The sequence below is a fragment of the Mesorhizobium sp. WSM4806 genome (genome assembly GCF_055811635.1).
In genome coordinates, this window is sequence record NZ_JBVVQZ010000012.1 from 173015 (window position 1) to 226194 (window position 53180).

The 53180-nt window shown below is 60.4% G+C and carries 40 protein-coding genes and 10 pseudogenes; 21 read left to right on the forward strand and 29 right to left on the reverse strand.

Annotation, left to right across the window (positions count from 1 at the left end; all coding sequences use genetic code 11):
• Positions 1–69: 69 nt before the first annotated feature.
• Positions 70–311, reverse strand: a pseudogene (locus AC0L2M_RS19540) (Tn3 family transposase); the annotation flags it as partial.
• A 549-nt stretch (positions 312–860) separates the two neighbouring features.
• Between AC0L2M_RS19540 and AC0L2M_RS19545 the strand changes: the two are divergent.
• Positions 861–1103 carry a hypothetical protein gene (locus AC0L2M_RS19545; RefSeq protein ID WP_473535637.1) on the forward strand — a complete coding sequence of 81 codons (243 nt, stop codon included), beginning with the start codon at positions 861–863 and terminating at the stop codon, positions 1101–1103.
• On the opposite strand, the gene AC0L2M_RS19550 is transcribed toward AC0L2M_RS19545, so the two are convergent.
• Positions 1100–2188 (reverse strand): LysR family transcriptional regulator, encoded by a 1089-nt coding sequence (locus AC0L2M_RS19550; protein ID WP_473535638.1) that lies wholly within the window; start codon positions 2186–2188, stop codon positions 1100–1102. The two genes, AC0L2M_RS19545 and AC0L2M_RS19550, sit on opposite strands and share 4 nt — an antisense overlap.
• Between AC0L2M_RS19550 and AC0L2M_RS19555 the strand changes: the two genes are divergently transcribed.
• The 9 genes and pseudogenes from AC0L2M_RS19555 (at position 2144) to AC0L2M_RS19595 (ending at position 9365) form a co-directional block, all read left to right on the forward strand.
• Positions 2144–3130, forward strand: coding sequence for an NAD(P)H-dependent flavin oxidoreductase (locus AC0L2M_RS19555; RefSeq protein WP_473535639.1), 987 nt, complete (start codon positions 2144–2146; stop codon positions 3128–3130). The genes AC0L2M_RS19550 and AC0L2M_RS19555 overlap by 45 nt on opposite strands.
• Positions 3131–3190: 60 nt before the next feature.
• Complete coding sequence (locus AC0L2M_RS19560; RefSeq protein ID WP_473535640.1) at positions 3191–4546, forward strand: MFS transporter; 1356 nt, start codon at positions 3191–3193, stop codon at positions 4544–4546.
• A 60-nt stretch (positions 4547–4606) separates the two neighbouring features.
• Positions 4607–4789: a tautomerase family protein gene (locus AC0L2M_RS19565; protein WP_473535641.1), complete on the forward strand. Its 183-nt coding sequence runs from the start codon at positions 4607–4609 to the stop codon at positions 4787–4789.
• Entirely contained in the window at positions 4779–5015 is a 237-nt protein-coding gene (locus tag AC0L2M_RS19570) for a tautomerase family protein (protein ID WP_348626643.1), read from the forward strand. The genes AC0L2M_RS19565 and AC0L2M_RS19570 overlap by 11 nt, the downstream gene beginning before the upstream one ends.
• Positions 5016–5104: 89 nt before the next feature.
• Entirely contained in the window at positions 5105–5962 is an 858-nt protein-coding gene (locus AC0L2M_RS19575) for an alpha/beta hydrolase family protein (protein ID WP_473535642.1), read from the forward strand.
• Between the two features lie 155 nt (positions 5963–6117).
• Positions 6118–6384 (forward strand): annotated as a pseudogene (locus AC0L2M_RS19580) (ISKra4 family transposase); the annotation flags it as partial.
• 354 nt (positions 6385–6738) lie between these two features.
• A pseudogene (locus AC0L2M_RS19585) lies at positions 6739–7427 on the forward strand (IS6 family transposase).
• Positions 7428–7445: 18 nt separating this feature from the next.
• A complete protein-coding gene (locus tag AC0L2M_RS19590) occupies positions 7446–8114 on the forward strand; it encodes an IS1595 family transposase (protein ID WP_473535678.1) in 669 nt (222 codons plus the stop codon).
• Between the two features lie 453 nt (positions 8115–8567).
• On the forward strand, positions 8568–9365 hold the full coding sequence (locus AC0L2M_RS19595) for a TIM barrel protein (RefSeq protein ID WP_473535643.1): 798 nt from the start codon (positions 8568–8570) through the stop codon (positions 9363–9365).
• Between the two features lie 14 nt (positions 9366–9379).
• On the opposite strand, the pseudogene AC0L2M_RS19600 reads toward AC0L2M_RS19595, so the two are convergent.
• The 4 genes and pseudogenes from AC0L2M_RS19600 to AC0L2M_RS19615 form a co-directional block, all read right to left on the reverse strand.
• A pseudogene (locus tag AC0L2M_RS19600) lies at positions 9380–9700 on the reverse strand (type 2 periplasmic-binding domain-containing protein); the annotation flags it as partial.
• A gap of 506 nt (positions 9701–10206) precedes the next feature.
• Positions 10207–12348 (reverse strand): S46 family peptidase, encoded by a 2142-nt coding sequence (locus tag AC0L2M_RS19605; RefSeq protein ID WP_473535644.1) that lies wholly within the window; start codon positions 12346–12348, stop codon positions 10207–10209.
• A gap of 813 nt (positions 12349–13161) precedes the next feature.
• A pseudogene (locus AC0L2M_RS19610) lies at positions 13162–13302 on the reverse strand (dihydrodipicolinate synthase family protein); the annotation flags it as partial.
• 15 nt (positions 13303–13317) lie between these two features.
• On the reverse strand, positions 13318–14118 hold the full coding sequence (locus AC0L2M_RS19615; RefSeq protein ID WP_473535645.1) for a YggS family pyridoxal phosphate-dependent enzyme: 801 nt from the start codon (positions 14116–14118) through the stop codon (positions 13318–13320).
• 1228 nt (positions 14119–15346) lie between these two features.
• On the opposite strand from AC0L2M_RS19615, the gene AC0L2M_RS19620 reads away from it, so the two are divergent.
• A complete protein-coding gene (locus AC0L2M_RS19620; protein ID WP_473535646.1) occupies positions 15347–17365 on the forward strand; it encodes an LTA synthase family protein in 2019 nt (672 codons plus the stop codon).
• A gap of 272 nt (positions 17366–17637) precedes the next feature.
• Positions 17638–17838: pseudogene (locus AC0L2M_RS19625) on the forward strand (EamA family transporter); the annotation flags it as partial.
• A gap of 22 nt (positions 17839–17860) precedes the next feature.
• Here the strand turns inward: AC0L2M_RS19625 and AC0L2M_RS19630 are convergent.
• Entirely contained in the window at positions 17861–18526 is a 666-nt protein-coding gene (locus AC0L2M_RS19630; protein ID WP_473513593.1) for a methyltransferase family protein, read from the reverse strand.
• 655 nt (positions 18527–19181) lie between these two features.
• On the opposite strand from AC0L2M_RS19630, the gene AC0L2M_RS19635 reads away from it, so the two are divergent.
• Positions 19182–19334, forward strand: coding sequence for a hypothetical protein (locus AC0L2M_RS19635; RefSeq protein WP_473535647.1), 153 nt, complete (start codon positions 19182–19184; stop codon positions 19332–19334).
• Positions 19335–20133: 799 nt separating this feature from the next.
• On the opposite strand, the gene AC0L2M_RS19640 is transcribed toward AC0L2M_RS19635, so the two are convergent.
• Both AC0L2M_RS19640 and AC0L2M_RS19645 read right to left on the reverse strand, forming a co-directional pair.
• Entirely contained in the window at positions 20134–20325 is a 192-nt protein-coding gene (locus tag AC0L2M_RS19640; RefSeq protein ID WP_473513595.1) for a hypothetical protein, read from the reverse strand.
• Positions 20326–20740: 415 nt separating this feature from the next.
• Entirely contained in the window at positions 20741–20965 is a 225-nt protein-coding gene (locus AC0L2M_RS19645) for a hypothetical protein (protein ID WP_141246629.1), read from the reverse strand.
• Positions 20966–21000: 35 nt separating this feature from the next.
• Here AC0L2M_RS19645 and AC0L2M_RS19650 point away from each other — a divergent pair, with 35 nt between their 5' ends.
• Together AC0L2M_RS19650 and AC0L2M_RS19655 are read left to right on the forward strand one after the other, a co-directional pair.
• Positions 21001–21312 (forward strand): hypothetical protein, encoded by a 312-nt coding sequence (locus tag AC0L2M_RS19650; protein ID WP_473535648.1) that lies wholly within the window; start codon positions 21001–21003, stop codon positions 21310–21312.
• A 751-nt stretch (positions 21313–22063) separates the two neighbouring features.
• Entirely contained in the window at positions 22064–23122 is a 1059-nt protein-coding gene (locus tag AC0L2M_RS19655) for a class I SAM-dependent methyltransferase (RefSeq protein WP_473535649.1), read from the forward strand.
• 483 nt (positions 23123–23605) lie between these two features.
• Here AC0L2M_RS19655 and AC0L2M_RS19660 read toward each other — a convergent pair whose 3' ends face one another.
• The 14 genes and pseudogenes from AC0L2M_RS19660 to AC0L2M_RS19725 form a co-directional block, all read right to left on the reverse strand.
• A complete protein-coding gene (locus tag AC0L2M_RS19660; protein WP_473535650.1) occupies positions 23606–25072 on the reverse strand; it encodes an FAD/NAD(P)-binding protein in 1467 nt (488 codons plus the stop codon).
• Positions 25069–26244, reverse strand: a complete 1176-nt coding sequence (gene ssuD / locus AC0L2M_RS19665) for an FMNH2-dependent alkanesulfonate monooxygenase (protein WP_473535651.1) — start codon at positions 26242–26244, stop codon at positions 25069–25071. The genes AC0L2M_RS19660 and ssuD overlap by 4 nt, the downstream gene beginning before the upstream one ends.
• 31 nt (positions 26245–26275) lie before the next feature.
• Positions 26276–27523: an SfnB family sulfur acquisition oxidoreductase gene (locus AC0L2M_RS19670; RefSeq protein WP_473535652.1), complete on the reverse strand. Its 1248-nt coding sequence runs from the start codon at positions 27521–27523 to the stop codon at positions 26276–26278.
• Complete coding sequence (locus AC0L2M_RS19675) at positions 27520–28311, reverse strand: ABC transporter ATP-binding protein (RefSeq protein ID WP_473535653.1); 792 nt, start codon at positions 28309–28311, stop codon at positions 27520–27522. Before AC0L2M_RS19675 ends, AC0L2M_RS19670 begins: the two co-directional genes overlap by 4 nt.
• A gap of 64 nt (positions 28312–28375) precedes the next feature.
• Complete coding sequence (locus AC0L2M_RS19680) at positions 28376–29707, reverse strand: ABC transporter substrate-binding protein (protein ID WP_473535654.1); 1332 nt, start codon at positions 29705–29707, stop codon at positions 28376–28378.
• Between the two features lie 73 nt (positions 29708–29780).
• Positions 29781–30797, reverse strand: a pseudogene (locus AC0L2M_RS19685) (branched-chain amino acid ABC transporter permease); the annotation flags it as partial.
• Between the two features lie 3 nt (positions 30798–30800).
• Entirely contained in the window at positions 30801–31697 is an 897-nt protein-coding gene (locus tag AC0L2M_RS19690; protein WP_473535655.1) for a branched-chain amino acid ABC transporter permease, read from the reverse strand.
• A complete protein-coding gene (locus AC0L2M_RS19695) occupies positions 31697–32599 on the reverse strand; it encodes an ABC transporter ATP-binding protein (RefSeq protein ID WP_473535656.1) in 903 nt (300 codons plus the stop codon). The genes AC0L2M_RS19690 and AC0L2M_RS19695 overlap by 1 nt, the downstream gene beginning before the upstream one ends.
• A 54-nt stretch (positions 32600–32653) precedes the next feature.
• Positions 32654–33754 carry a dimethylsulfone monooxygenase SfnG gene (gene sfnG / locus AC0L2M_RS19700; RefSeq protein WP_473535657.1) on the reverse strand — a complete coding sequence of 367 codons (1101 nt, stop codon included), beginning with the start codon at positions 33752–33754 and terminating at the stop codon, positions 32654–32656.
• Between the two features lie 24 nt (positions 33755–33778).
• Positions 33779–34348 carry an NAD(P)H-dependent oxidoreductase gene (locus AC0L2M_RS19705; protein WP_473535658.1) on the reverse strand — a complete coding sequence of 190 codons (570 nt, stop codon included), beginning with the start codon at positions 34346–34348 and terminating at the stop codon, positions 33779–33781.
• Positions 34349–34921: 573 nt separating this feature from the next.
• Positions 34922–35521: pseudogene (locus AC0L2M_RS19710) on the reverse strand (recombinase family protein); the annotation flags it as partial.
• A gap of 100 nt (positions 35522–35621) precedes the next feature.
• Positions 35622–37270 (reverse strand): annotated as a pseudogene (locus AC0L2M_RS19715) (acetoacetate--CoA ligase); the annotation flags it as partial.
• Between the two features lie 381 nt (positions 37271–37651).
• On the reverse strand, positions 37652–40048 hold the full coding sequence (locus tag AC0L2M_RS19720; protein ID WP_473535659.1) for a transketolase: 2397 nt from the start codon (positions 40046–40048) through the stop codon (positions 37652–37654).
• 54 nt (positions 40049–40102) lie between these two features.
• Positions 40103–41122 (reverse strand): 1-aminocyclopropane-1-carboxylate deaminase, encoded by a 1020-nt coding sequence (locus tag AC0L2M_RS19725; RefSeq protein ID WP_473535660.1) that lies wholly within the window; start codon positions 41120–41122, stop codon positions 40103–40105.
• A 127-nt stretch (positions 41123–41249) separates the two neighbouring features.
• Between AC0L2M_RS19725 and AC0L2M_RS19730 the strand changes: the two genes are divergently transcribed.
• On the forward strand, positions 41250–41738 hold the full coding sequence (locus tag AC0L2M_RS19730; RefSeq protein ID WP_473535661.1) for an Lrp/AsnC family transcriptional regulator: 489 nt from the start codon (positions 41250–41252) through the stop codon (positions 41736–41738).
• 27 nt (positions 41739–41765) lie between these two features.
• Here the strand turns inward: AC0L2M_RS19730 and AC0L2M_RS19735 are convergent, their stop codons facing one another.
• Positions 41766–42710: an alpha/beta fold hydrolase gene (locus tag AC0L2M_RS19735; protein WP_473535662.1), complete on the reverse strand. Its 945-nt coding sequence runs from the start codon at positions 42708–42710 to the stop codon at positions 41766–41768.
• A gap of 604 nt (positions 42711–43314) precedes the next feature.
• On the opposite strand from AC0L2M_RS19735, the gene AC0L2M_RS19740 reads away from it, so the two are divergent.
• Positions 43315–43656 carry an acetyl-coenzyme A synthetase N-terminal domain-containing protein gene (locus AC0L2M_RS19740; protein WP_065008838.1) on the forward strand — a complete coding sequence of 114 codons (342 nt, stop codon included), beginning with the start codon at positions 43315–43317 and terminating at the stop codon, positions 43654–43656.
• Between the two features lies 1 nt (position 43657).
• Here the strand turns inward: AC0L2M_RS19740 and AC0L2M_RS19745 are convergent, their stop codons facing one another.
• Positions 43658–44590 carry an alpha/beta fold hydrolase gene (locus tag AC0L2M_RS19745; protein ID WP_473513620.1) on the reverse strand — a complete coding sequence of 311 codons (933 nt, stop codon included), beginning with the start codon at positions 44588–44590 and terminating at the stop codon, positions 43658–43660.
• A 1895-nt stretch (positions 44591–46485) separates the two neighbouring features.
• On the opposite strand from AC0L2M_RS19745, the gene AC0L2M_RS19750 reads away from it, so the two are divergent.
• The 3 genes from AC0L2M_RS19750 (at position 46486) to AC0L2M_RS19760 (ending at position 47806) form a co-directional block, all read left to right on the forward strand.
• On the forward strand, positions 46486–47160 hold the full coding sequence (locus tag AC0L2M_RS19750) for a Crp/Fnr family transcriptional regulator (protein ID WP_473513645.1): 675 nt from the start codon (positions 46486–46488) through the stop codon (positions 47158–47160).
• Positions 47161–47379: 219 nt separating this feature from the next.
• On the forward strand, positions 47380–47598 hold the full coding sequence (locus AC0L2M_RS19755) for a hypothetical protein (protein WP_065008840.1): 219 nt from the start codon (positions 47380–47382) through the stop codon (positions 47596–47598).
• The gene (locus tag AC0L2M_RS19760; protein ID WP_141246631.1) at positions 47567–47806 is read left to right on the forward strand and encodes a hypothetical protein; all 240 of its coding nucleotides are present in this window, start codon (positions 47567–47569) and stop codon (positions 47804–47806) included. Before AC0L2M_RS19755 ends, AC0L2M_RS19760 begins: the two co-directional genes overlap by 32 nt.
• A gap of 77 nt (positions 47807–47883) precedes the next feature.
• On the opposite strand, the gene AC0L2M_RS19765 is transcribed toward AC0L2M_RS19760, so the two are convergent.
• From AC0L2M_RS19765 to AC0L2M_RS19775, 3 genes and pseudogenes are all read right to left on the reverse strand, one after another.
• A complete protein-coding gene (locus AC0L2M_RS19765; protein WP_245430160.1) occupies positions 47884–48168 on the reverse strand; it encodes a DUF6894 family protein in 285 nt (94 codons plus the stop codon).
• Positions 48168–48950 carry a Crp/Fnr family transcriptional regulator gene (locus AC0L2M_RS19770; protein ID WP_473535663.1) on the reverse strand — a complete coding sequence of 261 codons (783 nt, stop codon included), beginning with the start codon at positions 48948–48950 and terminating at the stop codon, positions 48168–48170. The genes AC0L2M_RS19765 and AC0L2M_RS19770 overlap by 1 nt, the downstream gene beginning before the upstream one ends.
• 117 nt (positions 48951–49067) lie before the next feature.
• A pseudogene (locus AC0L2M_RS19775) lies at positions 49068–49515 on the reverse strand (DUF2243 domain-containing protein).
• 2807 nt (positions 49516–52322) lie between these two features.
• On the opposite strand from AC0L2M_RS19775, the gene AC0L2M_RS19780 reads away from it, so the two are divergent.
• The gene (locus AC0L2M_RS19780) at positions 52323–52748 is read left to right on the forward strand and encodes a DUF983 domain-containing protein (protein ID WP_473535664.1); all 426 of its coding nucleotides are present in this window, start codon (positions 52323–52325) and stop codon (positions 52746–52748) included.
• A gap of 150 nt (positions 52749–52898) precedes the next feature.
• Here AC0L2M_RS19780 and AC0L2M_RS19785 read toward each other — a convergent pair whose 3' ends face one another.
• Positions 52899–53162, reverse strand: coding sequence for a hypothetical protein (locus AC0L2M_RS19785; RefSeq protein ID WP_473535665.1), 264 nt, complete (start codon positions 53160–53162; stop codon positions 52899–52901).
• Positions 53163–53180 lie beyond the last annotated feature (18 nt).

Here is a 53180-nt window from a genome sequence, read left to right on the forward strand (position 1 = left end):
TTCTCGCAATAAACTGCCAAACCTGACTGAACGACTGCGTTCTCACTATTAACTGCCAAGCGACACTTCGTGGATTTCGCGCCGGAAGGCTTCCGAGCCGAGATAGCGGTGAGAAAAATGGTCTTGATTGCCTTGCCGAGTTGGGCCAGCGCCCTGTAGCTTGGGCGCTGCACGCTCGCCCGCGCAAAGCGGCGCAGGATCGATTCCGCATCGGCCGTGCGGTGCTGCAGGGCCGCCGCATATTTGATCAACTCGTCATACTGCTGCTCGATGAGGTTCCAGTCGATCGCCCGTGTCAAGATCGGCAGAAGGCTCGCGCGCCATTTCGGTGTCGGGCACCCCGCACTTCATCGGCAAGAGAACGGGCGACGGTTCCGGCCACGGTCGCCAACCATCTGGTGGCGCACCGCGACGGTCCGGCTCTTATGCAAGGGCGAACTGGGGAGCACATGCGCCCCCTGCCATGACGCACGCATCCAGAAGGAAGAGGTGAGAGGTTACGCGAAAGGGTGTGATGGAGTGGGAGGCGCATCGCGTTCGACCATCCGTGGATTCGGCAGCCTTGATTAAGGTCTGCGACGTCTGACCAAGGCCATCCATGGCGGAGTGCTCTCGCTGAGGTTAAAGGCAGCCTCTTCGGCTTCGTACCGGGTCAGCCCGGTGAGCGGCCGACCGTATCTCTCGGCGGGAAGCCCTGTCAGGCTATCGATCACAGACCACAGCCCTGGTTCCGACGGCAGAATCTTGTAGCGCCTCATCGAGCCCTCGCTTGCTAGAAGCACAGAGAACTCCCGCTTTACCGCAAAGTTCCGCAGTGCAGCATCAAAATGTTGCGACGCACTATGAGGGATGCAGTTCATATGACGGGCGGGGTCCTTTTGGCGCGCTGCCCGGCTGCCGGGTGCTGGTCGCCGGCCCGGCCGGCCTTGATAGGGCAGCTCTGGGGCTTCGACGTGTCACGCAGCTCGGCGTTCCGGCTCGAGCGGCACGGCCAGCTCGTGTATGCGCGCATTGGGGCAAACCCGCCGGGCGATATCGCAAAGATGCTGGTGATGCATCAGATAGATCTGACTGACCCCTTGTTTTTGCTCCACCTTTCTTAAGCCCGCTGCAGTTGTCGGGCCGGCTCTGGTCCTGCCGGCTGAGGCCGTGAATGCGCCTCAGACGCCACCGCCATGAAAGCCTGAAGTGCCGCGGAGAGATACTCGTCGCTCCGCGTCACAAAAACAGTCGGCGCCGACCGCAGATTGTCAGGTAGCTGGTGTATGATGACCTGTCCGTCGGCTGCCGCATCCTGAACGACCCCCCGAGGTAGCATGGCCATCCCTACCCCGGCGGCGACGCAGCCGATGATCCCGTCCATTGTTCCGAGTTCCATCCAGCGGACATGCGTTACCCCACACGCCGCCAGGAACATGTCCATGCGCCGGCGATAGGAACAGCCCGATCGAAAAGCGAGGACCTTCAGAGCCGGCGATGCGGCCAAGGCCTTCAGATCCGAAAGCTCGCGAAACCGCGGCGAGGAGATCACAACGAGCTCCTCTTCGACGATCGATAGGCTCTTCAGTTCGGGATGAGCGATGGGGCCGGAGACGAACGCGCCATCCAGTTTGCGTCCGACGACCTCGCTGACGAGCTGTTCCGTCGGGGCAGCCTCCACCAGTACGTCGACCTCTGGATATTCTGCAGCATAGCGGATCAGGATCGGTGGAAGGCGAAGCGCTGCAGTGGTCTCCATGGAGCCGATCCTGAGTAAACCGCACGGCGTACCGCGGTCTGTGACGACGCGCTTGGCTTCGTCCAGAAGCTCTCCCACGCGCTCGGCATAGGGAACGAGCTGAATGCCGGTGGCTGTCAGTGTAACCCCTCGCCTGGAGCGATGAAAAAGCGGAGCACCGATTTCCTCCTCAAGCGATTTTATTCTCGCGGTGACGTTGGATTGCACCGTGTTGAGTACACCGGCAGCCGCTCCGATACTGTTTGCTCTCACCACCGCCTGGAAAAACCTGAGGTCGGCGCTGTTCATCGGCCATCTCCTTTTCAGATGAAAAACATCTGATCTAATCGTTTGTCTTAAGTCAAGTGTCGCAATACCGTCGAAGAAAAATTTCCGGGAACATTCCTCAAACTGGGAGAAGTATTGATGACGATACGAACGCGTCTGACAGAATTTTTCGAAATCGAGCATCCCATCATCCTTGCCCCGATGACACCGGTCGCGGGTGGCGCGCTTGCGTCCGCCGTCGCCGACGCCGGCGGTCTGGGCCTGTTGGGTGGGGGATATGCTGATCGTCAATGGTACGAAACAGAGTCGTCGCTGATCACCAATGAACGCGTTGGCTGCGGGTTCATCGCCTGGGCAGTCGAAGCCGACCTTGATCTGTTTGACCGCGCACTTGCGGAGCGTCCGTCCGCGATGATGCTTTCGTTTTCGGATCCGGCGAAGCTCGCGGCACGGGTCAAGCAGGCGGGTGTTCCGCTGATTTGCATGATCCACACACTCGAACATGCCCGGCGCGCAATCGACGTTGGCGCCGACGTTCTTATTGTTCAGGGGACCGAGGCCGGCGGCCATGGCCTGGTCGCGCGGTCAACGATGCCCTTCGTTCCCGCAGTCGTGGATCTGGTGGCAAAGATTTCGCCTTCTGTCATTGTCGTGGCGGCAGGCGGCATTGCCGACGGTAGGGGCCTGGCCGCTTCGCTGATGCTCGGAGCAGACGGGGTCCTGATGGGAACCAGGTTCTGGGCTACGCGCGAGTCGCTCATCCATCCGGCAGCCAAGGACAAGGTAGTCGCTGCCTCTGGCGACGAGACAATCCGGACTTCCGTCTACGATATCGTCCGTCAGAAGGCCTGGCCCGCTGGCTATACCGGCCGACTGCTCAAAAACGGCTTCATCGACAAGTGGCACGGGCGGGAAGAAGAGCTGCGCACGCTGCATTCCGAAGAATTGTCGAAGGTCGAGGCGGCATGGGCTTCTGGCGACTATGACACGGCCAACGTGACTGTGGGTGAGGCGGTGGGCCTCATCAACGATCTGCCGTCGGCGAAGGACATCGTCCGCCGAACGGTGCGCGAGGCAAGCGAAAGACTTGGCGTCTACGCATTCGATCAGTGCATCGCGAGCTGACTTACCACGGCCCTGAAGAGAGGGCCGACTACTTTCAAAAACATAAAGGGGAACTGCAGCATGCAACAGCTAAAGGAAAGGGGCGACTCGGTCCGCAAACCAGGTATCTGGACCGTCGTCCTTGCATCAAGCGCCGGCACGGTCATCGAATGGTACGACTTCTATCTTTACGGAAGTCTGGCGATTTTCTTCTCAACGCTCTTCTACCCTGCCAATGAACCGACGGCAGCTGTTCTGATCAGCGTCGCAACCTTTGCCACAGGCTTCCTCGTGCGCCCATTGGGAGCCCTGCTGTTCGGCAGCATCGGCGACCGCGTCGGACGCAAGAGCACGTTCTTGATGACGCTCATTCTGATGGGCATTGCGACCGCGCTCGTCGGCGTCTTGCCAACCTTTGAGACCGCGGGATATTTCGCGCCGATCGCTCTTGTGGTCCTTCGGCTCATCCAGGGATTGGCGATCGGCGGCGAATACGGCGGCGCCGCCGTTTACGTTGCAGAACACGCACCGGCGAACCGGCGCGGGTTCTTCACGAGCTTTATCCAGACAACGGCAACCGTCGGCTTTTTTCTGGCGATTGTCGTCGTGCTTACGTGCCGGCTGTCGCTCGGCGAAGAACTCTTCAAGCAATGGGGTTGGAGAATTCCGTTCCTGCTATCATCGGTTTTGATCGTGCTGTCCCTTTATCTGCGCCTCAAGCTGAGCGAATCCCCGGTATTCGAGGAGCTTCGCAAAGGCGGGAAGACCGCAAAGAGCCCAATCCGTGAGAGTTTCGCCACCGGTCATGGCGTGCGTTATGCAGCCTTTGCACTGTTCGGGGCGACCGCCGGCCTGGGGTGCGTTTGGTATACAGGCCAGTTCTACGCACTGTATTTCTTGCAAAGCGTGCTGAAGCTTGACTTCCTAACAGCGAACATTTGCCTTGCTGCTGCTTTGGTGATCGGAACGCCCCTCATAGTTTTCTTCGGCGCCTTGTCCGACCGGATCGGCCGCCGCAAGTTGATTGTCACCGGTTTCATTCTGGCAGCCGCGTTCTATGTTCCAATCTATCAGGGCATCGCCGCCGCCGTCGCTGCCCAGAACTTCGTTTTGGTAACAGCGCTGATCGTCGCCCAACTCGTTTTCGTAGGATTGGTCTATGGCCCTATGGCAGCTTTCCTCGTCGAGCTCTTCCCGGCGAAATTGCGCTACACCTCGCTCTCGCTGCCCTATCACATCGGCACAGGCGTGTTTGGCGGCTTTGTTCCCCTCATTAACCTGTCGCTGGTTGCCTACACGGGCAACATCTATGCGGGCCTGGCCTATCCCATTGCGATCGCGATCATGAGCGCAGTCGTAAATGTTCTCTGGTTCCCCTGCGCGCTGGCTGGGGAACCCGAGGCTGCCCCAACCGGCCTACCGGCGAGGGCAATCTGAATATTCACCGGGACGCCGAGTGCGCGTCCCCGCCCTCTTTCCTATTTCCTAGCACGACCCATGCCGCTGATAAAAATTAACCTTCTGAAGGGCCGATCGCCTGGGGAGCAGGACAAGATCCTCGACTGCATCCATGAGGCGGTGGTCAGGGCTTTTCATGTACCGCCAGCCGATCGCTATCAGATCCTGATCGAATACGAGAGATCGCATGTGCGCGCGGAGGATACCGGTCTTGGTCTTTAGTGACAGGCTGATCATTATCGAGGTGATCTCGCGAGCGCGGTCAACTGACGACAAACAGGCCTTCTATCGTTTCGTTGCGGCAGGGCTTTTGGATGTGTGTGCGATCGACCCTGCAGATGTTGTGGTGAGTATCGTAGAAAATGGTGACGCGAATTGGTCCTTCGGCCTTGGTCGAGCTCAATTCATAACCGGCGAGCTTCGCGGAAATCAGGCATCGCGGCGGTGAAAGACGTCAATGTCTAATGCCAGTCCGATACGGCCGCGCCAACAGCTTTGACCGGCCGCGCAAATTCAAACAACAAGCAGAGAGCAGCTATGAAACAGCTACACCGAACCGTTGCAGCGTCACTGGGAATGCTGATGACAACTTTTTTAGTTTCGGCGCAAGCCAAGGAGGCCATCATCAAGTTCCAAGTCGAAGGCCAGACAATCGTAGGCACGATGGTCAGGCCGGATGATGTCGCGAATCCTCCCGTCATCCTGATGCTTCACGGTTTCACCGGCAGCCGCAACGAATGGAGTTCGGAGGCGGTGAAGGAAGGCCTGTTCGGGCGTGCCGCGCCGGTGCTCGCAAAGAATGGCATCGCTTCGCTTCGGATCGATTTTCGCGGCAGCGGCGCGAGTGACGGCAAGTTCGAAGACATGACCGTCGAAACCGAGATAACGGACACACAAGCAGCGCTCGACTTCCTATCGGCGCATGACAGCATCGACGGCAAACGTATTTCGTTGATGGGAATGAGCCTGGGCGGTGCGGTCACGACAGCAGTTGCCGGCCGGACGAAAACGCCTTTAAAGTCTGTCGTGCTCTGGAACCCCGGCATCAATCTTCCGGCAGCGTTCATCTCCATATTTGGCGAAAAGCAGATGGCGGAAGCTGTGACAGCGGGCGATAAAGTCTATCCGGCCAAGCGCGTCGGAGATGGGAAGGAAATTCCCTTGAAAAGGCCGCTTTCTTCGAGAGCCTCTACGCGGTGCAGCCTGCCGGCGAAATCTCGCGCTACAAGGGGCCGCTGTTCCTCGCGGTCGGCACGCGCGATAGCATCGTCTTTCCCCAACCCGTTCTCGCCAAGTCGTTGCTGGCTTATCACGACGGTCCGGAAGAACTGTGGGCTGAACCCATTGATCATGGTTTCGGCGTTGAACAGAGTGCCAAGACCGTGGACAAGCTGATCTTAGCGACGGTCGCCTTCCTAAAGTCCAACGGCGAATAGCCTGCGCGTCGAACGGCGCTCGCTTGGCCGCCAATGCCGCCGGAATTGGCGGCGTCTTAGCGAAAGCGGTAACGCTCGCCTGTCGGTTATCCTTCATGCAGGATGCTTGCCCGCGTGAACCTGCCCGGTTCCCGAGTACATCCGCCCCGTGACGACCGAAAGAAAAATTCGAGCTGATCGTAGGCCGCTCGCTGGCTGAAGACGGCGCGGCTATGATCGCGAGCTGCAACGGCGTACTCTCGACCCTCTCAAGAAGCAGGCGTCCAGACCCAATCAGGATATTACCTTTCGTACCGGCCAGTTGGGAAGAAGTCCGGTCGCACGCGGAAATGATCGCAGGCGAGCGAGCATGTCCTCGACTGGTTCCATATCCCCATGCGCAATGGAAGCCGCTTCCTTCCGCGGCTAACCCGATCCTGCCCCGCAACTGCGCGCAGGATTGCTGGCCGGCGTCGCCATCGTCGAGCGCGCCGGGCCTGCGATGCTCGAGATGCTTCACGCCCGTACGAGGGGAGCATGAGGATTTGTGGGGCGGTCAAGCCGCGCGGACCATTTCGCCGTTCTCGTGATTGTCGTTCGCCATGCCGGGATACCATTGCCGGAAGGTCGACCGCAGGGAGCCATCGAGGGTCTGCGTGCGGGTTTTCAGCAGAAGATGTGCACCGAGGCTGTGTTGCAAAGTCTTCGGTAACCAGGCGCATGGCACGGCCTCTGGTGTTTCGCCGGAGAGTTCAGATGTTCAAGGGCCGCCATTTCGACTAGTCCGTCATTCTGTTTGCGTTCGCTGGTATCTGGCCTACGGCTTGAGCCTTCGCGAATTGAAGGAAATGATGGCCGAGCGCGGCATCAGTATCGATCATTCGACGATCCACCGCTGGGTCGTTCACTTCTCGCCCTTGCTGCTGAAAGGCTTCAATCGGCGCAAGTGTGCCGTCGGCGGAAGGTGGCATATCGACGAAACCTATATCAAGGTTCGCGGCCGCTGGATGTATCTCTATCGCGCCATCGACAGCGTCGGCGACACCGTCGAGTTCTGGTTCAGCGAGCATCGTGATCTGCCGGCGGCCAAACGCTTCCTGCGCAAGGCGTTGCAGCGTCATGGCCGCCCCGAGCGCATCGTCATCGACGGCAGCCAGACGAATCGCGAGGCGATCCTTTCCTGTGACGCGGAAAGCCGGCTGCGGGATCGGTCGCGGCGGCAGCTCAAGCCGATCCGCATCCGAAAGAGCCAGTACCTCGACAACCGCATCGAGCAGGACCACCGGCGCATCAACTGTCGTGTGCGGCCTATCTCGGTTTCGAATCATTCGCAAGCGCTATCGCCACGCTGGGCGGGATCCACATGATGGAAAACGACAGGCGAGGTACGCCTTCAATCCAAATCCGCCATCGCCGAGCAATTCGAAATCATCGCCGCCGCGTGAGGCTGGGGTTTGGCTGGCGTGCTGGCCGATGCGACCAACCTCGGTCCGAAGCGAATGGCGAGCGCGTCCAAGGGCATCAGCGCGCACCAGATCGGCTGGATGCGCACCTTCCACGCGCGGTCCGAGACCTATCGCGCGGCGCAAGCATGTATCACCGATGCACACACCCGACATCCGCATTCTCGACTGTGGGGCAACGGAGCCGCGGTCGTGACCGGTCTCTCAGCGCTAGCAAGCGAACGCGTCATTGAAGCGCAGATCGAGTCGAGAGCTCATTTGATGAGCGACGAGTGGAAAGCATTCATGGCCATTGGTGAGAGCTTTGCCAAGCACGAGACCGTGAAGCGTTCCAGTGATGAGTATGTTCGCGATGCCGTCCACGTCAATTCGGTAGAGGGCTTCAACTCCTGCGTCCGCCGTACCATCGCCGGCGTCTTTCATCATATTAGCCCGCAGCATGCCGACCTGTATTTCCACGAGGTTGGCTTCCGATGGTCACAGCGCGTGGTATCCGGGAGCGCCGTTCGGAAAACCCGGTATGGTCTAGAAGTCTTGAGGACCATCTGGTCGCGCGTGCCGCCGGCGCTGCAGCTACTGAGAGTTTTTCGCGTCGCCACGGGGCGTCAGATGCGCCGTAGCCTGGGTGGAGGAATCATCATCAAATCATCCGTAGCTGCCTTTGGTTGATAAATGCCTCGTACGATTTTGAGCAGTTCTTGTTCCGACCCCATCATGCGAAGATCGTGTGATCTGTCCAAGTTTTAGCAAAACGAGAGGCATCTCACAGATGGGGCACTCGGCTGCTGCGGGTCACCTTCGACGACAGTCACACTTACTGATCTCGATTTGATTGTTGAACCTCGGTCTTAAGAGCAGCAGCGCTGACCTCAAGCTCCTTAACCGATGTCGAAATGAGTTTGGCCGCATGGCACGCGCAAGCGGAGCGCCCTGGCCAGCCATTGTGCTCCAATCCGTGCTGTTTGCTCCCACAACCCGCCTGGAAAAACCTGAGGTCGGCGCTGTTCCTCAGCCATCTCCTTTTCAGATGAAAAACATCTGATCTAATCGTTTGTCTTAAGTGTCAAGTGTCGCCATAGCGTCAAAGAGAAATTTCCGGGAACATAGAAGGAAAGCCAAGCCATGCGCTTTGCACTCGACCACATGGCGACGCCCGGACTCGACGTCAGGGCACTTTTCGCTTTTGCCCGTGACCAGGGCCTGACCGATGTCCAGATCCGCAGCCAACAGCACAGCTATGCTGTTGCACGCGGCATGCCGGCGGCGGACGTCCGGTCTGCCGCCGCCGAAGCAGGCGTTGGGATTATTTCCATCAATGCCTTGCAGCGCTTCAACGAGTGGACTCCCGCCCGCAAAGCCGAAGCGAGCAAGCTCGCCGATTATGCGGCGGCCTGCGGAGCCAAGACACTCATGCTGGTGCCGGTCAACGATGGCTCCTGGCCCGCCAATGGCGAGCGCCGGGGCGATCTCCGCTTTGCCTTGAAGGCGCTCAAGCCGATCCTCCAGTCGCGCGGCCTGATCGGTCTCATCGAGCCGCTGGGCTTCCAGACCTGCTCGCTTCGATCGAAGAACGAAGCGGCTAAGGCCATTGCCGCCATTGATGGCCAGTCCGTCTTCCGCCTCGTGCACGACACATTTCATCACACGCTCGCCGGGGAGCCATTCTTCTCCTGCGAACTGACTGGTCTCGTGCACATTTCAAGCGTGAACGATCCGATCCACTGGATTTACCCGGATCGCGTCCTATTCGGTTCCGACAATGGCAGCCAGATCCGGGCGCTGCTTGATGGCGGTTATGCGGGCCCCTTCTCATTCGCACCGTTTGTCGACGCAGCCCACCCGCTGGACGACCTCGCAGGCGCACTTGCCGCGAGTATCGATCTCGTCCGACACGGACTATTGACGCGAGTGGCGGCGTGAGGCGCGGGAGTCAATTAGGGGTGCACGCGACCCTTTTTGGCGTCCCGCGGAGAAGTCATTCGAGACGCCTCCTGTAACAATATCTCTCGCATCCAGATACTTGCCGGATCGCCGTTGTGAAGGGCGGGCCATTGGACGGCCTCGGTAAATGCGGGAAGCGGCAGCGGAAGTTCGATGATCCGCAGGGGGAAGGTTTTCTTGAAATGCTCAACCAGCCGGAAGGGCATGGTCGCTATACGAGCTGTGCCTGAGACCATCGGCGGGATCATGCTAAACGCCTGCACGATAACCTCGACACGTCTCTTGAGGCCATGCTCAAGAAAAAACCGCTCCTTGTGGAGGGCTTCAGCTCGGACCCTGAGTAGTGCGATTAACGAACGTCACTTCGCTGGTCGAACGGGTGAACCGCTTCTATCGAGTCGTCGCCCGTTGCGCTTCCATTCCCTATGCTGCCTTCATTTCGCGGTCCTCGCCAAACTGTTCAGACAAATCAAGCCAGCTCTCCCGAGGACAGACGCCGGCAAAGCTGTGCGTGGACTTAGCGAAACAGCCGTCCGCAATTTAGCCCTGTCCAGAGTTTGCGAAACACGCAAAAAAGATGAAAGTGCGATGTTCAGGCGCATCGGTGCGACTGCACAGAGTTACGTCATTTGAAGTTATGCCAAGGGGTATTCGGCAACGGCTCAGGCGCTGGCGAACCTTTGAATGTTGCGCATGCATTGGAGCGCCGGCCGATTCGGGCACGATCAACGATCGCTGCGCTAAGCTCACGTCAATGTCCCCGAAGTGCCGTTCTGGCTGGCTGAGGCCGACGCGTGCGCCTACCGCCAGACTACCCCGCTCAGGAGCGCGACGCCGGCAGCACTCCCATCTCCTTGAGCAACCGGCTAGCGCCGTCGATCTTGTCCATGGTCCAGAGCATGAAGCGACTGTCGACATGGATGCTGCGATTGCGGTCTGCGGCATATGCCCAATCGGAGATCACTCCATCAAGCGTGCCATCGAAGGCGAGCCCCACGAACTCGCCGCGTCCGTTCAGCGTTGCCGAGCCGCTATTGCCGTTGGTGATGTCGGCGGTGGACAGAAAGTTGACCGGCAGCGTGCCCAGCGCCGGCGCGACATAGGGGCCATAATCCTTGGCTCGGATCGCTGCGATAGCCGCATCTGGAGCGTCGAACTCACCCTTGCCCGTTTCTTTGGCCAGAAGTCCCTCGGCCGTGGTGAAGGGCGTCCAGATCTGCCCGTCGCGTGTTCGCCCCGCCACCTTGCCCCAGGTGATGCGCAGCGAGCCATTCGCGTCGGGATTCATCGGCCGGCCGATTGCCTGCCGGTAGGCACGCTGACCGTGCATATAGATGGCACGAGCAGCCTGGCTGCGTCCAGCGCGGTCCTTCGCAGCCTGCTCCGCAGCGATGTCGCCGGGATAGAGAGCGACCGCCAGCTTGATGAAAGGGTCCTCGGACGCCTCGAAGGCAGCAGCGGGCTTGTCAAGCCAGCCGAGCCGCGTTGCCGTGTCTGCGAGTTTGGTGCCTGCATAAAGTCGGTCAAGGCCAATTTGGCCCAAAGCGCTTTCGAAAGCAGTATCGCGGTCCTTTGCATCCAGCCGGCGATATTCGTCGAGTGCGGCCTCGAAAAGCTTTCGATCGATGTCTGGCAAATAGCGGCGTTCGATCTGCGTCAGCTGATCCGAGATTTCTTTACGGTCACGATCCTGAAAGCCGCTTTCACGGTCTTCATCGGGCTTCTCGTGCTCCTTTGTCCAGCGATAGAGAGTGCGTGCCGATGACAGTAGTTGCGCGCGATTGAGCAACGCCTGGCGCAGCCTCGCCAGCGAAGCCCGGCTATTCTCGCCCACCATCGCGTCCAGTTCGCAGATTGCTGCGTCAAAGCGCGCCTGCCGCACGGGATACTCAGCGACCCAGGCGCGAAAAGCTTCCTCCTCGGTAGCCTTCCGCGCGTCGAGGCCGATCGCGTCGGCGCCGGCTAGATCGCCCGCCAGCTTCTTCTTGTAGTTTTCCACGCCCCGCAGGATGGAGGCGTAGCGGATCTGCGCTTCGCGATTGCCTTCCGTGGCTTGCTTGATCTGGGCCGCATAATCCGAGAGCAAACGCTGGGACAGTGGTTCGTAGTGCGCGAAGTTGAACCGGACTTCATCGGCGGTGAGGAACCGATTGGTTGCTCCGGGAAAGCCGGCGACCATCACGAAATCGCCTTCTTGCACGCCTTTAGAGGCGATGCGCAGCCAGTTCTTCGGCCGGTAGGGCACGTTGTCGCGCGCATAAGGCCGGGATGAACCATCAGGGGCGACATAGGCGCGATAAAAGCCAAAGTCGCCTGTGTGGCGCGGCCACATCCAATTGTCCGTTTCGCCGCCGAAGTTACCTATGCCGAGCCCGGGCGCATAGACGAGGCGCACGTCCTGAATTTCGAGCTTCTGCTGGAGATGGTAGGAGGCGCCGCCATAATAGCACCCTACGTCGCAGCGGCGATTGGGCTGTTCTTCACACGCGGCGATCAGCGCCTTGCGGTTCGCTTCGAGCCGCTCATAGCGGGCAAAGCCGTTCAGCTTGTCTGAGACGCCCATGAGCATGTCAGCGGTCACATCCCGCATATCCTCGATCACATAGATGCGGCTGCCGGGCGCCGCAGGCAATTCTTCACCCAGGCTCTTCGCCAGAAACCCGTTGGTGAGATAGTTTTGGCTCTCCTTGCTGTTGTACTGGATGGATTCCAGCACGCAGTGATGGTTGGTGGCGACCAGCCCTTGCGGACTGACGAATGAGGCGGAGCATCCGCCCAGTGAAACGATCGCGTTAAGCGGGGCAGCGCCCAGACGGCTCAGCTGCGCGGGATCGATCTGGAGCCCATCCGCGCGCATGGCCGCGCCGACTTCCGCAATCTGGGCCGGCATCCAGATGCCTTCGTTCGCCGATGCAGCGGTGGCCGTCCAGAGCAAGGCGATGGCACTTACCCAAGCAACCATATCACATTCGCAGTTCATACTGGTGTCTCTCCCATTCTATCTACTGTCTCCGCCGACTGGATCCATGAGCTATCAGACTGGCCGGCGACCCCAGCGCCTGCGCGGCTGCCACTGGGACTGAGGGGACGGTCAACGCAAACATCTGGATGACGCTCCCCTCACATCGTGTCGGGTGTGCAACGTTGCGGATCATCCGTTGCACTAATCGTGCCAAAGGAAGAAAGCTTTCAACGACCTAAATGGTAAGCTGCCTTCCATGTCCGACCTCCGACATTTCGTCGTAGACCCGACACCCTCGTCCTCGCCAGCGACGAAGCCCGCTGCCGAACGGCCGTAGCCTGTCCATAATTGTGAGAGTGCGTTTCTTCACCTAGCCGTATACGCCGAAGACCATGCGGTATCCTGGGCATATCCTTGCTGGTGTTCGCCGATCGGGAAGTGGAGCGACCCATCTGCGAATATCTGAATTATTATCGCCGCTGGAGGCGCCGGGCGGTTCAGGAACTGCTCAGCTCCCGTTCCGCTGTGCCTCTTATGCGACTTTGTGCGAACAAACATCGAACAACGTCAGAACGACTTCGCTCACATGCTGGGATCCGCTATTCGTCATGGGCTCAGTTGTGCCAAGACCCTTCCGAGCCGAGAACCAAATGTGTCGCATTAGGGCCCGAAAGCTGCCTGTCGGCTCACGGGAACGAAGTAGTTTCTAGAAGCGCTTTCAAATTAGATCTAGGGAGCACCGATGCGAGCGCTAGCGCACGCCTTCACACCCTAGCTATATGTAGAGCTGTGCGCAGCGTCGTTCGTCGCGATCAGATACATATAAATGCCGGTGCCGCCGAGCCGGCCGACGGAATCGACCTCAGCCGCGATCAGCCGGCAGACCAGTTTCCGTAGCGCGTCAACGTCGACCCGGCCGGAACGATCGGCGGGGGTGATCGGAAAAGCAGACAGGCCGTTTGCGAAAAATCATGGTTCAATTCCTCGGTCGGTGGGGGCGAAACCCGGCCAGTAGTGGCCGTCAGGCGTCGGCCGCTTGCCAAAGATGGCCTGACCGACGCGCACGACAGTGGCGCCTTCCTCGATGGCTTCCTCGAAGTCTCCGGTCATACCCATGGAGAGCCCGGTGAGCGCGGCGTTGTGCTTCACGGCTTTGTCCCGCAGCCGGCGCAGCAGAATGAAGCAAGGCCGCACCTTGGCCATGTCGGAGGAAAACAGCGCAAGTGTCATCAACCCGCATGGCCGGAGACGGGGAAGCTGATCGAGGGTCTCCACGAAGGGCAGCAGTGCGTTCGGATGGAGGCCGAACTTGCTGTCCTCGCCAGACGTGTTGACCTGCACATAGACGTCGAGGAAGCGATCTTCGCGCTCCAGCCTCGTGTTCAGAAGGTCGGCGAGCCGCAGGCTGTCGAGCGCATGAAACTCACGCGCGAAGCGGGTCAGATATTTGGCCTTGTTGGTCTGCAGATGTCCGACGATGCTCCAGTCGATGGCGAGATCGTGAAGCGCCTCGCGCTTTGTCATTGCCTCCTGGATCTTGTTCTCGCCGAAGGTGCTGATGCCGACGTCGAAGGCATATCGCAGGATATGGGCCGGTACCGTCTTGGTGATCGGCAGCAACCGCACGGAGGCACGGTCGCGCCCGGCCCGTGCGCAAGCAAGCGTGATGCGCTCTTCAACCGACGCCAGATTGGTGCGGAAGCTGGTAAGGGGATCAGCCCCGAAGCGTTCGACGTCCTCGGGCGAAAGCGGCGGATTGTTCGTGCCCATTGTGATCCTTCGCAGCGGTTTTCGTTACCATGGGAGACTTTTCCTTCGTCCGCACTCGTTTTGCGGGTAGCCTCGCATGTACCGTGCCAAAGCAGAAAGCATTTAGAAACGTGATTGGTCAGATTCTATTACGTTACCCGACATTGTCGGCTATCGGACAAAGCCGAACGTGCCTAAATGGACCATGATGCAGCTTTCCGCGGGGGGGGTACTTCTTGGTACAGCGGTAAACCGGCACAGTAATAATCGTTATGGAGAAGAACGGAGAACTTGGATGCGTATCGGTAAACAGAAAGACCGCCATTTTGATGGCAGAATTGGCAGTCTCGGATGCGTCTCCGCTGAGTGTTTGGCCGTCTTTGTGTATCTGTTCGGTTCCGTGCGGTTTCCCCCCGGCCACGCTCGCTGTAACCAACGTCCGAGCCTTCCGGGCAGGTCGGCGTACTCTTGGCGGCCCGGCTCTGCGGCGTTCGCTTCGTGGCATACCGGGCCAAGAGAAACCGGGCTTCGCCATGGCAGAGATCAGCTTCTTCATGGGCGGAACGCGGTACGGACCGCCGTGCCAGGATGGATTGGACGAAGCCGCGCACAACAGAACTTGGCACCCCCAAGAGGCATCCTGAGCCATTGCGGTGCTCGGCAGAAGGTGACAGCGGCAAGCCCGCTTGCGGCGTAAAGCAGTTGTTTCATGTCAGATGATCCTCTCGATTGTTGCTGCTGGTCGCTCCCGACCGACAAATAGCTGGTCGATGAGTGAGGCGTTCGACACTCGAGCGCGTAGGTGACGGCGGCAACGAGCGTGAAGGCAGAGAACCAGAAGATCCCCAGGCGATAGAGCAGCGGTTGTTGGGGATATTTCGGCAAAGAGGGGAAAGGCGAAGAGGCGACAAGAAAGCTGTCGAACGCCAGGTGACGTTGATCGTGATGCTGCTCGGGTGATGCTCGAGTGAGGCCCGGCAACATCAGGACGGTGCTCGGCGTTTCGTGCCCATCCACCTTCTCAGACAGGGGAGATTTGGATGCAGCGCCTTCAAAGTGGAGAACAAATCACCTTCGCCGCGAACCTTTCACATCGTTCCGCTACCACCACCGTCGATGAAGTTTGGGACTCGCGCGGGCCAAATCGGGGATCGGCATCGCAGCCATGCGATCGATCTCGTCCCGACGGTTGCCAAGGTTGAAAACAAGGCATAATTGCCCAGACATCCAGCTGCTTCGGAGGCTTGCTATGACTTTTGCTCAATCGGTCGGTGCGTTCTTTCGTCGGCTGAAGCCGTTCATCCTGCTTTTCCTGTTGACTCAGTTCCTCGTCAGGCTGGCGCTGTCGCTGGTTTCGGCCAAAGACCTGTCTTTCCATCCGGCCGACTGGCTGGTTCCTTTCTTCACTGGCTTCTGGTTCGATATCGTCACGCTGCTTCCAATCCTCGTGGTCTTTCTCCTCTTCCCGCTGCTCCTGCCAGTTTCGTGGGCCGGAAAGCGGTTTGACCGCGCAGTTGGGCTCTCGGGCTTCGCAATCTTCCTGTTTATGATGGTCGTGCAGGGGGTCAGCGAGTATTTCTTCTGGGACGAATTCACGACGCGCTTCAATTTCATCGCGGTCGACTACCTCGTGTACACGCAGGAAGTGATCCAGAACATCATGGAGAGCTATCCGGTGGTGCCGCTGCTTGCCGGCATCGGCCTTTTGGCGGTCGGCGGGGCCTATCTGCTCCGCCGCCAGGTGAAGGCAGGCTTCGCGCCGCATCCGCCGTTCATGAAGCGGCTGGCGGTCTTTGCGACGATAACGGGAATGGCCGCCGCCGGCGTGTTGGTGACGCCCGATTCGATCACACGGCCGATGCCGAGCGCGATCGCCCGCGAACTCGGGGGCAACGGACTCTACGGTTTGGTTAGCGCCTTCTTCTCGAATGAGATCGATTTCGCGAATTTCTATCGGACCATGCCCGAGAAACAGGCGGCCGAACGGACACGCGACCTTTTAGCGGAAGATCACGAGCCGTTCGAAAGCACCGATTTAAACGACATCACGCGTGACATTCGAGCCGAGGGGCCGATGCTGCGCAAGAACGTCATCTTGGTCGGCATGGAAAGCATGAGTGCGGAGTTCATGGGCACATTCGGTAATCCGAAAAGACTGACACCGAACCTTGACCGGCTGGCGTCTGAAGGCCTGCTTTTCACGGAAATGCGGGCGACCGGCACGCGCACCGTGCGCGGGCTTGAAGCGATCGCGCTCTCAGTCCCGCCGACCCCGGGGCAATCGATCCTGCGTCGCCCCGGCAACGACAATCTCTTCACCATTGGCTCGGTGTTCCAGGATTCGGGCTACGATACGCGCTTCCTCTATGGCGGCTACGGCTATTTCGACAACATGAACGCGTTCTTTTCCACTAACGGCTTCGGTATCGTCGACCGCGCTACGATGGCGGCAGGCGATGTGCATTTCGCCAATGCGTGGGGCGTTAGCGATGAGGATCTCTATGACGAGGTGATCCGCCAAGCCGACGCCTCGGCGAAAGCCGGCAAGAACTTCTTCAGCTTCGTCATGAACACGTCAAACCACCGGCCCTTTACCTATCCAGCTGGCGCCATAGACATCCCATCGCCGGGCGGGCGCGATGGGGCGGTCAAATATTCCGACTACGCGATCGGGGAACTGGTCAAGAAGGCATCGGCGAAACCGTGGTTCAGGGATACCGTTTTTGTCTTTGTCGCCGATCATACGGCGAGCGTCGCAGGCAAGGTCGAGCTTGACATGAACAAATACCACATACCGTGCATCATCTGGTCGCAGGGCTTTGTCAAGCCCCGCCGGATCAACGGGCTGGCGAGCCAGGTGGATATTGCGCCGTCGCTGCTTGCCCTGCTGCAGGCTAGCTATCGCAGCCGCTTTTTCGGCGACGACCTGATCGAAGCGGACGAACCGGAGCGGCCGGTCTACATCTCCAACTACCAGAAGGTGGCCATGATCCTGCATGGCCGCACGACGATCCTTGAGCCCAAGAAGCAAATCGTCCAGATGAAGGGTGAGGAGGTGCAACCTGAAAGCGCCGTGGACCAGAACGCGGTCGAAGATACCGTAGCCGTCTATCAATATGCCTCGCACTGGCGCGATATTTCACGCCGCATTCCAAGTGTTCTTGACAACGGCACGCTGGCACTCGGCCGGTTCGGTGTGCATCGCCTGCCAAACCCGAAGCGACGCGCGCCTCCGTCCAGGACCACACCCACCATACCTGTGCGCTAACAAAGCCACCGTGCCACAACGTCTTAGGAATGCCAGGTCTGCTCCGGTGATCGCCAAGAGGTGTGAGGACCTTAACAATCCCTTGCAAGACCCTTCGTGGTGGCAACGGCAATGGCCGGAACGGGTCCAGCCTGTCGTGGAAATAAGTTGATTTGATAACGTGATTCCCGATCAGCGAGGTGAGTCGGGCTAAAGCGGTTTGTCGAGGGCGAGGATCGCCGGCAAGCGGCACTGCTTCCCGAGTGCCTGGAGGATTACGTGACGCAGGACAATCCGGGGTGGCGACAGGTGCATCGTGGATCTGCTACTTTCGCGTGCTCCACTTTGGGAGGCGCAGCACGCGTTGCCCCTGTCGACAAACTGAGCCTCGTGCTGGTGGCGGTGTTCGGAGTGACATTCCTCAAGGAACATCGTCGTCGAACTGGGCAGGGGTTGCCTTGATCGCAACAGGCGCGGTTCTGGTACGCTACAAAGCTTATTGCTCCGTCTTTAGGATCAGAACAGCCAAAAAAAGGTGGGCAGGTAGCCAGCTACCTGGAGGTATTCGATGCCTTCGATGGCTGGAAAGATCGCCAGAAAATAGAGGGCATCGAAGAATGTGCTTCTTAATGCGTTTGTGGAGAACGTGTGCTGATGCTTGTCCTGATGCAGCCACGGCTTGGGCCAGAACCGCGGCGTCCTTGCCACATATGCTTCGAACTCCGGACCAAATTTGTCACGAAGAAACGTCTCTTCCTTTCGGGCAGTCATTCCGAAAACCGCATAGGTGCACCCCCCCAGAGCGGATGCAACGATGAGCGATCCGAACATGAGGCCGATGCCGAATGCTCCGATCGTCGAAAACAGATATAGGGGATTGCGGGTGATCGAGTACGGCCCGCTGACTGCCAACTCGCTGTTCTTCCGCCCCCCGACATAGAGGATGCTCCACAACCTCCCGAATATGCAGACGAGGATCAGAACAAAACCGATCATCTCGACGACCTCGTGAAGGCTAGATGCTTCATCCCAACCGGGGCGAGAGAATAGCAGCGACCCAATCGCCGCTATGCTCAGGGCCTGGACGACCAAAAGTCTCTTCCGCTGATTAAATGGTTGCGGGGCAATGGAAGCGGACATCATGGTTCCTTCGACAAAGGCTTTTTCGGGGACTCGCGCCAAGCAGTCCTCTCCGCAGGTTTGAAGCTCTCAAGATCGCGTGCTGTATCGCGCGGGTTAGCGGTTACTAACCGTTCTGCAACATTGGTCAATGGCCCGTCTGGAAGGTCAAGGTGGTTACGGGGTTCCTCGGCCAGCGCTCCTCCAGTCGCGGGATGAACTTCCAGCTGCACGTGTCCGTTTGCTATCGCGATCCGTTGCTCAGCTTCCAAAGTCGTTTCTCTACCCCACGTAGGTTACCACCGAAGCTTGATCTGCTAAACCAATATGGTGTTACACTTGTAGTCTCGCAGAGGCTTCTTCCAGCTCTCTGGGTCACGTCGAGAGCCGTAACCGGATCAGATTTGGCGGAGGGGGTTTGCGGCGAGCGCGTTCGTGATTCACCATTTGCGGACGCCACCACCGACTAATACGCTTGAAGGCCTGTCGCTTGCTCAGCTCCGCGGGCCGTTCGCTGCGCTGATCGGCTTAGTGCGCGGTCTTCAAGGCCGAGTCGAGAGCCTTGAGATCGAGAACCAGGCGCTGCGCGCCGAGATCCAGACCCTCAAGGATCGCCCTCCGGACAAGCCGACCAAGCCGTCGGAATGGGCAACGCAGCCGGAGGGGAAGCGACGCCGTCGCGGCGCCAAGCGCGACGGCCGGTCGCGTGAGCCGCGAGGTGACGGTTGCGGAGAGCGCTCCTGCGGACTCACGCTTCAAGGGATACAAGACGATCCTTGTGCGCGATCTGGTTTTGTCGGCCGGGGTGATGCGCTATCGCTGGGAGTGCTGGGTGACACCGAGCGGCGAGAGGCTCGTCAGCGGCAGGTGACACTCGACAACGGCATCCTGTTCCCGCGACGACTGCGTAGGAACCGCAGCGAACGCATGTGGGCGCCGCCACAGCACGGCCGCATCCGGGTCCTGCATAACCGAGATATGCCGGCGCCTTCTTCTACGGTCGAACGCGTGGTCGTCCCCGGCCGGGCGACGGCCTCTCGCAGATCAAGGTGAATAATATGGCCGAGTGGCGGATGCCGACCTGCATCCGGGTTATATCGACTGGGAGCGCTTCAAGGCCAACCCGGAGCGTGTCGCCACCAACGAACAAGCTTATGGAATGCAGCGCCGCGCCGGGACAGTCCGCGAAGAATCCGCCTGCTCCAGGGCAGAGTTCTCTGCAGCCTTTGCAGCGGGCAAACATGGGCGTCCATTACAACGGCCCTCCGCCGAGGCCCGTCGGCGAGTCGGAAGCCGAAAGAGTCGCGGCTCCCCTCACCCGTTCGGCCGTTCCGTCGTACCAGGCGAGCGTCTCGCAGCGCGAAAGCTGCTCAGGCGACCGTTCGCGATTTTGGCCGGATCGACGTCGTCCTGGGGCAGGAAGCAGGCGAATGACTGGCAAAAAGCATCCGCCGCAGCCCGGCGTCGATCACTGGAACCTGGCGCCGGCGCGGCGGAACTGCAGGGCGGCGGCCATTCCGGAATAGCTGCCGCCGACATCGATGATGGAACCTACACTAACGGCAGCTCAATTCGGATGGTTGTGAGGACAGGCTCGGCTCCAGCCGGACGGGCAGTGTTCTGAGGGTGTTTGCACACCATGTTGATGGGTTGCCACAATGGAGATCGCCTCAGAAGCGGCGCTTAATCGGAAACGTTAGCACCTCCGCGTTTTGGCGCGGCTGCTTGAACTCTTCGACAGCAACCGCCTCGATCAGCAAATCCAAGGCTTCGCGCCCCCTCTGGCTCATCGGGTCATCGCCTCGCAGGTAATGATACGCTCGATCTAGATGCACTCGCGCGGCGGAAAAATCGCTTGTCATATGACCTCTCAGTTGCCGCCCGCGCTGGCCATCTACGAGGTGAGGGTCGCGCAATCGTCAATATCCAAAGGCGAATTTGATTTAAATCGTGGATGATCTGGGAGAAATCCGGACCCCGGCTTGTCTTATACGAGAGCCCCTTGCTGACGTCGCCGGCCGGGCTCGGTTGGCTCTGCAGTAGCGTTTCGTGGTGCGCCACCATGAAAGTTCGCACGTTTTCATGCGCGGTCGATCAGACACGGTTCACGAACAAAAGCCTGCGGACGGTGCAGATGGCGGTAAAAGCCTGGCGGCAGGTCGGCCCTGGCGACTGGACAACGCCGGCTCTTCCACCAGCCAAATCGTTTGGTAACATTCGTCGATGAGGCAATAGGGGTGCAGTTTCTCAATTCGCCCGACATCGGGAGCCCGCAAGTCAATCTGATTTCAGGATGGTCCGCATATTGAGGTAAGGCACAGGCGCCAGGTGCGCCACGCTCATCGACAATCGCGGCAGATGGTGTTCGAAATGTTCATGCCCTCCGGAAGGATGAGCTTGTCCCGTGCCGACGCCGGTCATACCGGCTATGGTTGGCGCAGCATCGCTAAATGGCTGACTCTTCGACACGCCACCCGACTGACGCAGGACGGCGTTGAACACGATGTCACCTTACATTTCGAGGCGTTTCTCAGCCAGTGCTGGAGCAGCTGTTCCACGGTATCAAACAGCGCGGCTACACGGGTAGTTTCTCGAATCTCGAGCGACTGCTCGCAAAGCTGGAGCCGCGTCGAAAGGTCAGGGACATCGGTCGCCCTCCGATCATACGCCACCAACCAGCCGGCGATGCTGTCCCGATACGGGCTCCGGCGACCGGCCATATTATCTCGCCGGTAGTCGCCGCTGCCCTCTTCATGAAGCCGCGAGGCATGCTGGCGATCTCTTCCGAGCGCGCGGCAGTCGGTGAGGGACCGGCCTATCATGGCCGCATCACGAAGCAGGTCTCCTGAATCGAAGCCTCTATCCGATCGACGAACGCCTCAAGTTTCGCGGGCAAGCAAGGCCGGCCGGGACCAGGTTGGTATCTTAATCATCGCAGAGCGTGTTTAGCTGGGGTCGCGCAGAAGGTGGATGGCGAGAGCGCGGTGAGCTGGACCGCGACGCTAAGCTAAAAACGTGTTGGACTAAGCGACGGGACGGCTCACTGGTATGGGCGCTCAACTTGATCTGGCGCCTTAAAGGGCAGGAAGGCCTCGCGGCCGGTTCGAGGCGCATCATATCCTCCTCCGAAGGAGCACGCGCAAGTATCGTCACAAGCCCCGAGCGCTTCGCGTTCGGCGGTGTCCAATTTCCGACAATGTCGGATACAAAGTCAGATCTACTGGATTGCGTTTAAATCGTTTCCTCGTTTGGCACAGTACATGCACGTCGTCCGCAAGCACGACCGACCAACAAGAAGACGCATGATCACCTCACCGAAACATATAGCCGCCGCGGAACAATCACTTCGCCGCGAACTTGCTTATCGCCCGTCACCACAACCGGAGCCATCGATGTCTGACGGGCTGCCCAGGATACCTGCTGCGATCTCGTTTGCCCTTCGACCGCTCCGGCTCCGCCCGTTACCGACGAGGAAAAGTGACGGATTTCCTGCTCGACGACGGAATGGAGGTGGTCGTCATCCGCGATCACCTGCGCCGATCGTTGCCCATATGATGGGGTGCAAGGTCGGCAACATCGCGCCCACAAGGAGAGATTCCGATGCCCGAAGCGAGTCAGGAAAAGTTGGACGCCTTCTTGGGGAAATTGGTCGGCGATCTCGGCGCGATTGCTACGGGCGCGGGAGTCGTGCTGGGGGACAGGCTCGGCCTGTTCAAGGCATTGCGCGAAGGCGGCAAGATGACGGCCGCCGAACTTTCGGCACGGACCGGCACCCAGGAACGCCTTGTAAGGGAATGGCTTTCCGGGCAGGCAGCGGCGGGCTACGTCGACTACGATGAGGCCAATGACGAGTTCTATCTCAACGCCGAGCAGGAGTCGGTGTTCGCCGATGAAGATAGCTCGGCCTTCATGGCTGGCGCATTCGAGTTCCTGTCCGCGCTGTGGCTCGATGAAGAAAAGGTGAGGCAGGCATTTCAGTCCGGCAAGGGCGTTGCATGGCACGATCATAGCGCGTGTCTGTTTCGCGGTACGGAGCGGTTCTTCCGTCCAGGCTATAATGCCAACCTGATCGACTCCTGGCTGCCGGCGCTGGAGGGCGTAGTCGAGAAGCTCGAACGCGGCGCGGAGGTCGGGGATGTCGGATGCGGTCACGGCGCATCGACCGTGCTCATGGCGCGTGCTTTCCCCAATTCGCGCTTCGTCGGCTTCGATTTTCACTCCGCTTCGATCGAGCGTGCCCGAAAGGCGGCCGAGGAAGCCGGCGTCGGCGCCAACACGCGCTTCGAGGTCGCGGCCGCCAAGACCTATCCCGGCACTTATGACCTCGTCGCTTTCTTTGATTGCCTTCACGACATGGGCGATCCAGAGGGCGCCGCCGCCCATGTCCGCGGGTCGCTCAAGCCGAATGGCACCTGGATGATCGTCGAGCCGTTGGCGCATGACCATCTAGCGGCGAACCTCAATTCCGTCGGACGCGTCTATTATGCCGCTTCCACATTCGTGTGCACGCCCGCTTCGCTGTCGCAGGAAGTCGGACTTGGGCTTGGCGCCCAGGCCGGCGAGGCGAGGTTGCGCAAGGTGGTGACCGCCGGCGGCTTCAAGCGATTCCGTCGCGCCGCGGAGACGCCGTTCAACATGGTGCTGGAGGCTCGCCCCTAGCGCGGCTGTCGCTAGAAATTGTAGCTCATCGTGAAGATCACCGCCAAAATCCGGACGCACGTGTATCGGCAAATTTTCAAGGCGTCTGGGTTTACGCAGAACTCGCTGCCGAGCCGCCTTCTCTAAACCACTGACGTCGATGTCCGGCGGCAGATTCTTTCCCTTGCTGCGGTCACAAGGCGGGCGGCCTCGATGTAGGCGTCTTCCCGCCCAGTGCTTTCTCGACCCGCCGCGATGGGCTGATCGTCTCTGGTCGTCGTAATCATTGCGGTTACCGCCAAGCAGGCGGCCGATACGAAGTCTGGGAAGGAGATCGGCACCTCGGAGGTCGAGCGGATCTGGACGGGAGTGTCAAACGGACCCGCCCCAGACCTCGCAACGTCAAGTCCTATCCGCGAGAAACCCAACAGCGCCAGGAGCGCCACGCGACCAGTGGCCTATTTATCAACTCGAAAGCGCTTTCCATCTTCGCAATGCGTTCCGTCACTGCCATCTGAACAGGCTCATCGTGTCTGCAGCTTCACGACGCCTTGCGAGGCAACGCAGTCTGTATCCTAGCCATTGGTGAATTTCATCGGCGATGCGCTCGGCGTGCGCGGTGACCTCGGGAATTCCCATCAATTCACCGACGCTGCCGCGCGCCAGAGGCCCGCTGACGAAAATGCTGTCGGACGGTCGGCCGGATGTCCCGACCGCACGGCCTTGGCTGTCGGTCGCCAAGCCAAGACCAATCGGGTCTAGCCGGACCAGTCCCATTCGCCCGAGAGCGGCTATTGCCGCGTTGGTCCGGAAAATATCGGCATGCGCCGGCCCGGTTGTGACGATCACTCTGTCGAACGTCTCGATCGTCTGGGTGTGTTGGCGCCTTGGCCGCAGCGTGACACCAACGCGCCCGTGGACCCGCTCGGCGCCAGTCATCGATGCAGCGCGATAGGCGAGCGTGCCTTCAGCAAGCCGGCGATCGAGCACGACTGCGACCTGCGGCGCTATGCGGAAGCGATGCACATCCCACAGCGCGCGCAAATGGCGCACGACGCGGCGTTGCTCAGCGAGCGGCAGGGCCTGCCAGATGATTTGCCCTTGTCGCCGGACTGCGTCGAGCACCGGGTGCCAGCCTTCGCCCTGCTGCGCGGCGGTTGTGATGGTCGACCTGATACGCCTGAGCAGCACGGTGGCGCTGCGTGAAGGCAGGCCGGTGAAGTCGCCGATCGGATCGGCATGCGTAGCCGCATGGCCTCGCGACCGGTAGCCATGGCGCGAAAGTGCTGTGATGCGACCGCGATGGCCATTGCGGTCGAGCGTTGCGATGACATCCGCCGACGTCAGTCCAGTGCCGACGACAAGCACATGGTCGTAGCGTCCTATCGCTTCCAGCTTTTCGAGATCATAGGGATTGGCTACCAGCCCGGCTGCACCAGCTACGGACTGCAGGGGCAATGGCAAGGTCGGTGGCGGATGCGTCGTCGCAATCACCAGGGCGTCCGCTGCGAGCGTTCCTCCATCAGCGAGGATCAGGTGGTAGCCCTCGCCCCTGAGTTCGGCTGACGCGACCGCGGATCTGACATGGCGGATCGTTTTGCCGAATAGAAAGGGCTGAAGATGGGATTGCACGTAGCGCCCGAAAACGCGACGCTGCGGGTAGAGCGCTCCATTGGCGGCAATGGCCTCGGGGTCGTCCGCAGTGGCGCCAGTTTGCTCCAGCCAGTCGGCAAAGTGGCTGTCCTGGCCGGAGATCAGCGTCATCCTCGACGCCGGCACATTGATGCGGTGTGAAGGATCGGGCGTCGAATAGGCCAGACCATAGCCGAGCCCCTCGCGGGGCTCGACGACCACGATATCGGCAGCTCCGGCGGGCAGAAGCCGCGCAAGATGAAACGCAGTCGCCGCACCGGAAAAGCCGCCGCCGATGATGACTACGACCGGCCCTCTGCCCGATTCTCTGGCGCTCAAGATTGACTCGCTTGCAGTGCCGACGGTCGATGGTCTCCGGCCACCGTTTCGCCGAAGGGCCCCATGTTCACGGCCGTCGGTCGCGTCGAGATTTCGTGATCGAGCGGCAGCAACGGCAACACCAGTTCGCCGAAGCGATAGGCCTCCTCCAGATGCGGATAACCGGAGAGGATGAAGGTATCGATGCCGATACGCCGGTATTCGTCAATCCGTTCCGCCACCGTGGCCGCATCGCCGACCAGGGCGGTGCCGGCGCCGCCGCGAACCAGGCCGACGCCCGCCCACAGGTTGGGACTGATTTCGAGCTTGTCGCGACGACCGCCATGCAGGCGACTCATGCGCGACTGGCCAACAGAATCCATGCGCGCGAACACCTTCTGCGCCTCGGCTATCGTTTTGTCGTTCAGCCGGCTGATCAGCCGGTCGGCATCGGCCCAGGCTTCGTCGTTGGTTTCACGAACGATGACATGCAGCCGGATGCCGAAGCTCACCTGGCGTCCAGCTTTCTCAGCAAGGCCGCGCACATGGTCGAGCTTGGCGGCGACGTCTCCAGGTGGTTCGCCCCAGGTCAAATATTTCTCGATCTGCTCGGCGGCAACCGCATTGGCTGCCTCTGACGAGCCGCCGAAATAGAGCGGCGGGTGTGGCGACTGAATAGGTGGAAACAGCAGGCGGCCGTCCTCGATGCGGAAATGCTTGCCTTCGAAAGCGACGGTTTCGCCGCGCAGCACGGCCTTGTAGATGTCGAGGAATTCCCGCGTCACCTCATAGCGCTTGTCATGGCTGAGGAAGATGCCGTCGCCCTTGTTCTCGACCGGGTCGCCGCCCGTGACAACATTGATCAGCAGGCGTCCGCCGGAAATGCGGTCGAGCGTCGAGGTCATGCGCGCGGCGAGCGTCGGCGATTGCAGGCCCGGCCGGACGGCGACAAGGAAGCGAAGCCGCTGGGTCAGCGGCGCCAGCGCCGAAGCCACGACCCAGCTGTCCTCGCAACTGCGTCCGGTCGGCAGCAGCGCGCCATAGTAACCGATCGCATCGGCCGCCTTGGCGACCTGGGTGAGGTAGGGCAAGTCGACCGCCCTGCCCCCCTCGGAGGTGCCGAGATAGCGGCTGTCGCCATGGGTCGGAAGAAACCACAGGACCTTGATCCTGTCGGGGGTGGCAGTGCTCATGAATGGTCCTCTGTGACTTGACGCGCCTCGCTCAGCTCCAGGCATGGAGCGGCGGATTGACATCGTTGAGGTAGTAGTTGCCGAGGATCGCGTATTTCCAGCGCACCGGATCGTGCAGCGTGTGGGTGCGGGCGTTGCGCCAATGCCGGTCGAGATTGTGCTCGGCCAGCGTCGAGCGCGTGCCGGCGAGGTCAAACAGCTTGTTGGTGGCATTGATGGCGATCTCGGTGGTGAGGATCTTGGATTCCGCCACAGCGATCTGCGCTTCAGCAACGGTCTTCTCGTTCGGCTCGGCGACGGCGCGATCGACGGCAAGCCCGGCCTTTTCCAGAACCGCCTCTGCCGCATTGGCGCGCAGACGAAGGTCGCCGATCGACTGGATCGTATAAGGATCCTGCCAGGCATGATCGACGCCGCTGTCGATCCAGGCGCGCGATTTGGTGCGCACGAAATCGACCGTCTCGTCGATCGCCGCCTTGGCGATGCCAAGATCGACCGCGGCCTGGATAATCTGGAAGATGGCTCCATCGGCCGTCGGTCGGTCGTAGCCCTTATAGCCGGGAACCAGATGCGTCTTCGGCACCTTCACATTGTCGAGCAGGACCGTGCCGGACAACGTCGTCTTCTGGCCGAAGCTCGACCAGTCGTCGATGACCGTCAGTCCGGGCGCGCCGCGATCGGCGATGGCATACCAGGCGCGGCCCTCGTCATCGAGCGCCACAATCGGGACCAGATGCGCGAGTAGCGCGCCGCTCGAATAGAATTTCTGGCCGTTGACGACGACATGGTCACCGGCGTCGACGAACTTGGTTTCGAAGTCGGCCGCCCGCTTGGAGCCGAATTCGGAGAACGCGTTGCCGAAGCGCGTGCCGGACAACACCTCGGCGAACAGCAGCTTCTTCTGCGCCTCGTCGGAGACGGTGCGGATGGCGGCAACAACGCCAAGATGGTTCTGCGGAATCTGGCCCAGCGACGGATCGGCCGCCGAGATGATGGTGATCACTTTCGACAGCGTCACATAGGAGAGCTCCGGCCCGCCATAGGCTTTCGGCACGTTGATCGACCACAGGCCGCTCTGCGAAAACGCATCGAGCTCTTCCGTCGGCCAGATGCGTTCACGGTCCCGCTTGGAGGCATCCTTGGCGAATTCGGCGGCCAGTTTTTCGCCGACAGCGATCGCCTCGGCGTCGGTCCTGATAACATGCGCTTTGGCTGACGGACGCTCGACCGGTGGCACGGCGCTGCGGATTTCGGACGGCTGCTTCGATTGGATGGTCATGCTGCGGTCTCCTTGGGGAAATGGTCGGATGGAAGCGGCGAGCCGCCGAGATAGTAGGTTTTGATGTCAGCGCGCTGGCGCAGGTCGGCAGCCGATCCTTCGAGGACGCTGACGCCGTTCTCGAGCACGGTCGCGCGGTCGGCGTATTTCAGCGCGACCGCCGAATTCTGTTCGGCAACCAGGATCGAAAGGCTTTCGTCGCGGTTTAGCCGTTTCAGGGCGTTGAAGATCTCGTCGACGATCAGCGGCGCGAGCCCCATCGACGGCTCGTCCAGAACAAAGAGTTTCGGCCGCGACATCAGACCGCGGCCGATTGCCGTCATCTGCTGCTCGCCCCCGGAAGTGAGGCCGGACCGGGTTCGCCGCTTCTCGGCGAGCTTCGGGAAAAGTGAATAGACACGATCGAGGTCGGCCTTGACGCTGGTGCGAGAGGACGAGCGTCCGAGCGCGCCGGTGAAGAGGTTCTCTTCGACCGTCAGCGAACGGAAGCAATGCCGGCCCTCGAGGACCTGAACGAGGCCGCTGCGGACGAGCTGCGAGGGGCTTGCTCTTGAAACATCCTCACCATCGAAGGTGATCCGACCGGCGGTAACAGCGCCGCGCTCGGCCGGGAGGAGATTGGATAAGGCGCGCAGCAGGGTGGTCTTGCCGGCGCCGTTGGAGCCGAGCAGCGCGACGATCTCGCCCCTCCCAACCGACAGGTCGACGCCGTGCAGGGCGGCAATGGAGCCGTTGTAGACAGCTTCCACGCTGCTGACTGACAGTATCGGATATTGCGGGCTGGACATCGATGACTCCGTTGGGAAGCTGGATAGCGCGACTGGCCAGTTTGTCGGCCGCGCCATTGCAAACTCAGTTGCTGACCACTGCGTCGGCTTCCTCGGCCGTGCGAATCTTGATGCCCTTCTCCTTGGCATAAGCCTCGGACGACTTCTCGATGATCGGGCGCAGCAGCTTCCAGTCGGGCGCGATCCAGTCGGACACGACGTTCCACTTCGTGCCGTCCCACTGCTGGAAGGTCACGTAGCCGTCACCCTCGTGATTGTCCCAGGAGACATTGATCGAGTGGAACAGATCCTCGGCGCCGAGCGCCTCGACGCGCGCCGGATCGAGCTTGAGATGCTCGAAGCCCCAGCGCACTTCGTCGCCGGTCAGTGTGCGGTTGCCGAACTTGGCCTGCGCGAGGCGGACCGCCTCGACATTAAGGATGCCATTGACGATGCCGAGATTGTGGTAGACCGAGCCGATGCGGCTCTTGTCCTCGAGATTGCCTTTGCCGTCGCCGTAGACCGTTTTCACGATCTCCTGGACCACCGGATACTGCTCGCCCGAGGCCTGGGTGGTGATGGCCGTATAGCCCTTGGCGGCATCGCCCGCGGGGATGACGTCCTCTTCGGAATTCGACCAGACATTGCCGACAATGTGATCGGCTGGGAACCCGGTCTTCTGCGCAGTCTTCAACGCTACGGGGTTCATCACGCCCCAGCCGCGCAGCACCACATAGTCGGGACGCTCGCGACGGATCGTCAGCCATTGTGCCTGCTGCTCGTTGCCCGGATGCGGAACCTCGATCTGCGACAGTTCGAAGCCGTATTTCTGCGCCAGCAGCTCGTAGATCGGGATCGTCTCCTTGCCGTAGGGCGAGCCGTGATAGAGCACCACGATCTTCTTGCCCTTGAGCTTGTCCAGACTGCCTTCCTTGGAAGCGATGTAGTTCACGATGCCGGAAGTCTCGCTGTAGGGATTGAGCAGCAGCGGGAAGACGTAAGGGAACACGCGCCCGTCCGTGGTGTCGGTGCGGCCGTGGTTGATGGTGATCAGCGGCACCTTGTCGTCAGTGATGCGGTCGATCATGGCGTAGGCGATGCCGACCGAAAGCGGGTTCCAGGCGGCGATACCCGGATTGCTCTTCAATCGTTCATAGACCTCGACGCCCTTCTCGACCTCATACTGGGTCTCGCCTTCGCTCCAGGTCAGCTTGACGCCGTTGACGCCACCGTCACGGATGTTGATCAGGTTGAGGTAGTCGATGAAGCCGCCGAAGAAGCCGGTACCGCCGGCGGCATAGGGGCCGACGCGATAGCTCTGCAGGGGAAAATACTGTTCGTCGGCGTGGACAGCCGTCGCGCCGAGCACGAAGGCCGTGGCGATCGCCGCCTTCCGTAGGTGACTGAAGAAGGTCATGGGTTGCGTCTCCTGAGGTTGTGGTCCGTGAGGGGAGAATATCGAGCGGCACTCCAGCTGGACCTTGAGCCGATCGTCGTTTGAGGCGGTCCAGGAGGGCCGACAGGCCGTTCGGTTCCGCGATGAGGAAGATGATGATGAGGGCGCCGAGCACGATGCGCTGGCTCATGTCGAGCACGCCCGAATCGAACAGGCCGCCAAACGCGAAGGCGCCGATGCGGGACAGAACGAGCGGGGAGACGACGATGAAGGCCGCGCCCAGAAACGCGCCGCGCATCGAGGCCAGCCCGCCGATGATGATGATGAACAGGATCTGGAACGAGCGGTCGAGATTGAAGCCGGCCGGCTCGACGGTGCGCAGATAGGTGAAGGCCCACAGCACACCGGCGACACCGATGATGAAGGACGAGATGGCGAAGGCCAGCAGCTTGGTTCGCAGCACCGGCACGCCGATGACGCGCGCCGCGGTTTCGTTGTCGCGCACGGCAATAAAGTTGCGGCCGGTCGCGCTGTTGACGAGACGCCAGACGACGGCGGTCAGCACGATGACCGTAGTGACCGAAAGCAGGTAGCGGCCGGTGGCGCCGTCGAGCGGGAACCCAGCGACGATGAGATGCGGTGCCGAAATCACGCCCGATGGGTTGTCGTTGGAGAACCAGCCGAACTTGGTCAGCGCCCATTGCACGAAGAATTGGGCGGCGAGCGTCGAGACGGCGAGATAGAAGCCGCGCAGCCGCAGGCTCGGCAGGCCGAACACGACCCCGATCCCGGCGGCCGAAATCCCGGCCAGGATCATGGTCGCTGGCAGCGGCAGTCCTTCGGTCCGCAGGTTGAAATTGTAGGCGGCGAAAGCGCCGACCGCCATGAAGGCGGAAGAGCCGAGCGAAAGCTGGCCGCAGTAGCCGGTCAAAAGGTTGAGGCCGACCGCCGCCAGGCTGAGCGCCAGAAAAGGCAGCAGGATTGCCTCGACGAGATAGCTCGACGCATAGGCGGGGATCAGGCCGTAGGCGACGACGACCAGCACGGCCGGCAGAGCTAATCTCTGCCAGTCGATTGGAAGCCTTGCGGCATCGAGCGCTTGCACGGCCATCGGTCAGACCCTTTCGACGGTTTTCTGGCCGAACAGGCCGGAGGGGCGCACCAGCAGGACCACCAGCGCCAGCGCATAGGCGAACCAGCCTTCGATGCCGCCGCCGACGAAGGCACCGAGATAGACCTCTGCGAGCTTTTCGCTGGCGCCGATGATGAGGCCGCCGACAATGGCGCCGAGAATGGAATCGAAGCCGCCAAGCACCAGCACCGGCAGCGCCTTCAAAACGATCAGCGACAGAGAGAACTGGACACCGAGACGAGCGCCCCACAGCAGCCCCGCGACCAGCGCCACGAACCCCGCGGCCGTCCACACCGTTCCCCATATCCGGGGCAGCCGCAGCCCGACGGCGAGCGCCGCAAACTGGTCGTCGGCGACGGCGCGAAACGCCAGCCCGATCCGGGTCCAATAGAAAAATGCGCTCAAGCCCGCCACCATCGCCGCGGCAATGCCCGCGGCGAGAACGTCAAACGACGAGATCAGGATGCCGCCGACCTCAAAGGGTGTGTCGTCTATGCCGAGATCGAGCCCGTGCACCTGCGTGCCCCACATCAGCTGAGCAGCGCCCTCAATGATGTAGGACAGCCCAAGCGTAGCCATGAACAGCGTCATCGGCGAGCGATTGACCAGCGGCCTGAGCACAGTCCGCTCGATGGTGAAGCCCAGCGCGACCATGACCGCGAAGGTGATGAGCAGCGAAAGCGCGAAGGGGATGCCGCGTTCGACGAGGCTGACAAAGGTGAGCGCTGCGAACAGCACCATCGACCCCTGCGCGAAGTTCAGCACGCCCGACGTCTTGTAGATCAGCACGAAACCGATGGCGACAAGCGAATACATGACGCCAGAGAGCAGGCCGCCGACCAGCACTTCGATGACGAAGAGGAAATCATGGTAGCTCATTAGATGTCCTCGCCATTCCCGCCCTCGGCGGTGCCGATATAGGCCCGGATCACTGCCGGATCGGCCCTGACCTCGGCTGGCGTTCCGTCTGCGATCTTGCGGCCGTAGTCGAGCACGGCGACCCGGTCGGAGAGCCCCATGACCACGCCGATATCGTGCTCGATCAGGATGATGGTGACGCCGTGTCGGTCGCGCGCGGCGCGCACAAACCCGGCCATCTCGGCCTTCTCTGTCGCCGTCATGCCGGCCATCGGCTCGTCAAGCAGCAGGATCTTGGGCTCGGCGACCAGCGCTCGTGCCAGCTCGACCCGCTTCTGCAGGCCGTAGGGTAGCGTCGCGACCAGACGATCGGCAACGGCCTCAAGATGCAGGAACGCGATTGTCTGATCGACCTTTTCGGCGATTCCCGCATCTTCAAGCCGGGCGCGTGGCAGACCGGCAATATGCTCGACGAAGTTGGCGCGTCTGGTGTGGACGCGGCCCGAAGCGATGTTGTCGCGAACCGAAAGACCGGAAAACAGCGCCAGGTTCTGGAAGGTGCGGGCGACACCGAGGCGTGCCAGGCGGCTCGCCGGCACCCGGGAGAAGGACTGGCCGTCAATCGCGATCGTGCCGTGGTCGGCGTGATAGAGGCCGCTGATGATGTTGATCAGCGACGACTTGCCGGCGCCGTTGGGGCCGATCATGGCACGGATCTCACCGCCTTTGACCTGGAGATCAATGTCGCTCAGCGCCTTGACGCCGCCAAAGGATATGCCGATCCCGCTCAGTGCGAGAACCGCATCCGGCCGTGACGAGAGGCATGCCGGACGCCTGTCGCCGACGGGGTTAGTCACCGCGAGGATGGCGGAAATTTCGGGCGCGCGCTCGTATGCGGCGGCTCCCAGCGAAGCACCAATCATGAAACGTCCCTGATTTGAAGGAGAGCTGGCAGCGGCCCAAGGGCCGCGCCTGACCTATTCCGCGGCGACAAGCTCCCTGTCGCGAGCCGCTTCCAGTTCGCGCACCAGCGGAATGACGCGCTTGCCGAAGAACTCGACCTCTTCCTGGAAATGCAGGAAGCCGAGCAGGATCAGGTCGGCGCCGGCGTCTTTGAGCTTGAGGATGCGTTCAGCGATCTGTTCCGGCGTGCCGATGAGATCGCTGCGGAAACCGTCATTGTATTGCACCAGATCCTCGAAGGAGGATTTCGCCCAATTGCCTTCGCCTTCCGGCGAGGCCTTGCCGGCATTCTTGACCTGATCGGCAAAACCCTGGACTGCCTCAGGATTGGCCTTGGCGATGATCTCGTCGAGCACTGCGCGCGCTCCCTGCTCGCTGTCTCGCGCGATGGCGAAGGCATTGACGCCGATCTTGACCTTGTGGCCATTTGCTTTCGCCTTGGCGCGGGTGTCGTCGACCTGCTTCCGGATCTCCTCCGGCGTGTTGCCGTTGGTGAAATACCAGTCGGAGACCCGCGAAGCCATGTCGCGCGCGGCGCGCGACGAGCCGCCCTGGAAGATCTCGGGCAAGGGCTCGATCGGCTTGGGCTTCATCGAATAGTTGGTGAAGCGGTAGAAATCCCCCTTCAGAGTGAAACTGTCCTCCGTCCAGATGCCACGCAGCGCTCGGATAAATTCTTCTGACCGGCGATAGCGCTCGTCATGGTCGAGCCAGAGTTCGCCAATCGCGGCGAACTCGCCACGGAACCAGCCGCTCACCACATTGACGGAGACGCGGCCATTGGTCAGGTGGTTGATGGTAGCGATCTGCTTGGCCGCCAGCGCAGGGTTCCACGGGCCGGGCAGGATCGCTGCGATGACCTTCAGCGTTGTGGTGGCGGCGAGCAAGGCGTGGCTGAACGACACCGATTCGTGCTGGTTGTCGGCCCCATAGCCGGCCGTGAAGCGGATCTGGCTCAGCGCGTAATCGAAGCCGTTGGCCTCGGCGATTTGGGCAAGCTTGCGGTTGTAATCGATATCCCAGCCTGTCCGCTGCTCGATATTGGAGATGACCAGTCCGCCGGAGACATTCGGCACCCAGTAGGCGAATTTGAGGCTGTCGGAATGCGAGGTCATGTCGTCGTTTCCCCTTTGATTGGCTCAGCCGACGCGCGTGGCGACGGCAGCGTTTGCATGACTGGAATTGAGCAAGGAAACCGCTTCAGTAGCGGCGCGTGAAATGCGCTCGGTGATCGCGGCGCCGACGATTTCGGCATGGATGAAATCGTCGGGCGCGCCGTAGACGCCGGTCGGGACGGTGACGGCACCGAAAAAGCCGAACAATGGCCGGAGCTGATGTTCGAGCACCAGGCCATGATATGGGCTGCCGCCGGTCGCCGCGAGAAGCACGGTCTTGCCGGTCAGCGCACGATAGTCGACGAGGTCGAACAGATGCTTTAGGGCGCCGGTGTAGGAAGCCCTATAAACAGGAGTTCCGACCACGAGCAAATCGGCCTTCTCGACGCGCTGGATGATCGCTTCGCCGGATGCGCCAAGTGCGCCGCGCGATAGCCCGGCGAATAGCGAGGGTGCTGCCTCCGTGATCTCGATCAGACCGGTGTCTGCAGGCACACGCAACGCGACCGCCTTGGCCAGCGCATTCACCACCGCCGTAGTGCGGGAAGGCGTGCTTACGCCGCCCGATATTCCGAGAACCGATAATCGTGCCAAGTCATCAATCTCCCACACTTTGCATGCGCGCTAGGCCAGCACCAAATCAAGGCAAACGATATTCTATAAAATCTGTAGAGATAAGGTACTTTATTCTGATGTTTTCACGTCAGTGGGAAAAACGGCGCGTTAGCCGCATGGCAAAGGGGTTGACGGTTTAGGAGCGGGATGCGGCGCCAAACGCACGCCGGATCAGCGGCGGCGCGCTCGCAGTTGGAAATTTAGCCGAGAAGGGGAATCCGCGAAGCACAGCTCAAATCACCAAGCGGCGACAGCCTGGCCAGGGTATCCCCCCGCCTGTCGCTACGAAGCAGCTGTAGGAAACGTTGCTTCAAACGCAAGAACTCGCGGAACGCGATGATGTCCGTGGTCCTCGGCCTCTCGAAGGCCACAGTGATTTCTTCGTGGATGCGACCTGGCTGTGCCTGCATGACGACATTCGATCCGAAAGCAGCAAGGCTTCGTCGATATCATGCGTAACGAAGACGATCGTCGTTCTGAACTGCTCCCAAACCTCGAGCAGCAGTTCCGGATCCTGGGGTCGTTTGCGGGAGGGCGAAACGACAAGCACAGGTCCCTGACCCGCATGATCGTTTGCCTGCTAGTTTGGATTCCCTGGCAAAGGGCTGACACGCCTTTTCCGTTGGCAAGTCCGTCGAACACTGCGGCGCGTTGTTTTGCGTTGAGGCGGACGGGACGGCCCGAGTGTTTTTTCTTCAGCCTTGGCGCGATCGAGGCCGGTCTGGGTGCGTTCGACGAGAAGATCCCGCTCGAACTGGTCGACAGCGTTGAGGACGTTCATCGTCATCTTACCGGCTGAGCTTGTCAGATCGACGCGGCCAAGTGCGAGGCAGTGAACCTTCACGCCCATCTCCTCGAGCTGAGCGACGGTGGTGCTGACTCCAATCGCGTCGCGACCGAGACGATCAAGCTTGGTGACGACCAGAACATCGCCATGCTCCAAACGATCAATCAGGCGGCGGAAGCCTGACCGCTGGGCAATGGCAGTGCTGCCGGAGGTGGTTTCGGAGACGATGCGACGGGATTCGACATGGAAGCCCCGCCGACTGGGATTCCAAGATCTGGTTGTCAAACCGTCTGGCCGATGGTCGAGACGCGGGCATAGGCTTTGCAATCTGCAAAGTGAGATTGCTTCTGATAAGGAAACGGAATTCGTAGGCGGGCGCCACTCCGCTGCTACAACCCCGTCGTTACTTGCTTCGTGATGCCGAAATACATTCGAGTGGCTATGATGTTTGCGCCAGACCGCTTATTAATCACTGCAGAGTGCTTCCAGCCCGGAATAGAGCTCCAGCGCTTCCGGGTTGGCCAGCGCCTCCTTGGTCTTCACCGACCGGCCGTGGACGACTTCGCGCACGGCGAGCTCGACGATCTTGCCGGACTTGGTGCGCGGAATGTCGGCGACCTGGATCACTTTGGCCGGTACATGACGCGGTGACGCACCGATACGGATCTTGGTCTTGATCTTGTTTGCGAGATCGGCGTCGAGCGTCAGGCCCGGTTCCAAACGGACGAAGAGGATAACCCGGACGTCGTCGTCCCAGTCCTGGCCGATGCAGATGGCCTCGGCGACTTCATCGGGCTGTTCGACCTGGTTGTAGATCTCGGCGGTACCGATGCGCACGCCGCCGGGATTGAGGGTCGCATCCGAGCGGCCGGGATGATCAGGCCGCCGTGTTCGGTCCATTCGGCGAAATCGCCCTGGCACCAGATATTGTCGAAGCGCTCGAAATAAGCCGCGGTATTTGGCGCCATCAGGGTCGTTCCAGAAACCCACTGGCATGGAGGGGAAGGCTTTGGTGCAGACCAGTTCGCCCTTCTCGCCACGGACCGGTTTGCTTCATCGTCCCAGATGTCGACTGCGAGGCCGAGGCCCGGCCCCTGGATCTCGCCCTTCCAGACCGGCTTGATCGGATTGCCGAGCACGAAGCAGGAGACGATGTCGGTGCCGCCGGAGATGGAGGCGAGCTGGACGTCCGGCTTGATGCCTTCATAGACGAATGAAAAACCTTCCGGCGAAAGCGGCGAGCCAGTGGAGGTGATCAGGCGCAAGTCGGAGAGATCGTGTGTCTTGAGCGGCTCGATGCCGCCCTTGCGCACCGCATCGATATACTTGGCCGAGGTGCCGAAGATGGCGAAGCGTTCCTCGGCTGCATAGTCCCACAGGATATTGCCCGAGGGCGCGAAGGGCGAGCCGAGCGTGGCGCCGCTCGCCAGACCCGAGGCCAGCCAATTCCTCATCATCCAGCCGCAGGTCGTGAACTAGAAGAGGCGATCACCATCGCCGACGCCGGAATGGAAGCGGTGTTCCTTGAGGTGTTGCAGCAGCGTGCCGCCAGCAGAATGAACGATGCATTTTGGCACTCCGGTCGTGCCCGAGGAGAACAGGATATAAAGGGGGTGGGCGAATGTCAGCGGCTCGTATTCCACGGGCCTCGCGGTGAAGGGGATGGTCGCGGCATCCATCATGCGGCCATCGGCGAGCGATGCGGCCAGCGATTCGGCGTCGCCGGCGTAACCCACGACCATGACGGGGCAGCCGAGCTTGGGCGCGACGTTCCGGACCTTGTCGGAGACGTCCTGCAGCTTGCCGTTGTACCAGTAGGCATCGCAGGTGATGAATAGCCCCGGCTCGATCTGGCCGAAGCGGTCGAGCACGCCCTGCTCGCCGAAATCGGGCGAGCAGGACGACCACATGGCACCAATCGAGGCGGCGGCCAGCATGCAGGCGATTGTCTCCGGCATGTTCGGCATCATGGCCGAGATACGGTCGCCCTTGCCTATGCCCATCGCGCGGAAGGCTTGCTGTAGCTTGGATACGGTGGAATGGAGCTGATCCCAGCTCCAGCGATAGCTCATCTTGTCCTCACCACCACGGAAGATCAGCGCGTCTTGGGGACCGTGCTTGATGAGCCGATGCGATGATTGCGCGACATTTGTGGAGGTCATTCGACGCACCACGGCCGGCTCGGTGGCGAACATGTTGGCGAGGCGGATTTCCTGATCACCGTTCAGATGGAGATCGGTTGCTTGCAATGAGGAGACCTCCGGCAAGCAATGTCGAAGCATCACGAGTGGTGGAACCCGTGAAAGGCAGCGTGCCGGCCGATCCAGGACGACAGAAGCTCGTTGGCAACGGCCGGCAAACATACCGGCAATCGCTGTGGTTCCGCTTCTCGCATCACCGATCCTGCCTTATTATCTGGCTGGATACGCCGATGATGCTGGACAGCAGATAGCCCCGCACCGGCAGCTCTAGGCCGTTTTCGACATTGTAAAGTTTTATGGAAAAGACAGCACCAACGGATCAAATTTCGCTGGTCGCCCCTCAGTGAGTGCATTGACCGATGCGATGATCGCGTTGCGATCGATGCGAAAGTGGCTATAGAGGTCGCCGATCGTGCCTGTCTGGCCAAAATGCTCCACGCCATGTGGGATCGTCTTGCGGCCGACGACAGCGCCAAGCCATGACAGTGTCGCCGGGTGGCCGTCAATGACGGTGACGATTGCGCAATTGCCTGGGAGCGGGTCGAGCAGCGTCTCGATATGGCTCTTCGCATTGGCATTGCCGCGCGCCCGCTCGCGCTGCGCAGCGGTCCAGCCGGCGTTGAGCCGGTCAGCCGATGTCACCGCCAGCACCCCGATGTCGCGCCTCGTCTCGCCGATCATGCCGGCGGCGGCGATGGCCTCATCGGCAACCGCACCCTGGTAGGCGATGACGACTGAGCAGTTCGGCCCTGGCTTGCGCAGCCAGTAAGCGCCATCGACTGCACCCTGACGGAACGCATCGTCGACGCGTTTCACCGGCTGCTCCAACGGCTTGGTGGTCAGCCGCAGATAGACGGAGCCGCCGGTCTCGTCGCGCAACCAGGTGCGCTCATCGCGGTTGCCTTCACCGTCGCGCTGCAGATAGTCAAAGGCCCATTCCATGATGACGGCAAGCTCGTCGGCGAAGGCCGGCTCGAAGGCGGCAAGGCCGTCCTGGCTCATGCCGATAAGCGGCGTGCCGATGGATTGGTGCGCGCCGCCTTCTGGTGCCAGCGTCACGCCGGAAGGCGTCCCAACGATAATGAAACGCGCATCCTGGTAGCAGGCATAGTTGAGAGCATCTAGACCACGGCACACGAACGGGTCGTAAACCGTGCCGATGGGGATCAGTCGTTTGCCGAAGAGGGAATGGCTGAGGCCGGCGGCGCCGAGCAGCAGGAACAAGTTCATCTCGGCGATGCCGAGCTCGACATGCTGGCCCGTCGGCGTGAATTCCCATTTTGCGGTCGAAGGAATGCGATGCTCGATGAAGGCGTCGGCCATTGCTTGGCGTGCGAACAGCTTGCGCCGATTGACCCATGGCCCGAGGCTCGTCGTGCCGGTCACGTCTGGCGACGTCGTCATAATGCGTTCGGCCAGCACGCTCTTTCCCTTGGCGAGGTCGTCGAGGATCTTGCCAAAGGCGGTCTGAGTGGACACTTCGCGCGACGTGTCGACTTCGATCAACGGCACGTCGAGACGGGCGTCATCATAGCGGCGGCGTCGTTTCGAGAAGAACGGAACGTCGGCCAGGAAGGATTTCAGCCCGGCGACATCCTTGACGCCGGCGAATGGCTCCCATTCCTGGCCCGGGGCGATGCCCATATGGGCTTGCCAGTCAGCGAACTGCTTGTTGTTCATTAGACCGCCGTGGTTGTCCTTGTGACCGGCGATAGGCGTACCCCAGCCCTTGATGGTGTAGGCCAGGAAACAGGTCGGCCGGTCGTGGTCGATTGAGGCGAACACGTCGGCCATGCTCTCCACGCAGTTTCCGCCGAGGTTTTCCATCAGCGCGGCGAGTTCGGCGTCGCTGCGGTGATCGATGAGCGCCGACACGTCGCCCTGGTCGCCGAGGTCGTCCATTAGGCGCTTGCGCCAGATGGCGCCACCCATGAAGGTCAGCGCTGCGTATTCCTGGTTGGGACAGCGGTCGATCCAGTCGCGCAGTTTGTTTCCGCCCGGCTCGTCGAACGCCGCGCTTTGCAAGGCACCGTATTTTACCCTCACGACATCCCAGCCGAAGGCGTCGAAAATCTTCTCGATGCGCTCGAACAGGCCTTCGCGCACAATGCCGTCGAGTGACTGGCGGTTATAGTCGATGATCCACCAGCAATTACGCAGGTCGTTCTTCCAGCCTTCCTGCAGCGTCTCGTAGATGTTGCCTTCGTCCAGTTCGGCATCGCCCATCAGCGAGACCATGCGGCCGAGCTTTAAGTCCGCGCCCCACTCTTTCGCCTTCACGAAGTCCTGCACGATGGAGGCCAGCGCCGTGATGCCGACCCCGAGCCCGACCGAGCCGGTGGAGAAATCGACATCGTCAATGTCCTTGGTCCGGCTCGGATAGCTCTGAACGCCGCCATAGCCGCGGAAGTTCTCCATCTTCTCCCGCGTCTGGTTGCCCATCAGATAGTGGATCGCATGGAAGATCGGCGATGCATGCGGCTTCACCGCGACGCGGTCATCAGGCTTGAGTGCTGAGAAGTAGAGCGCCGTCATGATCGACACCATCGAGGCCGAACTCGCCTGATGGCCGCCGATCTTGATGCCATCCACCTTGGGGCGGATATGATTGGCGTTGTGGATCATCCAATGCGACAGCCACAGAAGCCGCTGCTCGAGGTCTTGGAGGTGCTGTCGCTGAGAAGATGTCATCTGTACTCCGATGCCAACTGCGAGACCGGTATGGGCGATTCCCAGGGCGGGGGGTCAGCCTTCCTTGTAATAATAGCTGTAACCGTTGATCGCCGGGGCGCCGCCGAGATGCGCGTAGAGCACCTTCGAGCCCTCCGGGAAGAAGCCCTTGCGGGTGAGATCGATCATGCCCTGCATCGATTTGCCCTCATAGACCGGGTCGGTGATCATCGCCTCGGTGCGCGCGGCAAGCCGGATCGCCTCGTTAGTCTCTTCGGACGGCACGCCATAGGCCGGATAGGCATAGTCGGGGTTGATGACGATCTCGTCTTCCCGGACCTTGCGGCCGAGACTGATCAGGTCAGCCGTTTTGTCGACGATCGAGCGAACCTGCGCGCGGGTCTGATCAAGCGTGCCCGACGCATCGATGCCGATGACGCGGTCGGCCCTGTCCTGCGCGGCGAAGCCGACAATCATGCCGCCCTGGGTCGAGCCGGTGACGACGCATACGACGATGTAGTCGAACTTGATGCCGAGTTCCTTTTCCTGCTCGGCCACTTCCTCGGCGAAACCGACATAGCCCAGCGCGCCGTATTTGTGCACAGAGGCGCCGGCCGGGATAGGATAGGGCTTGCCGCCGGCATCCTTCACCGACTGGATGGCGTCTTCCCAGCTCTTGCGGATGCCGATGTCAAAGCCGTCGTCGACGAGGCGGGTGTCAGCGCCCATCAGGCGGGTCATCAGAATGTTGCCGACGCGGTCGTAGACGGCGTCGTAGTGGGGCACCCACTTCTCCTGGATAACGACGCACTTCATGCCGATCTTCGCCGCGGTCGCGGCCACCATACGGGTATGATTCGACTGCACGCCGCCGATGGACACGAGTGTGTCGGCTCCCGATTCGATGGCATCCGGCACGATGTATTCCAGCTTGCGCAACTTGTTGCCGCCCATGGCGAGACCGGAGTTGCAGTCTTCGCGCTTGGCATATATCTCGACCTTGCCGCCCAGCGCCGCTGTCAAGCGTGGTAGATGCTCGATCGGCGTCGCGCCGAAAGTCAGAGGATAGCGATCGAATCTGTCGAGAAGGGACATCGGCTCGTCTCCGTGAATTTGTGAGCAAACTGTAGACATTTCTTCGCGGAAGGTGCTCTCGAAATTTGGCTTCTGTATTCCATATTTACCAGCGCTCTGATAGATTTTCCGAAAGTTCACCTTAGCGATGGGCCTGAAAGTGGAAGATTCTGTCTCAGGCGCTTTGGACCGTATCGACGTCAAAATCCTGCGCGCGCTGCACAATGATGGCCGTCTGACGAATGCCGAGCTCGCGACGCGCGTCAACGTCAGCGCGGCCACCTGCCACCGGCGCACGCAGCGACTTTTCGAAGACGGCTACATCACCGGTGTGCGCGCCGATATCGCGCCCGCGGCGGTCGGTCTCGGCGCTCTGGTCATGGTCGGCGTGGTGCTCGATCGCTCGACGCCGGAGAGTTTCGCCGCCTTCGAAGGCGCCGTGCTCGAGATGAAGGACGTACTGGACTGCAACCTCGTCGCTGGCGATTTTGACTACCTCCTGAAGATCAGAGTCCGCGACATGGCGGACTTCAACAAGCTGCACGGCCAGAAGCTGATCGCGCTGCCGGGCGTCCGGCAGACGCGCACCTTCTTCGTCATGAAGGAGGTCAAGGAGAACGCCCGCCTTTCGTTCTGACTTGACCAGGAGGTACGATGAGACCGATCAGGTCTTTTTCACAAACTTCGACAGGATTGCGTTGAATTTCTCGGGATACTCCCAGAACATCATGTGGCCGCCGAATGACTCGAACGTTGACTTCGGGCAGTTCGCGGCGATGAACGGCTTGGCGACCGCCGACCAGTGCTCAGCGGCGACATGCAGCGAGGGGATCTTGCTGTCCACCAGCTTGGCCTCGGCCAGGTAGTTGGCGAAGGACACATCGGCGATGAGGTTCGCCGCGATCAGAGCCGGCACTGCATTTGACTGCTCGAGCAGCCATGCCGTGACTTCCGGCGTGAGATCCTTCTGGATCATTACGTTGTCGGCATACCACACGATGACGTCACGCAATCCCTTCTGGGATTGAACGCCACCAAAGAAGCCAGCGAGATCCTTGAAGCCGCCTTCGATCCAGACGCCGGGTTCGGTCGTCGTGCCGACCGGCGGCATGTCGATGTTGACGAAGCCGGCGAGCTTGTCGGTGCCGTTGTTTCTCACATAGTGCCATGCAGCCAGCGCGCCGGCGGACCAGCCGACGAGGACGGGTTTCTCAACTTTCAACTGATCGAGCAGCGCAGCCAGATCCTGTGCGTGGGTCGCATAGTTGTTGCCTTGCAGCGTTACGGTCGAACGGCCGTGGCTGCGCGGGTCGAATGAGATCACCCGGTTGGTCGCGGCGAAATGTGCGAACTGATGCTCGAAGACCCTGGTGGTTAACGTCCAGCCCGGCACGAAGACGATCGCAGGGCCTTCGCCTGCCTCTTCGTAGTAGAGATCGACACCAGGTTCGACCGCCAGATATTTGCCAACCAGCTTGGGCGCAGCGGCTTTTTCTTGTGCGTTCGCAGCTATGCTGGCGGTCAGCACCGCGGCGGAGGCAGTTACTCCGGCCAGCATCGCCTCGCGTCGGGTCATTGCAGCTTTCTTCGAGGTTTCATCTTTGTCCATTTCATTTCTCCTTCATCGACTGAGCCCGTCGATCTGACCACACGGACGTCTCTCCTGCCGCCGCGAAGGCGCAGGATGGCATGGATATTAACGAACAGCGGCTGAAATGTACTTTCATTGTTTACTGCTGGATATTATGAATTGAGCTAATAGAGCCGTTAGAATGTTCTGATCGCGCAGAAAACCAATAAAAATTGGAAGAATCATTCAGGAGTATGAGATTGTTCGCGGCGGGTTTTGAACTCGCCGAAGCGATGCGCGCCCCGATGGATGAGCAGGCTACTCGATCAGCATGAGGTCGATGAGAGCTGGCCCAGCTCAGTGCGGTGGTGTCCGGCCGCCTTCAGCACCCCCGTTCGCGCCGGGCGCCGCCTCGAGGTAGCCGACAAAGCGGATTATCGGCCGAAGGATTGCAAGGGAGATGGTCGCGCATCAGCTGTGGGAAGCGGCGAGCCGCGGGACGCGGGCGTTAATCTGTTCGGTTAAACGCCGAGAAGGCACCTAGTGGCACTAAGGCGAAATCTGGTGGTGTTGGGCGCCTGCGACGCATCGGCCTGTTATCTACACCGCGGCCGCATAACATTTGGTTCAAAGGAACTCGTCGATGATCGACTCACCCTTATTTCAGCCCAGCACAGACGAGATTCGCACGAGCGCAATCACGAGGTTTCGCGAATTCTGCACCTGTACCTACAAGGCTGATCTACCCGACCATGATGCGTTTCATCAATGGTCAATCGATGAACGCGGCACTTTCTGGTCTGCCGTCTGGGATTATTGCGGCGTGATTGGACAGCCCGGGCCACGCGATCTCATCAACGGCGATGTTATGCTCCACGCTCGCTTCTTCCCCGACGCCAGCCTGAACTTCGCCGAAAACCTCCTGCGCATCTTGCCGGCGTGGTCCGCGCGCGGGTGGCTGAAATGCGTGTCGGCGGTGAAGTAGATCATGCAGGGTCCCCGCCGCCCGCAGCGGCGACCTTGTCAATCATGGCGAGAATAGCTTGCGGTGCAGCGTGGTGGACCATGTGGCCGGCCTGCGGGATGATATCGGCAAAGGAACCGTGAATCTCGGCTTGCAGTCGAACAGCCTCGGCCTGGGCGTCGAACAGCCGGTCGCCAGCGCCGGCAACAATACCGGTGGGCAGCGACAGCTCATTGTACCGGGCGGAGCGGCCGCCGGCCAGTGCTGCGACCAGCATCAATGCCGACTCCGCAGCGATCGAGCGCAGTTGCGAGGGCCGGCTGGCGACGTCCTTTGCCGATGAAGCATACTCTGCAGAGATTATGCCGGGGCGGAATATCTTGGCCATGGCCAGCGGCCAGGTAAGCCGCACAAGCAGCGGCAGCAAAGTGTGGCGGACAACACCACCGGCGACAGGCAAGGCCGGCAGCGCCGCCAGTGCGAGGCCCAGGCGCGGCGGTGGATGATAGTAGCCGGAAACAAGCACGATGCCGGCGACCGAGGCGGGACGAAGGCGCGCCAGCTGGATAGCCACCGACGCACCCCAGGAATGTCCTAGAACGAGATATCTTTCGATCCCAAGCTGTGCGACGGCGGCATGAATGAGATCGGCTTGCGCGGCCGCCGTCCACCATTTGCCTCGCGGCCGCGCGCTCCTGCCGAAGCCCGGCCGGTCAAAGGCGAGTACCCGGTATTTCCTAGCCGCCGCGTCGAAGATGCCGCTGGTCTTGAAATCCTCCGCCGACGAGCCGTTTCCGTGCAGCAGGATCAACGGCATCCCGCTGCCCTGCTCAAGGACGTGCAGGCGTACTCCTGCCGCCTCGACGAAGCGCCCCGACAGATGCGAGAAAAGCGCGCGTTTGGCGCGCGCGCCGTTGTACAACGCAAGGCCAGCCAACCCGGCGCCAAGCAGCATGGCGGCTGCTGTTGCCTTATTAGTGCCGCGGACCACTAGCGGCCACCGCGCGCAATGTGAACAGACGTTACCACTCTCGACATGCCTTGCTGTTGCCGAACTGCCGCGCATGTCGGCGCGCCGCTTACCAAGTGCATCTTTGCTCTCCGATTGAATAGCTCCGATTTCTCGGCGGCAGCCTAACCCACCTGATCGTCAGTTGTTCCTCCTGAAGAGGTTCAGCTTGTTTTTCCGCTCGTCTGAGCTTTCAAAGGGGAACTTTGAGTGGGACGCAGGTTAAGACGTTTGGCACCGAGGGGATCCCAACCATGACCGCGCAGCATAGAAATCGGGTCGCACCATTGCCGATCCGAGCAGATGCAACGCACCCGTAGATAAGGCGAGGGACCTCCGGCCCTTGTTGAGCTAACGCACAAGAAGAGGATGCGAGATGGCAGGAAAAAATAGCGAGCAGTTTGTCGACGATCCCGTCTACGAGGCAAGCCTGGAGAGCGATCCGCCCGCCGCTTCGGATCGGTGCAGTCGATGTTCAGGAGTTGCTCAAAACGGATCGCGTCGCACGTGCAGTCTGGAACGAAGCCCTGGCGCAGGCTGCTTCGCATGCTGCGAGCGCAGAGTGCAACGATCTTGCGGCCGACATCCGTTCTATGCAGCGGGAAGAGCCTCGATAAGAGGCTACCAAATCGGATTCCCCGGATTGTCAGCCATGGTCACGGCGCTTGGTGCGGGCGCAGTTCCGGTGCGCCGGGAGCTCTCCCGGTTCAAAGGGCGCATCATCCGCTCCTCACTCTCACCCGAACAGGAAGCTCGGCTTCAGGAGGCGCTGTCAAGAGCGAGGGCCTCCGACAATGCGCCATCCGCCGGCTCAGCAAGTGCGGCCTAACCGCTCGCCAAAAGGCGCCTGTACCGACAGATCGGAGGACAAACCAGCGGGAAAGAAGAGGCGTAACGGACAAAGAAAAACACGACAGACAGGAGCGCACCACGGATGCTGCACGGGCATTCACAGGTTGAGCGCGGCGCAAGAGGTGCGAAGGCGACTCGGTTGCGAGAGCAACGACTTAAGGCTCAATCCGATCGTCCTGCTGCAATAGTGGCAAACCGAAGAGGCACCCGATCGGCAACAAGAAAGCCCGCCGCGGGAGGGGCCGCAGCGGGCCTTTGAGGAGCACCTTCGCGGCTATATCCTGGCGAGGGATCGACCGCTACGGTTGTAATGCGCAATCCCTGTAACGGTTCCAATACTTTTGCGGACGCGGTGTGTGCCGGCCTCGCGAGTATTGTACGTTGCGATCCTAATTTTTCGCAAGTTTTTTGCCCTACTTCAGGAACACATGCTCGACACGAAAGTTCGGCACGTGCAGCTATTGTTCCCTCCCAATGAACGGCTGCAGATCGGCCCGATGCACCGATCGGCCCGCGTCCTCTCCCTCCAGGGGCGCGGGCTTTATTGCCCGCACGGAACACCAGGCGTGTGCGTTCGCCGGCATGAAGCGACTTCTCAGCGAGTGGCCGCTTTGGCAGACACAGGCCTTGGGCCGGGTTGGCGGGTTGTTCTGGTTTCCTACGCCATCGGCGTCGCACTGCTTGCCTGGACAGTTAAAGGTTCATCGTGCCGTTTCCCGGCAGCATGAGGCATCCACGTAAGCCATCGGTGTCGACCAGTCAGACAGCATCGACTCTCCGCGCCGATCGGCGTAGGTTTCTCTTATCGGCGATAGATTTCACGGGCATCGCTGGCTGTGAGCGAGCATCGTGCTTCCGCCCCAATTCGGGAGGGAGCTATGAGCAGCCCCAACACCTCAAAAATTGGCCTCGTCTTTTCAAAGGACCGCGCCCGCCCGCAGCCAACTCGCCGCCCAGAAACTGCATATAGAAATCATTTGCTGCGGCGCATGGCTCCGGCCGACCTGCGATTGCTGAGGCCTCACCTTCAAAGCAGCTTTCTGCCTCTGAGAACTCAGCTCGAAACCGCAAACGCCGCGATCGAGGCCGTCCACTTCTTTGAGGCTGGAATCGGCTCGGTGGTGGCGAAGCTTCGTCCGGTGATTGATGCCGAGGTTCGCCTCATCGGCTTCGAGGGCATGACCGGCTCGGCGCTGATCATGGGTAGCGATCGATCCCCGCACGACTGCTACATTCAGGTGGAGGCCGAGGTTCTCAGCATGGACGCCGAGCCATTCAATGAAGCGCTTTCCGACAGCCCGACGCTGCGGCTGTTTCTGCTGCGCTATGTGCATTACGCGCATATCCAGGCGAGCTACACCGCCCTGGTCAATGCGCGCTTGAAAATAGAAGAACGGCTGGCACGTTGGCTGGTCATGTGCGACGACCGCATAGAAGGCGACCGGCTGCCGGTTACCCATGAGTTCCTGTCAGTCATGTTGGGAGTACGACGGCCGGGCGTCACCGTGGCACTTCAGTTGCTGGAGGGCCGCGGCCTGATCAGGTCAAATCGTGGAGAGGTTATTGTCCGCGACCGAGATGGGCTCATCGCCTTGGCAGACGGCTCATATGGGCAGCCGGAGGCAGAGTATGCCCGCTTGATCGGTGATCCGGCATCCACATGATCTCAGGGCAACGGTCACGGCGGCCGTCTCCTGTATGCCGAGACATCGGAAGGTCGCACTTGGTTTCTAAGAGCCACGGCATTTGATAAAAACGTACAAACGTTTTTCATGACTCTCTGCGCCCATTGCCTTACCCTCTTCCGATCGGCGCTAATCACTCTCGGGTATCGCCCGCGGTGAGCGACTAACGCGATTCCGCCCCAATGAGAGGAAAGGCATATGGTCGGCCTTAAGTCTGCAAAGAGTGGCATTGCCTTTCCTAGTGACCTGACTTTGTTGAAGCAGGTCTTTGATCGTGTTTGCGTTGAGGAAGGTATTCCCGTCGGTAGCGAGCAGGCGGAGCGCCTGAGCGTTAGCGCAATGGAACTCTTCTCAGATGGCGAATTTGACGAGACGGCAGTTCTTTATGAACGCCTTCGACTCTATGCCCGATTGTAGCGCGGAAAGAGAAGCGTTGACCTCTCAACATCAGGAAGTCCTGACGAGCCTTGTCGCTCGGTATGAAATCCTCGTGTCGATCCAAGACAGGATCGTTGAGCACGACCGGCGGTTCGGCCTGGCTTCCGAAGTGGACGAAGGCCTTTTAGATCGGCTGTTCGTATCGCTCGGCAAAGCCCGCACCGCCTTGATCCGCGAGGTCGGCTAAAAGCCCGGTCCTCGTTCACTGGACAGCTACTAGCCGCTGGTGCTCCGGCTCCGCATTGTTCACCCGCGACGTCGAGGTTAATCTTTGTTGGATGTCGGCGAGACGGCATTTACCTCAAGCGGTTCGATCACCAGCGACAGGCTAAGCCTCAGAACCTTTCTGCCACTCTCGTCTCTGATATCCATGATGAGTTGCTGCCCATCGGGACCTTTCAGTTCGTCCTTTGCCAGCTCGGTCAATCCTTCGACGGCTGCATTGCGCGCTGCCTCAATCCCCTCGCATTCCAGACCCGTATTGTCTTCCACGAGATGCTGGCGATCGCCGCTATCAAAGAAATACCTTGGCATATTGGCTTCCGTCATTAGAATGCCACGTCCGGGTCCTTCTGGTGCAGGTAAGTCGGATCAAAGTCCCCTGCCTGAACCAAACCCGGCCAATCGACGGCACGGAACTTTGTACCTGACATCGCGATCAGCCCGTCGCCTCGTAGCGCCTGAAGCGTGCGGTTCACGTGAACCACGGACAAACCCACCGCATCACCAAATGCTGCCTGGGTGATCGGCAGATCCGCGACGTGGTCCTCAATGCGTCCAGCAAACCTTAACCGCACAATGAGTTCGCATAACAGGTGGGCCATACGAGCGTAGGCGTCCCGTCTCCCGACGTTGGTGACCCATTCCCGGTAGATTGCAGCGTCAATCAGGGTCGATCGCCAGAACGCGGCTGCAACGCGCGGGCGCTGTTCGCAAATCGAGCGAAGAGCGCTGTGGCGGATTAACCCCAATCTGCCCGGCGACATGCTGGAGAAGCTGCAATCCATGACTGTGAGATGGATGCCGTGCAGATCCGGGAGATCGCCGGCGACAAAGAAGCTGGTGATCTGCCGCTTTCCCTCACCTGTGTGCTTGTATGAACATACTACGCCGTCCAAGAGGACAAATGAGTTGGTTGGCCGATCGCCTTCTATGAGGATATCCCTGTTATCCGGAACATCCTTCTCCTGAATCGTGAGGCCTCCTAAGGCTGCGGCGTCATCATCGCTGATCTCAGCGATGCCACGCAGCTTGCGGATGAGCACGTCCGAAGAGAAAGCTGGACACAAAGACTTGGTTACCTCCGTGAGTGTTACCGGCCGAACTTGCATTCGCCTCAGATGTTCCACGCTGCTGATGCGGATAAGAGGTGGACACGCCCGAGATGAAGCTGCGCATCTGGCATCTGCGCGGCGATCACGCTGAACTGGGCAGGCACCTCAACGCAACTAGCCTGGCGAGGCACGCCTGCCCTGCCTCCACAGCCTCCACCCGCCGACCAACATCAGCGCACCCCAAAGCAGGAAACCCAAATCCCAGTAGATCCATTGCTCCCGCGGGACGGTCTCGTTGACATGGTGGATGCCGAGGATCTGGTGATCCACCAGCCCTTCGACGAGGTTGAATAAGCCAAATCCGATAAGCACTGTGCCGACCAGCATCTTTCCCGACCACCAAAGGTGCGATTGATGCGCGGCGCGCCAGAGCAGGAGCAGCCCAAGCAAAAACGAACAGATAGGTGGCGGCGTGGAACAGGCCATCGAGGAGCGTGTTGAATCGTAGGTTTTCGACGCTGTCGGCGGGATAGCCGGCGCTCGTTACCATGTGGTGCCACTGGAGCAGCTGGTGAAAGACGATGCCGTCGAAAAAGCCGCCCAAACCAAGGCCAAACAGAATGCCTGCAAGCGTGGGAAACCGGCGGGGTTCGCATCTAGGCTTGGCACGAGTTACTTCCTCCTCGGGCGAACAAGCGCAATGCCGACGACCAACTTTCGTTGCCGCAGCCCAGCGGAATCACGTTCCGTTCAGGCTGGCTAATATAAGCCGATCGCCTAGAATCGAATAAGTGCGTAATCGCGCCAATGTCGCGTAGATAGCGCAAGCTTGAGGAGTTACCAGAACCCCTATTTCCGCTCGCCGAACTCTGCCCCGTTTCCAGGCGTCGTGCGACGATCGTCGGGTGGAGTCTGGATGACCTCCGCGTCTGTGCGGCCAAACTCCCGGCCGATTTGAAATGCCGCATACAGCGCGCCAAGACCGATTAAGAACCGAAGCATTTGGGATCTCATTCGGCGGTAAAACTACACGGCCGGCAGTTAGTTCCACAGGGGCGGAACCACAACGTTGAACATCCGTTGCACTGACCGTGGGTCAGGAGGACGCAACAGATGGCGGACAAGAGGACGAGCGACACGAGCCGAGTTAAGAAGGGTGCATAACTCGAAGTTGAGCACCTGGCGGAGGTGACAGATGTGACGCCCAAACAGGCGCGGGCATTGCTTCGCAAGCACGGCGCAGACTGGCAACGGCTGAAGGACGAAGCTGAAGAGCTGAAGAAAGACGAATAGTCTTGGTTTCGATCTCCTGCCGGCGCGAGCGCCAGCTTTGCCGTGGAGGTGCGGGCGACCTGTGAAGGTGTACGCCTTTTGAGACCAGTCGTGACTCAAATAGGCCGGCCGGCACGCATCATTGCGCGGGCGATCGCGAGCCGCGCCTCGACCTTATTGCCGGCGGCGCTCGGCCGCAGCGAGCGCTCCGTCCAGCATCCAGCATCCAGCATGCAGTCGGCGACCGCATGACAGCCTGGCTCCATGTCTCTTGTGCGCGCTGTGTTTTCGCTCGCTTTAACAAATGAGCATGCACTCTGATCCGGATAGGCTTATGAACTGATTGCCGTGGTGTCAGCGCACGTCGTGCTCCTGCCCAGCAGGAGGAGCACATGAGAAAGCCACTAGCACTGATTGTTGAGGACGAGCCGATTATCGTCGTTGAGATCGAGGCCTCCCTTAACAGGCCGGCTTTGCGGTAGCCTCGGAGCCGAGTTGCGTTCGTGCAAGACAAATTTTGGCCCTGGTTGAGCCGGACGCCGTTATACTGGACGTGCTCTTGCAGGACGGCGTCAGCTCTTCGGTTGCTGAAGAACTCGTGGCCCGCAACATCCCCTTTGTAATTTATAGTGCCACGGACATCGAGGGCCGAGGTGAGGCCTTCAAGGCCGGAACTTTTGTCGAGAAACCTGCCGACGATTCCGTGCTCGTAGCTTTGGCGAGTTCGATGGCCAGGGCATCCGCGGCTGGCGAGCACGCTTCCATCTGGATAAAACCTAGGCAAGTCGGTACAGTGTGAGATCGCCAGCCACACACAATGGGCGCTGACGCTTGGGAGCGACCATCGGACTCCTGCCCCGAACGCAAGGCATTGTCTGATGGCAGAAGAAGCAGGGCGGGCCCGCCTGACAGACGACTATGTACGCTCACTTGCGCAGGAAACAGGTGCCACCGAGCAGCAAATACGCGGCATTGTATCGCTGATCGGACTTGATCGTGCCTCGATCCTGAGAGAAGCGCGTCTCTTGCGCCGTGATCTAGGGCCGAAGCTTTATTCCTGCAGACGGTCCGCGAGTCATCGACGGGCGTCAGCCTTCTCGGTTCAGGTTGCAACTTTAAAGGCAACATCGGCGTGAACTCTGGTGAGCATATCTACCGTGTACCAGGCCAAGAATATTACAATGAGACGCTGATTACCTCGAGCAAAAGGTGAACGGTGGTTTTGCAGCGAGGCCGGGGCGCGATCGGCCGCTGGCGGAAGGCGACGCGATGAAAACAAAGCTGACGAGCGCCGCCTTTGACAGACCCAATTAGCAGATACCCGACAAGCCGTGCTACATGGGCGAAATTTACCCATTTAACGAGACCGAGCTAGCGCGGGTTCTGCGTGCCAGCCTTACGCATCATCGGGTGCGAATGGTCGTCTTGCGCGGTGAGATCGCCCAACTCCGAATGGAGATCAGAGACGCCACTGCCATCCGCGCTCATGTACGAGCTGCTACCGCTATGAGGGAATGACGCCAGAACCGCGATCCCATGTATTGCCGCCTATCGCAATCTCGTTGAGACCAAAAGCACCCAGATCGTGCTTGGCGCACTGCATCGGCGTCAGAGTTCATCGTTCGCATTTCAGCGGCCGAGCTCAGCGCGAAGTTATCGCCTACCGCGCGCAGGACGCTTGGCTCCAGCTATTCGGCAGCGATCTGGAGAGTGTTTCAACATGGATCCTGCAGTGCTGTTGGTGGCCACTGTCTGCGTCCACTGAGGTAGGCGAACAGCTACCGCTCGATTCCTGCAATTGATTGAATTTCCCGCCTATGGGAACGGAAGCTTGCCGCGCCAAAATGTTCGCACGTTCGACGCCTGCCATCGGTTATTACGCGCTGTTCGAACCCAGCGGCTGTTCATTTACGCGGGATTTCAAATTGGCCGTGAGTTCGGCCGCACCAGGCATCCAGATTCCACCCGACGATCGTCGCTGGACGCCTGGAACGGGACAGAGTTCGGCGAGCGGAGCTAGGGGTTTTGCTAGATTCCTTAAGCTGCGCTATCTACGCGACATTGGCGCGAGCAAAACCAGTTACTCCTCGACGCCGAAACCCCAACAAGGACGCAGCCTGCCTCGGAACCAATGCCGGGGCGATGTGGTTTTGCAGGATGCCTACCTACTACAATGAAACGACCAACCCCGTCCTAACCGGTATCAAAGGGCGTTGCCCACGCTGCCAACAGGGGCATCTGTTCAGCAGCTATCTCAAGCTGGCGCAGAATTGCGATGTATGCGGATTGGATTTCTCGTTCGCCGATCGGGCTGATGGCCCGGCCTTCTTTTCCATGTCGATTGTGGCATTCCCGGCGCTGGCTTTCGCGCTATGGTTTCAGTTCACGTATGAGCCGTCCTATTGGATGCATGTGATCACAACCTTACCCCTCACCGTTGGCGCGTGTGTTGCATTGCTAAGACCGCTCAAAGGCTGGCTTGTTTGCTCGCAGTACTTCCACAAGGCTGAGGAAGGCTCCATCGACCGAGAATGGCATGCAGCCGAAGCTGAGCGCCATCGGCAGCAGCCGCCGAATACGTGAAGCTATGGGCCAAGGACGTATGTAGAGCTGCCGCACCTTTTCAGCCAGCCAATGCTCCCAACTACCTCGGTTCCCATTCGTCGCTGATTCCCAGCACGGAACCGTGTCGGATATAACCGTGCTCGCCGCGGAGGTGCTCGATATGCAGCTTCACCGCCTCTGGCCCACTGCTTCGCCGGCCGTTTCTTCAACTCTTTGGGCAGTGGACCGGCGTGTCCCTGAAGCCTTGCCGTCGATGATCGCATTCTCGACCTCAAGCTCTCTGGCGGCTTCGATGAGCCCAGTGTATTTGCGCGTCCAATCCGCACCGGTTTTTGTGAAGACGCGGATAGGCACGTTCGGAACAAATCCGCCATCGATCGTGCCCCATGGCGTGGTGTAGGTAACGGCATTGGTCGCCGTGCTCTCCGGCAAGGGCCGGACTGATCAGCG

Coding starts and splice junctions, on each gene's coding strand:
- AC0L2M_RS19575 (WP_473535642.1), top strand. CDS start 5,105: ATGAAACAGCTACACCGAACCGTTGCAGCGTCACTGGGAATGCTGATG.
- AC0L2M_RS19545 (WP_473535637.1), top strand. CDS start 861: ATGACGGGCGGGGTCCTTTTGGCGCGCTGCCCGGCTGCCGGGTGCTGG.
- AC0L2M_RS19725 (WP_473535660.1), bottom strand. CDS start 41,122: ATGTCCCTTCTCGACAGATTCGATCGCTATCCTCTGACTTTCGGCGCG.
- AC0L2M_RS19555 (WP_473535639.1), top strand. CDS start 2,144: ATGACGATACGAACGCGTCTGACAGAATTTTTCGAAATCGAGCATCCC.
- AC0L2M_RS19620 (WP_473535646.1), top strand. CDS start 15,347: ATGACTTTTGCTCAATCGGTCGGTGCGTTCTTTCGTCGGCTGAAGCCG.
- AC0L2M_RS19730 (WP_473535661.1), top strand. CDS start 41,250: ATGGGCCTGAAAGTGGAAGATTCTGTCTCAGGCGCTTTGGACCGTATC.
- AC0L2M_RS19780 (WP_473535664.1), top strand. CDS start 52,323: ATGCCTACCTACTACAATGAAACGACCAACCCCGTCCTAACCGGTATC.
- AC0L2M_RS19720 (WP_473535659.1), bottom strand. CDS start 40,048: ATGACATCTTCTCAGCGACAGCACCTCCAAGACCTCGAGCAGCGGCTT.
- AC0L2M_RS19765 (WP_245430160.1), bottom strand. CDS start 48,168: ATGACGGAAGCCAATATGCCAAGGTATTTCTTTGATAGCGGCGATCGC.
- sfnG (WP_473535657.1), bottom strand. CDS start 33,754: ATGACCTCGCATTCCGACAGCCTCAAATTCGCCTACTGGGTGCCGAAT.
- AC0L2M_RS19695 (WP_473535656.1), bottom strand. CDS start 32,599: ATGATTGGTGCTTCGCTGGGAGCCGCCGCATACGAGCGCGCGCCCGAA.
- AC0L2M_RS19605 (WP_473535644.1), bottom strand. CDS start 12,348: ATGGTTGCTTGGGTAAGTGCCATCGCCTTGCTCTGGACGGCCACCGCT.
- AC0L2M_RS19670 (WP_473535652.1), bottom strand. CDS start 27,523: ATGACCATCCAATCGAAGCAGCCGTCCGAAATCCGCAGCGCCGTGCCA.
- AC0L2M_RS19640 (WP_473513595.1), bottom strand. CDS start 20,325: ATGACAAGCGATTTTTCCGCCGCGCGAGTGCATCTAGATCGAGCGTAT.
- AC0L2M_RS19595 (WP_473535643.1), top strand. CDS start 8,568: ATGCGCTTTGCACTCGACCACATGGCGACGCCCGGACTCGACGTCAGG.
- AC0L2M_RS19770 (WP_473535663.1), bottom strand. CDS start 48,950: ATGCAAGTTCGGCCGGTAACACTCACGGAGGTAACCAAGTCTTTGTGT.
- AC0L2M_RS19675 (WP_473535653.1), bottom strand. CDS start 28,311: ATGTCCAGCCCGCAATATCCGATACTGTCAGTCAGCAGCGTGGAAGCT.
- ssuD (WP_473535651.1), bottom strand. CDS start 26,244: ATGAGCACTGCCACCCCCGACAGGATCAAGGTCCTGTGGTTTCTTCCG.
- AC0L2M_RS19655 (WP_473535649.1), top strand. CDS start 22,064: ATGCCCGAAGCGAGTCAGGAAAAGTTGGACGCCTTCTTGGGGAAATTG.
- AC0L2M_RS19560 (WP_473535640.1), top strand. CDS start 3,191: ATGCAACAGCTAAAGGAAAGGGGCGACTCGGTCCGCAAACCAGGTATC.
- AC0L2M_RS19565 (WP_473535641.1), top strand. CDS start 4,607: ATGCCGCTGATAAAAATTAACCTTCTGAAGGGCCGATCGCCTGGGGAG.
- AC0L2M_RS19760 (WP_141246631.1), top strand. CDS start 47,567: ATGAACGCCTTCGACTCTATGCCCGATTGTAGCGCGGAAAGAGAAGCG.
- AC0L2M_RS19615 (WP_473535645.1), bottom strand. CDS start 14,118: ATGGGCACGAACAATCCGCCGCTTTCGCCCGAGGACGTCGAACGCTTC.
- AC0L2M_RS19755 (WP_065008840.1), top strand. CDS start 47,380: ATGGTCGGCCTTAAGTCTGCAAAGAGTGGCATTGCCTTTCCTAGTGAC.
- AC0L2M_RS19550 (WP_473535638.1), bottom strand. CDS start 2,188: ATGCTCGATTTCGAAAAATTCTGTCAGACGCGTTCGTATCGTCATCAA.
- AC0L2M_RS19740 (WP_065008838.1), top strand. CDS start 43,315: ATGATCGACTCACCCTTATTTCAGCCCAGCACAGACGAGATTCGCACG.
- AC0L2M_RS19735 (WP_473535662.1), bottom strand. CDS start 42,710: ATGGACAAAGATGAAACCTCGAAGAAAGCTGCAATGACCCGACGCGAG.
- AC0L2M_RS19690 (WP_473535655.1), bottom strand. CDS start 31,697: ATGAGCTACCATGATTTCCTCTTCGTCATCGAAGTGCTGGTCGGCGGC.
- AC0L2M_RS19745 (WP_473513620.1), bottom strand. CDS start 44,590: ATGCTGCTTGGCGCCGGGTTGGCTGGCCTTGCGTTGTACAACGGCGCG.
- AC0L2M_RS19750 (WP_473513645.1), top strand. CDS start 46,486: ATGGCTCCGGCCGACCTGCGATTGCTGAGGCCTCACCTTCAAAGCAGC.
- AC0L2M_RS19680 (WP_473535654.1), bottom strand. CDS start 29,707: ATGACCTTCTTCAGTCACCTACGGAAGGCGGCGATCGCCACGGCCTTC.